This is a genomic window from Allobosea sp. GW822-FHT05A11 (assembly GCF_058800455.1).
In genome coordinates, this window is sequence record NZ_JBXAMI010000005.1 from 57,672 (window position 1) to 113,013 (window position 55,342).

53 protein-coding genes (2 of these 53 only partly in view) are annotated in these 55,342 nt (G+C 67.4%); 23 read left to right on the forward strand and 30 right to left on the reverse strand.

Translation table 11 applies throughout. The annotated features are described in order from the left end of the window. Positions 1-584, reverse strand: the 5' portion of a protein-coding gene (locus AC1RLU_RS17295) for a helix-turn-helix domain-containing protein (protein ID WP_492797048.1). 4 nt of this gene lie to the left of the window's left edge; the window shows 584 of its 588 coding nt (coding positions 1-584); it begins with the start codon at positions 582-584; its stop codon lies beyond the left edge, outside the window. 169 nt (positions 585-753) lie between these two features. On the opposite strand from AC1RLU_RS17295, the gene AC1RLU_RS17300 reads away from it, so the two are divergent. Next, positions 754-1,557 (forward strand): DUF72 domain-containing protein, encoded by an 804-nt coding sequence (locus tag AC1RLU_RS17300; protein ID WP_492797050.1) that lies wholly within the window; start codon positions 754-756, stop codon positions 1,555-1,557. Positions 1,558-1,560: 3 nt separating this feature from the next. On the opposite strand, the gene AC1RLU_RS17305 is transcribed toward AC1RLU_RS17300, so the two are convergent. The 7 genes from AC1RLU_RS17305 to htpX form a co-directional block, all read right to left on the reverse strand. Then, positions 1,561-2,046, reverse strand: coding sequence for a YbaK/EbsC family protein (locus tag AC1RLU_RS17305; protein ID WP_492797052.1), 486 nt, complete (start codon positions 2,044-2,046; stop codon positions 1,561-1,563). Continuing rightward, on the reverse strand, positions 2,043-2,321 hold the full coding sequence (locus AC1RLU_RS17310) for a hypothetical protein (RefSeq protein WP_293812785.1): 279 nt from the start codon (positions 2,319-2,321) through the stop codon (positions 2,043-2,045). The genes AC1RLU_RS17305 and AC1RLU_RS17310 overlap by 4 nt, the downstream gene beginning before the upstream one ends. A gap of 6 nt (positions 2,322-2,327) precedes the next feature. Continuing rightward, positions 2,328-3,506 carry a low temperature requirement protein A gene (locus tag AC1RLU_RS17315; protein WP_492797053.1) on the reverse strand — a complete coding sequence of 393 codons (1,179 nt, stop codon included), beginning with the start codon at positions 3,504-3,506 and terminating at the stop codon, positions 2,328-2,330. Positions 3,507-3,580: 74 nt separating this feature from the next. Then, a complete protein-coding gene (gene purH, locus AC1RLU_RS17320; RefSeq protein WP_492797055.1) occupies positions 3,581-5,173 on the reverse strand; it encodes a bifunctional phosphoribosylaminoimidazolecarboxamide formyltransferase/IMP cyclohydrolase in 1,593 nt (530 codons plus the stop codon). Positions 5,174-5,274: 101 nt separating this feature from the next. Next, positions 5,275-6,993: a heparinase II/III family protein gene (locus AC1RLU_RS17325; RefSeq protein ID WP_492797057.1), complete on the reverse strand. Its 1,719-nt coding sequence runs from the start codon at positions 6,991-6,993 to the stop codon at positions 5,275-5,277. A gap of 84 nt (positions 6,994-7,077) precedes the next feature. Next, entirely contained in the window at positions 7,078-8,442 is a 1,365-nt protein-coding gene (locus tag AC1RLU_RS17330; protein WP_492797058.1) for an RsmB/NOP family class I SAM-dependent RNA methyltransferase, read from the reverse strand. A gap of 1 nt (position 8,443) precedes the next feature. Continuing rightward, complete coding sequence (htpX, locus tag AC1RLU_RS17335) at positions 8,444-9,373, reverse strand: zinc metalloprotease HtpX (RefSeq protein ID WP_492797060.1); 930 nt, start codon at positions 9,371-9,373, stop codon at positions 8,444-8,446. A gap of 116 nt (positions 9,374-9,489) precedes the next feature. Between htpX and AC1RLU_RS17340 the strand changes: the two genes are divergently transcribed. Together AC1RLU_RS17340 and AC1RLU_RS17345 are read left to right on the forward strand one after the other, a co-directional pair. After that, positions 9,490-9,711 carry a DUF1674 domain-containing protein gene (locus AC1RLU_RS17340; protein ID WP_492797062.1) on the forward strand — a complete coding sequence of 74 codons (222 nt, stop codon included), beginning with the start codon at positions 9,490-9,492 and terminating at the stop codon, positions 9,709-9,711. An 85-nt stretch (positions 9,712-9,796) separates the two neighbouring features. After that, a complete protein-coding gene (locus tag AC1RLU_RS17345; protein ID WP_492797063.1) occupies positions 9,797-11,101 on the forward strand; it encodes a class I SAM-dependent methyltransferase in 1,305 nt (434 codons plus the stop codon). An 83-nt stretch (positions 11,102-11,184) separates the two neighbouring features. On the opposite strand, the gene AC1RLU_RS17350 is transcribed toward AC1RLU_RS17345, so the two are convergent. Continuing rightward, positions 11,185-11,502 carry a DUF2853 family protein gene (locus tag AC1RLU_RS17350; RefSeq protein ID WP_047574507.1) on the reverse strand — a complete coding sequence of 106 codons (318 nt, stop codon included), beginning with the start codon at positions 11,500-11,502 and terminating at the stop codon, positions 11,185-11,187. Between the two features lie 240 nt (positions 11,503-11,742). Here AC1RLU_RS17350 and AC1RLU_RS17355 point away from each other — a divergent pair, with 240 nt between their 5' ends. Further along, complete coding sequence (locus AC1RLU_RS17355; protein ID WP_492797064.1) at positions 11,743-12,690, forward strand: 2-hydroxyacid dehydrogenase; 948 nt, start codon at positions 11,743-11,745, stop codon at positions 12,688-12,690. A gap of 4 nt (positions 12,691-12,694) precedes the next feature. Here the strand turns inward: AC1RLU_RS17355 and AC1RLU_RS17360 are convergent, their stop codons facing one another. From AC1RLU_RS17360 to AC1RLU_RS17375, 4 genes are all read right to left on the reverse strand, one after another. Next, positions 12,695-13,207 carry a L,D-transpeptidase gene (locus AC1RLU_RS17360; protein ID WP_492797065.1) on the reverse strand — a complete coding sequence of 171 codons (513 nt, stop codon included), beginning with the start codon at positions 13,205-13,207 and terminating at the stop codon, positions 12,695-12,697. Positions 13,208-13,317: 110 nt separating this feature from the next. After that, positions 13,318-14,142, reverse strand: coding sequence for a heme ABC transporter ATP-binding protein (locus tag AC1RLU_RS17365; RefSeq protein ID WP_492797067.1), 825 nt, complete (start codon positions 14,140-14,142; stop codon positions 13,318-13,320). After that, entirely contained in the window at positions 14,135-15,214 is a 1,080-nt protein-coding gene (locus AC1RLU_RS17370) for a FecCD family ABC transporter permease (protein ID WP_492797068.1), read from the reverse strand. Before AC1RLU_RS17370 ends, AC1RLU_RS17365 begins: the two co-directional genes overlap by 8 nt. 23 nt (positions 15,215-15,237) lie before the next feature. After that, positions 15,238-16,197 carry a heme/hemin ABC transporter substrate-binding protein gene (locus AC1RLU_RS17375; protein WP_492797070.1) on the reverse strand — a complete coding sequence of 320 codons (960 nt, stop codon included), beginning with the start codon at positions 16,195-16,197 and terminating at the stop codon, positions 15,238-15,240. A gap of 360 nt (positions 16,198-16,557) precedes the next feature. Between AC1RLU_RS17375 and hmuQ the strand changes: the two genes are divergently transcribed. The 3 genes from hmuQ (at position 16,558) to AC1RLU_RS17390 (ending at position 19,035) form a co-directional block, all read left to right on the forward strand. Further along, a complete protein-coding gene (gene hmuQ / locus AC1RLU_RS17380) occupies positions 16,558-16,905 on the forward strand; it encodes a heme-degrading protein HmuQ (protein WP_061965707.1) in 348 nt (115 codons plus the stop codon). A gap of 10 nt (positions 16,906-16,915) precedes the next feature. Continuing rightward, a complete protein-coding gene (hutX, locus tag AC1RLU_RS17385; RefSeq protein WP_142114109.1) occupies positions 16,916-17,437 on the forward strand; it encodes a heme utilization cystosolic carrier protein HutX in 522 nt (173 codons plus the stop codon). Positions 17,438-17,577: 140 nt separating this feature from the next. Then, positions 17,578-19,035 (forward strand): hypothetical protein, encoded by a 1,458-nt coding sequence (locus AC1RLU_RS17390; protein ID WP_492797071.1) that lies wholly within the window; start codon positions 17,578-17,580, stop codon positions 19,033-19,035. 3 nt (positions 19,036-19,038) lie between these two features. Here the strand turns inward: AC1RLU_RS17390 and AC1RLU_RS17395 are convergent, their stop codons facing one another. Continuing rightward, a complete protein-coding gene (locus AC1RLU_RS17395) occupies positions 19,039-19,761 on the reverse strand; it encodes a fused DSP-PTPase phosphatase/NAD kinase-like protein (RefSeq protein ID WP_492797072.1) in 723 nt (240 codons plus the stop codon). 166 nt (positions 19,762-19,927) lie between these two features. Between AC1RLU_RS17395 and ppa the strand changes: the two genes are divergently transcribed. Next, complete coding sequence (gene ppa / locus AC1RLU_RS17400; protein WP_061965715.1) at positions 19,928-20,464, forward strand: inorganic diphosphatase; 537 nt, start codon at positions 19,928-19,930, stop codon at positions 20,462-20,464. Between the two features lie 54 nt (positions 20,465-20,518). Here the strand turns inward: ppa and AC1RLU_RS17405 are convergent, their stop codons facing one another. Beyond that, positions 20,519-21,394, reverse strand: coding sequence for an HpcH/HpaI aldolase/citrate lyase family protein (locus tag AC1RLU_RS17405; protein ID WP_492797074.1), 876 nt, complete (start codon positions 21,392-21,394; stop codon positions 20,519-20,521). Positions 21,395-21,485: 91 nt separating this feature from the next. On the opposite strand from AC1RLU_RS17405, the gene AC1RLU_RS17410 reads away from it, so the two are divergent. The 6 genes from AC1RLU_RS17410 to AC1RLU_RS17435 all read left to right on the forward strand — a co-directional run bounded on the left by AC1RLU_RS17410 (position 21,486) and on the right by AC1RLU_RS17435 (position 27,923). Then, complete coding sequence (locus AC1RLU_RS17410; RefSeq protein ID WP_492797076.1) at positions 21,486-23,198, forward strand: serine/threonine dehydratase; 1,713 nt, start codon at positions 21,486-21,488, stop codon at positions 23,196-23,198. A 74-nt stretch (positions 23,199-23,272) separates the two neighbouring features. Then, positions 23,273-24,334, forward strand: coding sequence for a MaoC family dehydratase (locus AC1RLU_RS17415; RefSeq protein WP_492797078.1), 1,062 nt, complete (start codon positions 23,273-23,275; stop codon positions 24,332-24,334). 154 nt (positions 24,335-24,488) lie between these two features. Next, a complete protein-coding gene (gene sdhC / locus AC1RLU_RS17420; RefSeq protein ID WP_492797653.1) occupies positions 24,489-24,887 on the forward strand; it encodes a succinate dehydrogenase, cytochrome b556 subunit in 399 nt (132 codons plus the stop codon). A gap of 11 nt (positions 24,888-24,898) precedes the next feature. Further along, positions 24,899-25,291, forward strand: a complete 393-nt coding sequence (sdhD, locus tag AC1RLU_RS17425) for a succinate dehydrogenase, hydrophobic membrane anchor protein (RefSeq protein ID WP_061965723.1) — start codon at positions 24,899-24,901, stop codon at positions 25,289-25,291. A gap of 4 nt (positions 25,292-25,295) precedes the next feature. Further along, entirely contained in the window at positions 25,296-27,128 is a 1,833-nt protein-coding gene (gene sdhA / locus AC1RLU_RS17430; RefSeq protein ID WP_061965725.1) for a succinate dehydrogenase flavoprotein subunit, read from the forward strand. A 9-nt stretch (positions 27,129-27,137) separates the two neighbouring features. Then, complete coding sequence (locus AC1RLU_RS17435) at positions 27,138-27,923, forward strand: succinate dehydrogenase iron-sulfur subunit (protein ID WP_061965726.1); 786 nt, start codon at positions 27,138-27,140, stop codon at positions 27,921-27,923. A 189-nt stretch (positions 27,924-28,112) separates the two neighbouring features. Here AC1RLU_RS17435 and AC1RLU_RS17440 read toward each other — a convergent pair whose 3' ends face one another. Both AC1RLU_RS17440 and AC1RLU_RS17445 read right to left on the reverse strand, forming a co-directional pair. Next, entirely contained in the window at positions 28,113-29,354 is a 1,242-nt protein-coding gene (locus tag AC1RLU_RS17440; protein WP_492797080.1) for an NAD(P)/FAD-dependent oxidoreductase, read from the reverse strand. Further along, on the reverse strand, positions 29,351-30,154 hold the full coding sequence (locus AC1RLU_RS17445) for a glutamine amidotransferase (RefSeq protein WP_082617262.1): 804 nt from the start codon (positions 30,152-30,154) through the stop codon (positions 29,351-29,353). Before AC1RLU_RS17445 ends, AC1RLU_RS17440 begins: the two co-directional genes overlap by 4 nt. 249 nt (positions 30,155-30,403) lie before the next feature. Between AC1RLU_RS17445 and AC1RLU_RS17450 the strand changes: the two genes are divergently transcribed. From AC1RLU_RS17450 to AC1RLU_RS17460, 3 genes are all read left to right on the forward strand, one after another. Next, positions 30,404-31,042 (forward strand): TetR/AcrR family transcriptional regulator, encoded by a 639-nt coding sequence (locus tag AC1RLU_RS17450; RefSeq protein WP_492797082.1) that lies wholly within the window; start codon positions 30,404-30,406, stop codon positions 31,040-31,042. A gap of 65 nt (positions 31,043-31,107) precedes the next feature. Continuing rightward, complete coding sequence (locus AC1RLU_RS17455; RefSeq protein WP_492797084.1) at positions 31,108-32,289, forward strand: efflux RND transporter periplasmic adaptor subunit; 1,182 nt, start codon at positions 31,108-31,110, stop codon at positions 32,287-32,289. Positions 32,290-32,300: 11 nt separating this feature from the next. Further along, entirely contained in the window at positions 32,301-35,522 is a 3,222-nt protein-coding gene (locus AC1RLU_RS17460) for an efflux RND transporter permease subunit (protein WP_492797085.1), read from the forward strand. On the opposite strand, the gene AC1RLU_RS17465 is transcribed toward AC1RLU_RS17460, so the two are convergent. After that, the gene (locus tag AC1RLU_RS17465) at positions 35,523-36,041 is read right to left on the reverse strand and encodes a winged helix-turn-helix transcriptional regulator (RefSeq protein WP_492797087.1); all 519 of its coding nucleotides are present in this window, start codon (positions 36,039-36,041) and stop codon (positions 35,523-35,525) included. Between the two features lie 100 nt (positions 36,042-36,141). Between AC1RLU_RS17465 and AC1RLU_RS17470 the strand changes: the two genes are divergently transcribed. Then, positions 36,142-36,702: a dihydrofolate reductase family protein gene (locus tag AC1RLU_RS17470; RefSeq protein WP_492797088.1), complete on the forward strand. Its 561-nt coding sequence runs from the start codon at positions 36,142-36,144 to the stop codon at positions 36,700-36,702. Between the two features lie 9 nt (positions 36,703-36,711). Here the strand turns inward: AC1RLU_RS17470 and AC1RLU_RS17475 are convergent, their stop codons facing one another. Continuing rightward, positions 36,712-37,614 (reverse strand): DMT family transporter, encoded by a 903-nt coding sequence (locus AC1RLU_RS17475; RefSeq protein WP_492797089.1) that lies wholly within the window; start codon positions 37,612-37,614, stop codon positions 36,712-36,714. 166 nt (positions 37,615-37,780) lie between these two features. On the opposite strand from AC1RLU_RS17475, the gene AC1RLU_RS17480 reads away from it, so the two are divergent. Beyond that, positions 37,781-38,647, forward strand: a complete 867-nt coding sequence (locus AC1RLU_RS17480) for a LysR family transcriptional regulator (protein WP_492797090.1) — start codon at positions 37,781-37,783, stop codon at positions 38,645-38,647. A gap of 44 nt (positions 38,648-38,691) precedes the next feature. After that, a complete protein-coding gene (obgE, locus tag AC1RLU_RS17485) occupies positions 38,692-39,735 on the forward strand; it encodes a GTPase ObgE (RefSeq protein ID WP_061965742.1) in 1,044 nt (347 codons plus the stop codon). A gap of 15 nt (positions 39,736-39,750) precedes the next feature. On the opposite strand, the gene AC1RLU_RS17490 is transcribed toward obgE, so the two are convergent. Next, positions 39,751-40,527: a hypothetical protein gene (locus AC1RLU_RS17490; protein ID WP_492797092.1), complete on the reverse strand. Its 777-nt coding sequence runs from the start codon at positions 40,525-40,527 to the stop codon at positions 39,751-39,753. Between the two features lie 7 nt (positions 40,528-40,534). Then, complete coding sequence (locus AC1RLU_RS17495; RefSeq protein WP_061965746.1) at positions 40,535-41,671, reverse strand: DSD1 family PLP-dependent enzyme; 1,137 nt, start codon at positions 41,669-41,671, stop codon at positions 40,535-40,537. 120 nt (positions 41,672-41,791) lie between these two features. Between AC1RLU_RS17495 and AC1RLU_RS17500 the strand changes: the two genes are divergently transcribed. Next, on the forward strand, positions 41,792-43,612 hold the full coding sequence (locus tag AC1RLU_RS17500) for an ABC transporter ATP-binding protein (protein WP_492797094.1): 1,821 nt from the start codon (positions 41,792-41,794) through the stop codon (positions 43,610-43,612). Positions 43,613-43,639: 27 nt separating this feature from the next. Here AC1RLU_RS17500 and surE read toward each other — a convergent pair whose 3' ends face one another. The 9 genes from surE to AC1RLU_RS17545 form a co-directional block, all read right to left on the reverse strand. Beyond that, a complete protein-coding gene (surE, locus tag AC1RLU_RS17505) occupies positions 43,640-44,386 on the reverse strand; it encodes a 5'/3'-nucleotidase SurE (protein ID WP_492797096.1) in 747 nt (248 codons plus the stop codon). Positions 44,387-44,388: 2 nt separating this feature from the next. Further along, positions 44,389-45,534, reverse strand: a complete 1,146-nt coding sequence (locus AC1RLU_RS17510) for an MBL fold metallo-hydrolase (RefSeq protein WP_492797097.1) — start codon at positions 45,532-45,534, stop codon at positions 44,389-44,391. A 10-nt stretch (positions 45,535-45,544) separates the two neighbouring features. Then, a complete protein-coding gene (locus tag AC1RLU_RS17515; protein ID WP_492797099.1) occupies positions 45,545-46,636 on the reverse strand; it encodes an ABC transporter ATP-binding protein in 1,092 nt (363 codons plus the stop codon). Beyond that, positions 46,624-48,336: an ABC transporter permease gene (locus tag AC1RLU_RS17520; RefSeq protein WP_113584106.1), complete on the reverse strand. Its 1,713-nt coding sequence runs from the start codon at positions 48,334-48,336 to the stop codon at positions 46,624-46,626. The genes AC1RLU_RS17515 and AC1RLU_RS17520 overlap by 13 nt, the downstream gene beginning before the upstream one ends. Positions 48,337-48,353: 17 nt before the next feature. Further along, positions 48,354-49,361: an ABC transporter substrate-binding protein gene (locus AC1RLU_RS17525; RefSeq protein WP_492797101.1), complete on the reverse strand. Its 1,008-nt coding sequence runs from the start codon at positions 49,359-49,361 to the stop codon at positions 48,354-48,356. Positions 49,362-49,493: 132 nt separating this feature from the next. Next, entirely contained in the window at positions 49,494-50,729 is a 1,236-nt protein-coding gene (locus AC1RLU_RS17530; protein ID WP_492797102.1) for a dihydrolipoamide acetyltransferase family protein, read from the reverse strand. Further along, entirely contained in the window at positions 50,729-51,751 is a 1,023-nt protein-coding gene (locus AC1RLU_RS17535; protein ID WP_492797103.1) for an alpha-ketoacid dehydrogenase subunit beta, read from the reverse strand. Before AC1RLU_RS17535 ends, AC1RLU_RS17530 begins: the two co-directional genes overlap by 1 nt. Further along, entirely contained in the window at positions 51,741-52,742 is a 1,002-nt protein-coding gene (locus tag AC1RLU_RS17540; RefSeq protein WP_492797104.1) for a thiamine pyrophosphate-dependent dehydrogenase E1 component subunit alpha, read from the reverse strand. The genes AC1RLU_RS17535 and AC1RLU_RS17540 overlap by 11 nt, the downstream gene beginning before the upstream one ends. Further along, complete coding sequence (locus AC1RLU_RS17545; RefSeq protein ID WP_492797105.1) at positions 52,739-54,100, reverse strand: NAD(P)H-dependent oxidoreductase; 1,362 nt, start codon at positions 54,098-54,100, stop codon at positions 52,739-52,741. Before AC1RLU_RS17545 ends, AC1RLU_RS17540 begins: the two co-directional genes overlap by 4 nt. Before the next feature lie 114 nt (positions 54,101-54,214). On the opposite strand from AC1RLU_RS17545, the gene AC1RLU_RS17550 reads away from it, so the two are divergent. Together AC1RLU_RS17550 and AC1RLU_RS17555 are read left to right on the forward strand one after the other, a co-directional pair. After that, positions 54,215-55,276: a sugar-binding transcriptional regulator gene (locus AC1RLU_RS17550; protein WP_492797107.1), complete on the forward strand. Its 1,062-nt coding sequence runs from the start codon at positions 54,215-54,217 to the stop codon at positions 55,274-55,276. Further along, positions 55,266-55,342, forward strand: the start of a protein-coding gene (locus tag AC1RLU_RS17555; RefSeq protein WP_061965765.1) for a hypothetical protein. Its footprint extends 280 nt past the window's final position; 77 of the gene's 357 nt are visible here — the first part of the coding sequence; the start codon lies at positions 55,266-55,268; its stop codon lies beyond the right edge, outside the window. The genes AC1RLU_RS17550 and AC1RLU_RS17555 overlap by 11 nt, the downstream gene beginning before the upstream one ends.

The window sequence follows — 55,342 nt, forward strand, 5'->3', positions numbered from 1 at the left end:
TCCTTCCCCTGCTTTCTCAACATCTTCGCATACTGGGCCTGCAGAATTTTCCGATCCATCGGATCGTGAAGCTTCCCGAGGTTGAGAAACATCTTCCGTTTCTGCCGTATGGCTAAGTCTTCCGCGATCTCTGGGATGCTTTGCGCCGTGTAGGGCGCCTGGCTCTTAGCTTCGAAACCACTTCGTTCTAAAGGAGATGGTAACTCGGGTTGCCCAAATTCCTCAAAGCCCATCCCGGCGAGAGCTCCAACTTTCTTCAGTATCTCGCGTGGAACGCTGCTCTTACCATTTTCGTACTTCGAAATCTGCTGCTGGCTAACGTCAACCAGGAGGCCGAGCTCTGTTTGGGATAGCTTCAACGTCTCGCGGCAAGCCACGAGAAAGGCGCTTGCTCTTCGATCGCTTGGCCCCTTACCAATCCGCGGCATGCTCCCCCCAACCGTCCGGATTGAATGGATCGTGTGCGGCCGGCAACGGTCAACGAGCTGCAGGTGGTGCGGACAAGTACCATCAATTTTGGGTTGTTCTTGCAGTTTGGTTGCCACCTGCGCCTGTTGCGCAGGAGATAGGGATCGCCGCATCATCACGCCGTTCCTGGCCCAAGCCCGGTACCGAAGCTTCCGGGTTGGATCGTTCGGCGGTTCTCCTGACATCCGGCTGTCTCTTATAGGGCTAATGTCCATATCTGCCGAAAACGGGTGGCGCTGGACTGATTGCTGTCGCCAATATCGGCACGGAAGAACGGAGCGAACCATGGTCCGCGAAGCAGGCAAGATCCATATCGGCATCGGCGGCTGGGTGTTCGAGCCTTGGCGCGGGGCGTTCTACCCGGATGGGCTGCCGCAGAAGCGAGAGCTGGAATATGCCGCGGGCAAGCTCACCTCGATCGAGATCAATGGCACCTATTACGGCTCGCAGAAGCCTGAGAGCTTCGCCAGATGGCGCGAGGAAACGCCCGAGGATTTCGTCTTCGCCCTGAAAGGCTCGCGTTTCTGCACGAACCGGCGGGTGCTGGCGGAAGCCGGGCCTTCGGTGGAGAAATTCCTGACCAGCGGCCTGACCGAGCTCAAGCACAAGCTCGGGCCGATCAATTGGCAGTTCATGCCGACGAAGCAGTTCGACCCCGCCGATTTCGAGGCCTTCCTCAAGCTCCTGCCGAAGGAACTCGATGGGATCAAGCTGCGCCATGCCGTCGAGGTCCGGCACGACAGTTTCCGCTCGCCGGATTTCATCGCGCTGTTGCGCGAGTACGGGGTGGCCGTCATCACCTCGGCCGATGCGGACTACACCCAGATCGCCGATGTGACCGCGCCCTTCGTTTATGCGCGGATCATGGGAACCAAGGAGGCCGAGCCGAAGGGCTATTCCGAGGCCGGGCTCGATCGCTGGGTCAAGGCTGCGCAGGTCTGGGCCAAGGGCGGTGTGCCGGACGGCCTGGAGACGGTCGGTCCGGCTGCCAAGGCCGAGAAACGCGACGTCTTCCTCTATGTGATCAGCGGGGACAAGGTGCGCAATCCCGCCGCGGCGATGGAATTGATCGCGCGGATCAAGGGCTGAGCTTCACTCTGCTGCGGTCGCCTGCACGGCCTCCTGGCAGGTATCGACCCATTCGGCCTGTGTCAGTTCGGCCATGCGCTGCGGCGCGATGCGCAGCGCGCTATGGGTCGAGCCTGCGGCCGGCACGACGATGTCGAAGGCCTTCAGCGAGACATCGCAATAGACCTTGAGCGGCGTCGCGAGCCCGAACGGGCAGACACCGCCCACGGGGTGGCCGGTCAGGGCCTCGACCTCTTCCTGGCCTAGCATGCGCGGCTTGCCGCCGAGCGCGGCCTTGGCCTTCCTGTTGTCGAGCCGGGCATCGCCGCGGGTGACGACGAGCACGACTTCGTCGCCGATACGCAAGGAGAGCGTCTTGGCGATCTGGCCGGGCTCCACGCCATGGGCGGCGGCGGCGAGCGGCACGGTCGCGCTGCTATCATCGGTGACGATGACGGCGATGTCGGGAGCGTGCTGGGCGAAGAAGGCGCGGACGGATTCGAGGCTCATCGGGCAATTCGGGAGGTCAGCCACAGGATCAGCAGGCTGGCGATCGCCGGCACGCCGAAGACGACGAGGAAGATCGGCGCTTCCTCCATCACGGTATAGCCTGCCCGTGCAACGCCGATCCAGAGATTGATCAGCGCGCCCGCGAACCAGAGCGGCAGGAACAGCTTCACGGCGAAGGGGATCGGACGCCCGGCGGAGATCGAGAGGCGCGGCGCCAGCACGAGCAGGATGCCGAGCAGGGCGAAGCCGATGCCGATGACCTTGATGGTGTGCATAATGGATCAGGCCTCCTTCGCCCGCAGCGAGACCGCTTCCCAGGCCGCGACCAGGATCAGGATCGCAGTTGCCGACAGGCTGAAGCCCAACGGTGGCAACACCGTCCAGGCTGGTGCCAGCACGGCGAGCAAGCCGAGACCGACGAGATGGGACAGCGGATACCAGCCGGCCGTGATTCGTTTGAACAGCAGGTTGCCGAGCAGATAGAAGGCGGGACCGGCCAGGACCGCGATCGCCGTTCTGCCATCGGTATGGCCGAGCGGGTGAGCGATGACCAGTTCGTCGCCGACGGCGACCAGGATGATACCGGCAACCAGCAGCACGTGCAGATAGGTATAGGCGATGCGTGCGATCCGGCCGGGGTCGTCGGAGCGTGCGATGTGATGGCTCGCCCGTTCGGCACCGATATGGAAATAAATCCACCACATCGCGACCGAGCTCAGGAAGGAATTGAGGAAGGCTGTCAGGTTGACGGGAGTCACCGGCAGCTTCGCGGCGGTCGCGCCGGTCATCAGAACGGATTCACCGAGCGCGATGATGATGAAGAGGGCGCAGCGCTCCGAGAGATGACCGCCTTCGACATTCCAGTCGCTGGTGCGCGAGTGCCCAAGGCCCGGAACGCGGAAGCCGGCGGCCGGGCCGACATATTCGATGCCGAGCGCGACCAGCCAGAGGCCGAAGCGCAGGGGGCCTTCGCTCAAGCCACCGGCGATCCAGAATGCGCCGGAGCAGACGAGCCAGATCGTGATGCGCTGGAAGTTGCGGTAATTGGCGGGGGAGGCGTCCTTGAGGCTCACCATCGTGAAGATCGAGCGGACGAGCTGGGCGGTGACATAGGCGCCTGCGAAGGCGAGGCCGTTCGCACCGAAGGCCTCGGGCAAGGCGCAGGACATCACCAGGCCGAGAAACATCAGGACGAAGAGCAGGATCCTGACCGGGGGGCGCTCGGGATCGAGCCAGTTCGTGACCCAGCTCGTATAGACCCAGATCCACCAGACGGCGCCGAGCAGAAAGGCGGCCTGCGCGACGCCGAGCGGGCTGAAATGCTCCAGCAGCGTGTGCGAAATCTGGGTGATCGCGAAGACGAAGACCAGGTCGAAGAACAGCTCGACGTAGGAGACCCTCGCATGCTGGTGTTCGACGCGTTCCCTGAGCAGCGCGCCGGGTTTGTGAGCTTTGGCCATGCAGACCCCTATCCCCTGCTGCGTGCTTTCGCGCGCAACCCGTCAGCGAGGGTGTCCCGCAGCCGGTATGGCCGTCAATGGCGGAAGTGGCGGTGCCCGGTGAAGACCATGGCGAGGCCGGCTTCGTCGGCGGCCTTGATGACCTCGTCGTCGCGCATCGAGCCGCCGGGCTGGATCACCGCGGTCGCACCGGCCTCGGCCGCTGCGAGCAAGCCGTCGGCGAAGGGGAAGAAGGCGTCGGAGGCGACGACGGAGCCCTTGGCGAGCGTCTCGGGCAGGCCTGCCGCCTTCGCGGCCTCGGCGGCCTTCCAGGCGGCGATGCGCGAGGAATCGACCCGGCTCATCTGGCCGGCGCCGATGCCGACGGTGGCGAGGTCCCTGGCATAGACGATGGCGTTCGACTTGACGTGCTTGGCGACGCGGAAGGCGAAGCGCAGATCGGCGAGCTCGCGCTCGCTCGGCTGGCGCTTCGTCACGACCTTCAGCTCCATATCGTCGACAACGGCGTTGTCGCGCGACTGGGCGAGGAAGCCGCCGGAGACGGTGCGCAGCGACAGGCCGGGCGAGCGGACATCGGGCAGGCCACCGGTCAGCAGCAGGCGCAGGTTCTTCTTGGCGGCGATCATGGCGATCGCCTCCTCGTCGGCATCCGGCGCGATGATGACCTCGGTGAAGACCTCGACGATCTTCCTGGCAGCGGCGGCATCGAGCTTGCGGTTCAAGGCGACGATGCCGCCGAAGGCCGAGACGGGGTCGCAGGCCAGCGCGCGCTCATAGGCTTCGAGCAGCGAGCCGCCGGCGGCGACGCCGCAGGGGTTGGCGTGCTTGACGATGACGCAGGCGGCCGAGGCCTCGGGGACGAACTCGGCGACGCATTCGAAGGCGGCGTCGGTGTCGTTGATGTTGTTGTAGGAGAGCTGCTTGCCCTGCACCTGACGCGCGGTCGAGACGCCCGGCCGGTTCTCCGGGGTGCGGTAGAAAGCGGCCCATTGATGCGGGTTCTCGCCATAGCGCATGGTTTCGGCCAGCGCGCCGCCGAGCGCGCGGAAATGCGGGGCGGTGTCGCCGAGCTCGTTTGCGAACCAGTTCGAGATCGCCGCGTCATAGGCCGCGGTGCGGGCATAGGCCTTCTGGGCGAGCTTGCGACGCAAAGTCAGCGTGGTCGCGCCCTTCTGGGCCTCGAGATCGGCGAGGACGGAGGGGTAGTCCGCCGGCTCGACCACGACGGCGACGTCATGATGGTTTTTGGCGGCGGCGCGGATCATCGCCGGGCCGCCGATATCGATGTTCTCGATGCAGTCGTCATAGGCTTTGCCGGCCGCGACGGTGGCTTCGAACGGGTAGAGGTTCACGACGAGCAGGTCGATCGGCTGGATGCCGTGGCCGAGCATCGAGGCCTGGTGCTCGGGATGGGAGCGGATCGCGAGCAGGCCGCCATGGACCTTCGGATGCAGGGTCTTGACCCGTCCGTCCATCATCTCGGGGAAGCCCGTGAGATCGGAGACGTCCGAGACCGGCAGCCCGGCTTCCGCGATCGCCTTGGCGGTGCCGCCGGTCGACACCAGCGCGATGCCGAGCTTGTGGAGGGCGCGCGCGAAATCGATCAGCCCCGTCTTGTCGGAAACGGAAAGAAGCGCGCGTTCGACGCGGCGAAGCTCATTCGGCATCGGGATCAGGTCCGGCTTTGATTGCGGAAAGGCAGTTTCGGCAGACGCGCGCGGGCTATCATGCTGCGCTGCAAAAGGCAAAAGCCGCCGTCGCAGAACCGTCACGCGTCGGGAGCGGGTTCCGCAGCTTCGCGCTCGGCGATCGCAGCGGCGACCGTTTTGCCGGCACGGGGATTGGCGGTGCTGATCCGGCTAAAGCGCCAGGTCACGCGCGGCGTCGCCGCGGCATCGAAGGCGACGACGAGTTGCTCGGTGCGCCGCCGCCCGTCCGAGGAGGCAAGGAAGATGCTTTCCTCGATGGCGATGGTCAGGCCGCCGGCCTCGAAGCTCCAGACCTCGCCCGAGGCCAGCGCCAGAAGCGCGCCGCTGCCGTCCCGAACGAGGCTGGCGCGGACATTCGGATGCAAGTGGAAGCGCAAGGCGGACGCGAGCGCGGTGCGCGTCCCGGTCAGGGCGACCTCGTCCTCGCCGGCCAGTGCGGCGCCGTCGCGGGCAAGCGTCAGGCGGCGGGTATGGGTCGCACCGAGGCTGCGGCGATAACCGTCATGGCTTGCGACCCATTCGGCGCCATCAGCGCCGTCCTGGCGGGCGACGCGGACATCGCGAGGGCCGGAGACGACGCGCATTTCGCCGAGAACCATGCCGAAATTGGCGCTGGAGCGATCGTCGAGGACGAGCGTCGAATGAGCGGCGGTGCTGCGCGCGGCGAGCTTCAATTCCGGGGGGCCGAAGCGGCTGGCGCCGCAATTGACGATGATGCGCTGCGGGCCGCTGGAGAATTCGAAGGCGAGGCAGCCGGCATGGGCCTCGACCGAATAGGCGCCGCGCGGCGGTGCGCCTGCATCGGTGACGACGATGCTGCGCTCGGCCGCAAGGCGGCTGTAGCCGGAATAGGCGGCATGTTCGGTCGGCCGGCCGCGGGCATCGTCATAGGCCGCGAGCGTCGCCATCAGGTCGGGCGGCGTCGTGCCCATGCCGTTGAACAGGGCGAGCGCGCCGTCGCCATGCCGGAACAGGCGTAAGTGCGGCATCATCCGCTCGATCGCGGTCATCACCCCACGCGGTGGCTCGAGCCCGCGAGCGGCGAAGGTCTCGCGCAAGGGCAGGAGGTCGAGCAGGAATTCGATCAACAGGCGTGGATTGCGCGAGAGATGGCCGCCATCGGGCAGGATCTGCTCGTCGAGCTCCTCGGACAGCAGGATCTCAATCCGGCGCCGGTGACCATCCTGCCCGTCGAGGCAGATGGCGGCAAAGGCGATGGCGATCAGGCCGTTCAGCCGGTCGGCCCCTTCGACGGCTCCGGACAGCGCCAGGCTCAGCCGGTCCGTCAGGCGCGAGACATGGCGCAGATAGCGCTCGTAGAAGGCATGGTCGGCGCCTTCCAGCAGCAGCGGGGAATGCGACAGGAAGGCGATCAGCCGGCGTGCAGCGACCGCAGGGCGCCGCGCGATGTCATGGCGGTCGCGACGCCTGGCGATGAAATCCTCGACCAGGCTGCGGGCATTGGCGCGGGCGATCGCGGTGTCGGCGGCGCGCATATGGCGCAGCCAGCCGAAGCCGTAGAGCGCCTCGGCCCAGGCATCGCTTGGCGGCGTCGCGTCGAACGGCGATTCACCGTGGCTGCGCAGGGTGCGCCCGGCGAAGGCGTAATAGCCTGCATAGAAATCGCCGGCCGTCGTCGGGTCGGCGGTGCGCAGGTCATGCGGGGCGAAGAGCAGGCGCGTGGCGTTGCTGCGGCCGAAGGGCCAGAGCCTGCGGGTGGCGCCGACGAACTGGCCGCGGGTCCGCCGCGCCGCCCGTCCGATCGCGGCCTGGGCCAACCCCCGTCGCTCAGCCCACCCGCTCAAATCCCCTGTCGACTCCGTGCCCGGGCGCGGCGGTGCGCCGCGCGAATCCTGGCTCCGTCATAGCCTGATCAGGCGGGTTGCGTAAAATCCCGCCCATCCCGAAAGGCGCGGGGTTTCGCCCTGCAATTGGTGCGGCAGGGTCCGGATATCGCCATTCGAGTCGATCGCATCAGCCAAACCGCCGATTTCCTCCGGGCGGACGGGTTCGCGACGAAACTGGGGATTGCGGGCGAGAAAGGCCGCGGTCTGTTCTTCGCCTTCCTGCGGTTCGAGCGAACAGGTGCAGTAGACGAGGCGTCCGCCGGGCTTCGTCAACGCGGCGGCGGCATCGAACAGGCGCGCCTGAAGGGCAGCCAGCCGGTCGCGATCCTCGGGCAATTTCGTCCAGGCGACGTCGGGATGGCGGCGGATGGTGCCTGTGGCGCTGCAGGGCGCATCGAGCAGGACGGCGTCGAAGGGATCGGCCTTCCAGGTCACGGCATCGGCGGTGACCACCTCGGCGGAGAGGCCGAGCCGCGCCAGATTGGCCTTGAGCCGGCGCAGGCGCGGGCCGGAGCGATCGAGCGCGGTGACGCTCGCGCCGGCCGCGGCGATCTGGGCGGTCTTGCCGCCGGGCGCCGCGCAGAGATCGGCGATGCGCTCGCCGGGTTTTGGGGCGAGGAGCTTGACCGGCAAGGCCGCGGCGGCGTCCTGCACCCACCACGCGCCCTCATCGAAGCCCGGCAGGCCGGCGATGGCCTGGCGCTCGCGCAAGCGCACCGAGCCGATCGGCAAGGCGATGCCGTCGAGTTTTTCGGCCCAGCCGGCGGGGTCGGCCTTGACGGTGAGGTCGAGCGGGGGCTCCTCGCGATGGCTCTGGGCCATCGCGGCGGCGGTATCCTCGCCATAGGCCGTGCACCAGCTTTCGACCAGCCAGTCGGGCGTATCGCCGAAGACCTCCGCCTGGGCCTCGGCGAGGACCGCATCGCGCTCGCGGGCGAGGCGGCGCAGCACGGCATTGCCGAGTGCAGCATAGCGGGCCGAGCGCGCGTCCTCGTGCAGGTGGCGGATGGCGAGGTCGACCGCCGCGTGGTCGGGCACGTCGAGGAACAGGATCTGGGCGGCTGCAGCCGTGAGGATCGGCTCGAACGGGCCGGATTTGCGCGGGCTGCCGCGCTCGAGGCGCGCGTCGATGGCGTGCTGGATCGTGCCGAGGCGGCGGAAGGCCGTGACAGCGATGGCGCGGGCGAGGCTCGCATCGGCGGCATCGAGCCCGGATTCCGGCAACATCCGCTCCAAGGTCTCATCGAGGGCGGTGCGGGCGCGCAGGACCTCGTCGATGACCGTGGCCGCAAGCCGGCGCGCCGGCAGGCCCGGGGCATCGTCGAGCTTGGGCGGCGTTTCCGGCCTAGCGGGGCGGCGCGAGGAGGATTGATCTGCCATCTCAGCCCCACGGGCCCGGCTGGCGCGGGGAATTGCCCCAAGGGCTGTTGTCGGCCTGGGCGGTAAAGCCCGCGCCCGCACTGCTGCGGCCGATGCCGAGCGCACGCGCCTGCTCCATCAGGGCGGCAATGCGGTTGCCGGTGTCGGGGTGTGTCGAAAACAGATTATCCATGCCGCCGCCGGTCAAGGGATTGATGATGAACATGTGCGCCGTAGCAGGCTTGGCCTCGGCTGTCTCGCTGGGGATGTGCTGAACGCCGGCCGCGATCTTGGCGAGTGCGTCGGCGAGCCAGACCGGATTGCCGCAGATCTGGCCGCCGAGCTTGTCGGCCTCGTATTCGCGCGAACGCGAGATCGCCATCTGGATCAGGGCCGCTGCCATCGGGGCGAGGATCGAGAGCAGGATCTGGACGATGAAGTTCGGGCGGTTGTCGCGCGAGCCGAAGAACATGCCGAAGGTGACGAGCGAGGAGATCGCGCCGGCGAAGGTCGCGGTGATCGTCATGGTCAGCGTGTCGTGGTTCTTGATATGCGCGAGCTCGTGCGCCATCACACCGGCGAGCTCCTCGTAGGTCAGCGTGCGCAGGATGCCGGTGGTCGCCGCGACAGCGGCGTTCTGCGGATTGCGGCCGGTGGCGAAGGCGTTGGGCTGATCTTCGTGGATCAGGTAGACGCGCGGCATCGGCATGTTCGCGCGGGCGGCGAGGTCGCGCACCATGCCGTAGAGCTCGGGCGCGCTACGCTCGTCGACCTCCTGGGCATTGTGGGCAGCCAGCGCCAGCCGGTCGGAATTCCAGTAGCTGAAGAGATTGGTCACGACGGCAAAGCCGAGCGCCATCAGCATGCCGCCGCCGCCGCCGAGCAGGTAGCCGACCGCGCCGAAAAGCGCCGTCAGGCCCGCCATCAACATACCGGTGCGCACGTAGTTCATCGAAATCCCTTATCTGGCGCCCTCTGGCGTCGGCCCTCGCATCTGCGAGCATCGTGCCCTATGTGGTGAGGGCAATCCCGATCCTGCAAGAGAATCCTGCAAGGAAACGCGCCGAAATGCCCGATAAGACCGATCAGGACAGGCCGACGGATGCGCCGGAAACCAAGGTACTGTCCCCCGCCGCGCAGCGTGCTCTGGCGGAAGCGGCCGCGCGCCGTGCTGCAATCGATATCCATGCTGCCGAGATCGCCAGGCAACGCGAGGTCAATGGCCGCGGCGGGCTGGAGCCGGTGCGTTACGACGACTGGGAAGTGAAGGGCATCGCCAGCGATTTCTGATGGGCGGGGCTGCGTATGGCCCCGAAACATTGCCAATCCGCGGCTCTGCGTCCAAACAGGCGCCGGATAGCAGCGGATGTGCCTCATGGATAGCAACGACAAGCGCCTCGCGGCCCTGCGCCGCCTTCTTGCCGAGGCGCATGACAAGCTCGGCCTGAAGCTCGGTTTCCGGCTCTGGGACGGGAGCATGGTTCCAGCTTCCTGGCCGGCGGACGGACTCGCAATCGCTATCGCCGACTCCGGCGTTCTGTCCGCGCTGATCCGCAAGCCCAAGCTCGATACGTTGCTCAACCTGCATATCGCTGACCGGCTCGCGATCGTGAACGGCTCGCTCTTCGATCTTGCCGCGGCGCGGCCGGAAGGGAAGGTCGGCAAACTCGCGCGCAACATCCCGAAGAGCGCGGTCTTCGATGTTATCAGGCGCTTCATCTTCGCGCCGGGCACGGCCGAGGCCGCTGTCAGCCATCCCAAGGGCGACGAGATCGCGCGGGACGGCGCGCCGGCCACCAACAAGGCCAACATCGCCTACCATTACGACGTCTCGAACGATTTCTACCGGCTCTTCCTCGACGAGGAGATGGTCTACACCTGTGCCTATTTCAGCGAGGATCACGGCGATCTCGAGCGCGCCCAGCGCGACAAGCTCGACATGATCTGCCGGAAGCTGCGCCTGCAGCCCGGCGATCGCTTCCTCGATATCGGCTGCGGCTGGGGCGCGCTCGTCTGTCACGCCGCCCGCTATTACGGGGTCGAGGCTCATGGCGTGACGCTGGCGGAGGAGCAGCTTGCCCTGGCGCGCGAGAAGGTCGAGAGGCTCGGACTTCAGGGCAAGGTCACGCTCCACCTCAAGGATTTCACCGAGATGGAGGGGGAGTTCGACAAGATCTCCTCGATCGGCATGTTCGAGCATGTCGGCATCCGCAACCATCCGTCCTATTTCCAGGCGGTGAACCGGCTGCTCAGGCCGCGCGGGCTCTATCTGCATCACTGCATCTCGCGCCGCGCCAAGAAGACCGAGAAGGCCTTCAACAAGATGCCGGCCGAGTATCGTGCGCTGGTGCGCTACATCTTTCCCGGCGGCGAGCTCGATCATCTGGGCATGTCGATCGCCAATCTCGAGCGCCACGGCTTCGAGGTCCATGACGTCGAGGGCTGGCGCGAGCACTATCAGCGCACGACGCGGCTGTGGTGGGAAAGGCTCGACGCCAACAAGGACAAGGCCGAGGCCGAGATCGGCGCGGAGCGGACGCGGATGTGGCTGCTCTATCTCGCCGGCTGCTCGCTGGCCTTCGAGCGCGGCGGGGCGCTGGTCAACCAGACGCTGGTCACGAAGCGGCGCAAGGGGCCGTCCGGCCTGCCGCTGACGCGCGCAGACCTCTATCGCGCCTGAACGGCACTTCGGCCGGCTTGATGCCGGCCTCCCGTCTTCTCCGATGTCGGGAAGGTCGCCCGGCGCGCGGCCGGGCCGAGGTCTTACTTCTTGACGAAGAGGTCGAGCTTTCCGTGATGCTCGGCCAGCAGGTAATAGAAGGTCAGGCGGGACTTGGTCTTGTCGGCCTTCATGTGCTCGCAGATCGCCTTGACGGAGCCGTCGAGATCGCCGGATTTCAGGCCGAGCTTCTTCTTCAGGAAGTTTTCGCGGACGCGATCGAGTTCGGCCGGATCGGAGCAGGCGACGTAGCGGGTATCGGGTTTGCTCATCACCAGTGCATAGGATTTCGACATGCCTGCAAAGGCCGCTTCGTTGAGCGGCTTCTTGGCAAACTTCTTCACGTCGGCGAGATGGTCCATCTGGTAGCCCCTTCCTGGCCCGTACGGGAGTACGGGTGGTTACGTGTCGCGGGCGGAGGTTAACGCGGTTCTTTGCAGGGGGCGAGGGGGCAAAGGACGAGATTGCGAGATTTCGGAACGGCCCGAGCCAGCCTTTGGTCGAAGGCCGGGATTGCGTGGAGCGGATGACGGGGCCAACGCCAGCATGGGTTGAGCCGGCGCCGATCCGGTGCTGCGATGCAGCATCCCCGGAGCATGACGATGAAGCCGACGATCCTGATGATGCCGCGTCTCGCCGCCGAAGCGATCGCCCGCCTGAAGCAGAGCTACACCGTGATCGGACCGGTCGATGGCGACGCCGCGGCCGCGATCCCGGCGGAGGCGAGGGACGCGCGCGTGCTGGTGACCTATGGCGGGCGCCGGACCGGTGCCGAACTGATGGACGCCTTGCCGAAGCTCGAGCTGATCGCCTGCTATGGCTCCGGCGTCGAAGGGGTCGATGCCGCCGCGGCGAAGGCGCGCGGCATCAGACTCTGCAATGCCGCCGACGCCAATGCGCGCAGCGTCGCCGAATTCGCGGTAGGCCTGATGCTCTGCGTCATGCGCGGCATCGGGCAGGGGGACCGCTTCCTGCGCGCCGGCCTCTGGGGCAAGCCGGGGAGCGAGCCGGTGGCCAACACGCCGGACCTCGCCGGCCGCAAGATCGGCATCTATGGGCTCGGCGCCATCGGCAGCCGCATCGCGAGCCGCGCCGCAGCCTTCGAGATGGAGGTGGGCTATCACAGCCGCTCGCCCAAGCCGGACCTTCCTTACCGCTTCCATGACAGCCTGCCCGGCCTTGCCGCATGGGCCGACGTGCTGGTGGTCGCTGTCCGGGCCAGTGCCGAGACCCGCAACGCCATCGACGATGCCGTGCTGAACGCGCTTGGGCCCGCAGGTTATGTCGTCAATATCGCGCGCGGCCTCGTCATCGATGAGGACGCGCTCTGCGCAGCGCTTGAACAGAAGCGGATCGCCGGCGCGGCGCTTGACGTCTTCGCTGCGGAGCCGCATGTGCCGGAGCGGCTCCAGGCGCTCGACAATGTCGTGCTGACGCCGCATATCGCGGCGAGTTCGCAGGATGCCAAGAAAGAGCAGTTGCGGACGCTGCTCGGTAATCTCGAGGCGTTCTTCGCGGGACGGCCGATCCTTTCGCCGGTCACCCTCTGAAGGATCAGGGCAGGACGACGACCGGCGTTCCCATCTGGACGCGTGCGTAAAGGTCGATCACGTCCTGGTTGTGCATGCGGAAGCAGCCATAGGATGCGGCCTTGCCGACGGTGTTCGGCACGTTGGTGCCGTGGATCGCGTATTGCCCGCCGGGACCGAGGCCGATGACGCGCGCGCCCATCGGGTTGCGCGGCGAGCCGCCGGGAATGACGTCGGGCAGGCGGGGATTGTCGCGCTTGACCTCGGCCGGCGGCGCCCAGGCCGGATCGACCTGAAGTTCCTCGACATATTTGACGCCGCGCCACTGCTTGCCGGCCTTGCCGACGGCGATGGTGTAGCGGATCGCCTCGCCGGGCGAGACGACGTAGTAGAGCTTCCGCTCGCCGGTGCGGATCACGATGGTGCCGGGGTCGAAGCGCCCGTCGCGCATTCCGACGACCTCGCGGGCCTGCGCAGGTAGCGCAGCCGCAATGGCGGCCGACAGGGCAAGGGTCGCGACAGCGATATGCCGGAACATGTCTGGAACTCCCTGGAAACTGCGGGAGTTGTGCCGCCGCAGCCGTGAAGCGCGGGTTGAGCGATATGGTGAAGCGATGATTCAGGATGAATCACCGGTGAATCAGCGCTTTAGGCCGCCGGCCGAGCCCGGTGCTGCTGCGGCAGCAGGAAGGGCAAGCCGGGCGCGGGCGCGCGGCTCAGTGTCAGGTCGACCTTGAAGACCTGGCGCAGCAGCGCGTCGTCCAGTGTCCTGGCCGGCGGGCCCTGCGCGATGATCCGGCCCTGATCCATCACGACGAGATGGTCGGCATAGGTCACGGAGAGATTGAGGTCATGCAGCACGATCAGGACCGCAACGCCGCGGGCTGCGATGGCGCGGGCCATGTCGAGCAAAGCGAGCTGGTGGCAAAGATCGAGGCTGGCGATCGGCTCGTCGAGGAACAGCACCTGCCGCTGCGCGACGCTGCGGCCGGCTTCGAGCTGGCAGAGCACGCGGGCGAACTGCACGCGCTGCTGCTCGCCGCCGGAGAGCGTCTGATAACGCCGCCCGGCGAGATCGATCACGCCGGCGGCAGTGAGGCTCTCGGCGACGATCGCCTCGCGCCGCTGGCGGGTCAGGGCCCGGCCGATGCCGTCGACGCCGAGGCTCGCGACCTCGTAGACGCTGAAGGGGAAGGCGAGGCGGGCATGCTGGGCCATCACGGAACGCAGGCAGGCGAGACGCCAGGCCGGCACCGCCGCGAGCGGTTCGTCGGCGATGCGGATATCGCCGCCGGCCGGCTTGAGCTCGCCGGTCAGCAGCTTGAGCAGGGTCGATTTGCCGGCGCCGTTGGGGCCGATCAGGATGGTCGTTGTGCCCCCGGTGAGCTCGAGGCTGGCATCGCTGACGAGCTTGCGCCCGCTGGCGAGGAAGCTGACGCCATGGCCGGAGAGGATCGGGTTCGCGTCAGACATCGATCAGGCTCGTGCGGCGCAAGAGCAGCCAGAGGAAGAAGGGCGCGCCGATCGTGGCGGTGACGATGCCGATCGGCAGTTCGGCGGGGACGACGATCAGGCGCGCGACGATATCGGCGCCGACCAGCAGCATCGCACCGCCCAAGGCCGAGAGCGGCAGCAGCAGGCGATGGTCCGGGCCGACGCAGAGCCGGATCAGATGCGGCACGACGATGCCGACGAAGCCGATCAGACCGGCCGTGGCGACGCTGGCGCCGACGGCGAGCGCGACCAGCAGGATCGCCAGCGCCTTGATGCGCTGGACGGGGATGCCGAGATGGTAGGCCTCGGCCTCGCCGAGCATCAGTCCGTTCAGGCCGTGCGCCAGCAGCGGCATCAGGAGAAGCAACGGCAGGATGATCGGCGCGACCACCGTCAGCTTCGTCCAGCTCGCGCCGCCGAGGCTGCCGAGCGACCAGAAGGTCAGGTCGCGCAATTGCCGGTCGTCCGACATGAAGGCGAGCAGGCCGGTCAGCGCGCCCGCGAGCGCACCGAGCGCGACGCCGGCCAGCAGCATCGTGGCGACCGAGGTGCGGCCGCCGCGGGTGGCGATGAGATAGAGCGCCAGCGTCGAGATCAGCCCTCCGCAGAACGCGCCGGCCGGCAGGGCGGCGAAGGGCAGCTTCATCATCGTGCCGGCGAGCAAGCGGTCGCCCAGCACGATGGTGGTGGCTGCCGCCAGTGCCGCGCCGCTGGAGACGCCGACGAGGCCGGGATCGGCAAGCGGGTTGCGGAACAGCCCCTGCATCAGGGCGCCGGAGACGGCGAGGCCGGCGCCGACGAGCAGGCCGAGAAGCACGCGCGGCAGGCGGATATTGAGGACGACGAGGACATCGCGGCCCTCGAGCAAGGTCGTGTCCCCGGAAAGCCGCGCCATCAGGATTTCGGCGACGCGGCCTGGCGCGATCGAGATCGCCCCCTGGCCGATGGCGACGACGGTCAGGAGCAGGCAGGCGAGGCCGAGACCGGCAACCGCGAGCAAGCCGGTGCGGCGCCGGCCGGCGATCAGCGTCGTCAGGGGCGATGAAGCCATGGTCGGGGACGGTGCCGCGAGGGTCACGGGGCGGCGGCGGTCTTGAGCGGCGGAATGGCGGCTTCCGGGTAGATCGCGGCCATCAGGTCGCGCGCTGCCATCGGCGTGCGCGGCCCGAAGCCGAGCAGGTAGAGTCCGTCCATATGGACCAGCCGCTTGCCGGTCGCGGCCGGGGTCTGGGCGAAGGCGGGCATCGCGAAGAGCTCGTCGGGCGTGGTGTTATGAGCGCTGCTGTTGCGCATCATCAGCACCATGTCCGGCGCGGCGGCGGCGATCGCCTCGTCCGTCATCGGCTTGTAGCCCTCGATCGCATCGGCGACGTTGATGCCGCCGGCGAGCGTGATGATGCCATCGGCCGAGCTGTTGCGGCCGCCGACCATGGCGCGGCCGTTCTGGAGCGAGAGCAGGAAGAGGACGCGCTTCTTCTTGGCGATGCCGGAACGCAGCGTGGCGAGCTCGTCGAAACGCGCCTTGGTCTGTGCCGCCAGGCGCTCGGCCGGGGCGGCTGCGCCGATCGCGGCGCCGATCGCGGCGATCTTGCTGGTGACCCCGTCCGGAGTCAGTCCGTCATGGATGCGGGCGATCTTCACGCCGGATTCGGTCAGCAACGAGACGGCATCGGGAGGGCCGGCGCCATCGATCGCCATGATCAGGGAAGGCTTCAGCGAAAGCACGCCCTCGGCCGAGAGCGCGCGGACATAGCCGACATTCGCCTTCTGCTTCAGCGCCTCCGCCGGGAACTGGCTGGTCGAATCGACACCGACGATACGGTCCTGCAGGCCGAGTGCATAGATCACCTCGGTGATGACGCCGCCGGCGACGACGATGCGATCCGGCGTCTGGGCAAGCGCCGCGCCCGGCAAGGCGGCGGGGAGTGCGAGCCCACCGAGGCCGAGCGCGCTCAAGGCGAGCGCTGCGGTCATCTCGCGACGGTTCGGCTGCCGCAGGCCGCCATGCGCTTTGGTGATGCGCGAGCCAGACATATCGCAACTCCGTTCGGGCCCAGACGGTGGATTCTACCGACGCGGGCGCCAGGCAAGAAGGTTGTGGCCAGTTTAAAATCATTCAATACAAAGTAGATCCTGTTTTTAATTATTCAAAACAAGGTCTGCTTTGCAGTATTATTGACGTTGATATGAGGCTTTACTACAAGGGGTCAAGGGCAACGCCGATGCGCGGCCGGCTTCGTCGGGCGATCTCGCCGGATAGTGGCCTGCCGGCCATGTGCATTTCCGGGTCGAGCCCTCCTTCCGGAGGCGCTCGAACGGATGGCGGCTGCCCTGCCGCGATTGCGGCATCGTTCGTTTCCGCCGGCTCCGGCGCGTCAGATGCAGGGTTTACCGATGTTCATCGCCATGAATCGCTTCAAGGTCGTCAAGGGCGAGGAGGCCGCCTTCGAGACGGTCTGGTCCTCGCGCAAGACCCGGCTTGACGAGATGCCGGGCTTCCTCTCCTTCCACCTGCTGAAGGGGCCGGAGAAGGAGGATCACACGCTCTATTCCTCGCATACGAGCTGGGCCTCGAAGGAGGATTTCACGGCCTGGACCAAATCCGAGCAGTTCCGCGAATCGCATCGCAATGCCGGTCAGCCTCGCCCGAAGCCGATGTATCTCGGCCATCCCGAGTTCGAGGGCTTCGAGACCGTGCTGAGCGAGAGCAACCCGCACCTGCCCCGCCAGGCGGCCGAGTGAGGCTTACCCGATGACGACCGCCGACATCACCGCGCAGGACCCGATGGAGCATGCGCGCGCCCTGCTCGCGGCCAAGCCGGACGGCCTGATCGAGGCCGTCGCGCGCGAGGCCAAGGTCTCGACGCGCGCAGTCCTCGAACTCCTGCCCGCCGGGCAGCGTCAGCTCGTGGCACCCGAGCGCTTCGAGGACGTCTGGAAGGAGCTGGCGAGCTGGGGGACGGTGCTCTTCCTGATGCACACGCCCGACATCGTGCTGGAATGCGAGGGCTCGCTGCCGGTCGGCAGCTTCGGCCATGGCTACTACAACATCCATGGCGACAGCCCGATCGGCGGGCATATCAAGGCCGAGAACTGCCGGGCGATCTATCTGGTCGATCGCTCCACCGCGCAGGGCCGGCGCGCCTGCTCGGTGCAGTTCTTCAACGGTTCCGGCGAGGTGATGTTCAAGGTCTTCGTGCGGCGCGATGCCGCGCGGGAACTGCTGCCGGACCAGCTGGCGCGGTTCGAGGCGCTCAAGACAAAATTCGCCTGAGCCGCGAAAAAAACGCCATGGTGCGGTTTATGCTTCGCGCGGTACAAGCTGCGCGAAGCGGCATCAGTGACGGACATGAGCGAAATTAACCAATCGTTAACCATGTTGACGCAGCCTTCGCGGCAGAAGGCCCGTCGGGCATGACCGCATCGCGCGACCGCGAGCTCTCGGGCGACGCGGCGGCCACGCCCGACGAAAGGCTGTCCGACGGTTCGACGATGGGGGGCGATATGGCCGCGCATGTCACCATGGATCGGGCCCATCTGCCGCATGGCCGCCCAGAGCTGACCATTGCGGCCGGGCGGAGGTTCGTGGCGAGGCGGGTTCCGGCTCTGCGCTCGAATCTGGGTTCGGCGCTCCTGCTCGGCCTGCGCTTCATTCAGGCCCGGCTGATCTCGGTCTGGGGCCTGATCATTGCGGCCGCCCTGTGCCCGCCTTTCGTCTTCGCCGCTTTCGCCGTCTTTTCATCGGCTGCGAACTTCATCTCGATCGCCTCGCTCCTGCGATTGGAGGCGGTGTTTTTCCGGAGCAGCGATCGCTTCCGGCTTGGCCTTGCCTTCCGGCTTGCCGCTGCCGTCGGAGTGGCCTTCCTGGCGATCACCACCCTGGTCCTGATCGGGCTCGCCGCGACTGGCTGGGTCGCGCCTGCCGTCGCCTTCTTCTTCCTGGTTTCGCTGGCGGCGCGTTCGGTCCTGCGTTTGCTCTGGTCCGAGGCGACGGCGGAGGGGGATTTCCGCGCTATCGGCAACAGCAATGTCGTGCAGGCGGTGGTCCAGCCGGCGATCATGCTGATCCTGATCGCGATCTTCGGGCCGAAGGCGCTGACCCTGTTCATGGCCGATGCGCTCGGGCATGTGCTGGCGGCGGTCTATCTTCTGCGGCGCCGACGGGATTCGGTCGCGGAACTTGTCCAGCCGGGTCTGTGGTCATGGCGCAGCCTCGCCGAGGCAGCCATCCGCTGGCGGGATGCGCCGCGCGCGCTGCTGCCGTCGGCGCTGCTGGCCTATGGCTTCGCGATCGCGCCGCTGATGGCGCTGCCCTATGCCAGCAACACCGTGCTGGCCGCGCAGATCGCCCTGTCGATGCGGCTTCTGGACATGCCCACCCAGATGTTCGGCACCGTGTCGATCCCGCTCGTGCTGAACCGCCTGCGCGCCCATGCCGGCCCGCGGCGGCGTTTCTGGGCACGAATCATGGCGCTCGGCCTGATCGTCGGTGCGACGGTCCTGTTCGGCGTCATCGCCTTGGCCTCGCTCGTGGCGGATCATTGGCTGGACGGGACGCAGTGGCAGAATCTCGGTGAGGTCATCGCATTGCTGGCGGCGTTCTATATCGGCATTGCCGTGCTCGGGCCGCTGCAGGAAGTGGCGACGCTTTCGCGCCAGCCATTCTGGCAGGTTGTGATCAACGGGGTCGCGCTGATCGCTATCGTGGCGGCGATGGCGTGGTTCCGCGCATTGTCGCCGGAGCTGCTGTTGACGATCGGCGCCATCTCGATCCTGCGGACGCTGACGCATACCGTCTTCATCTGGCTGCATCTCGACGATTCCGCCGAAGCGCCGACCGATGGCCTCGCCGCTTCGGGGGCAGCCCGCTGAAGGTTATTCTCTGCGGATCAGCTTGTCGGCGATCAGCGAGGAGAGAAGACCCGGCTTGAACTCGCGCTCCAGCCGCTCCGGGTCGTAGCCGTGCTCGACCCATTCCAGGAACGGAACGCCCTTCGCTTCGCCCTCGCGGCGATAAGCATCGAAGAAGGCATCGAGGATGCCGGTCTTGGCGAAGCGGAAATGGCCGTAGCGCAGCGAGAGCTGGCGCATCGCCTCGTCGAGCGGGCGCCCTTCGTGGATCAGCAGGTAGAGCGCCGAGAAGAAGCCGGCCCGGTCGGCGCCTGATTTGCAATGCACCAGTGCCGGCTCGTTGAGACTCTCGAAGAATGCCTTGGCACCGAGAATGGTCTCGCGCTCCGGGGCGCCACGCGAGCGCAGCACGAAATCGACCAGCTTGATGCCGTGGCGCTCGCACGCCTCCTTCTGGAGCGGCCAGGAGCCGTGCTCGCGCCCGCCGCGCAGGTTGACAATGGTCCTGACGCCCTTGCGCGCGAAGGCGGCAATCTGGCCGGGCGCGGGCTGGGCCGCGCGCCAGAGCCGCGGCGTGACCCGGTGCGCATTGAGATAGGCGAGCCGGAAGATGCCGTGGTCGACCAGCAGCATGTTGGCCCAGGCGCGCAGGCGCTGGCCGCGGCCCTCGATCGGCCGGTCCCAGCGGGCGATGCGGGCCATGCGGCGGGCATAGCGCTCTTCGTCGGGGCGCAGGCGGCTCAGCACGGCCTGATCTCGGGGCTGTTCATGAGGCGCCGGATAGCAGCGCGGGCGCGCCGGCGCAAATCATCAGGCAATGAGCGATCACGGAAGGGCTTGGCGTTTTCGCCGCGAACTTGCATAAGGCCCGGCAAAATTCCCAAGCGAAAATTCCTAAGCGACAGGTTCCAGCATGCGCATCGACGCCATCTCCATCGGCAAGAACCCGCCCGAAGAAGTCAATGTCCTGATCGAAGTGGCGATCGGGGGCGAGCCGATCAAGTACGAGATGGACAAGGAAGCCGGCACGCTCTTCGTCGACCGCTTCCTCTACACGCCGATGCGCTATCCCGGGAACTACGGCTTCATCCCGCATACGCTCTCGGAAGATGGCGACCCCTGCGACGTGCTCGTCGCCAATACGCGCCCGCTGGTGCCGGGCTCGTATATCGCGGTGCGGCCGATCGGCGTGATGCTGATGGAGGACGAGGCCGGCGGCGATGAGAAGATCATCGCCGTGCCGGTGCCGAAGCTGACCAAGCGCTACGAGAATGTGCACAACTACACCGACCTGCCGCAGATCACGCTCGACCAGATCCAGCACTTCTTCGAGCACTACAAGGATCTCGAGCCCGGAAAATGGGTCAAGCTCAAGGGCTGGGGCGATGCCGCCATGGCCAAGAAGCTGATCACCGAGGCGATCGATCGGGCGAAGGCCGCGAAGGGCTGAGTCCGCTCGTCCAGACGCTTTGAAAGGGCCGCGCTCAGCGCGGCCTTTTTTATTTCAGGCCGCGATCGCGTCCGCCAGCGCGACCGTGCGGCGCGCCATCTCGGCATGCAGCAGTTCGACCATGCGGCCGTCGAGCTGGATCGCGCCCTTGCCCGCGTTCTCCGGCAGGTCGAAAGCGGCGATGACCGCCCGGGCCTTTGTCAGTTCGGCCTCGTCAGGCGCAAAGACCGCGTTGGCGACCGCGACCTGCGAGGGGTGGATCAGCGTCCTGCCGTCGAAGCCGAGATCGCGGCCCTGCTCGCATTCGGCCAGGAAACCGGCCTCGTCCTTGATGTCGTTATAGACGCCGTCGAGGATGTCGATGCCATGGGCGCGGGCGGCCAGCAGCGCGCTCGTCAGCCAGGGCAGCATCGGGGCGCGGCCGGGCACGAAGCGGGCGCGCGTCTCCTTGGCGAGGTCGTTGGTGCCCATGACGAAGCAGGAAAGCCGCGTCACGGGATCGCGGGCGGCACGGGCGATGCGCTCGACATCGAGAATGGCGAGCGGGGTCTCGATCATCGCCCAGATCGCGATGGCAGGGTCCGCCCAGAGGCCGTTCAGCAGGCCGCCGACCTCGTGCAGGGTTTCCGGCGCCGAAACCTTCGGGATCAGGATCGCCTGCGGCTTCGCCTCCGTGGCGGCGGCGAGATCCTCCGTGAACCACGGCGTGCCGGTGCCGTTGACGCGGATCACCAGCTCCCGCCGGCCATAGCCGCCGGCCTTCACGGCGGCGCAGACCTGTTCTCGCGCTGTCGCCTTGGCGTCGGGAGCGACGGCGTCCTCGAGGTCGAGGATCAGGACGTCGGCCGCGATCTCGCGGGCCTTCTCAAGCGCGCGGGCGTTGGAACCCGGCATGTAGAGGGCGCTGCGGCGGGGGCGTATCGTGCTCATCGTCTCTCCTGACACGGGCCGGCTTGTGCTGCGCTGCACAGTAGAGCAACGCAGATGCAATGCCAGCGCTGCGAAAGGCGGAGGGAACGAGATGGCGTGGCTTGCCGGGGTGGATGGCTGCAAGGGCGGCTGGATCGCGGCTATCGCGTCCAGTGAGGGGCAGGATGCGCCGGTGATCCGTGTTGTGCCTCGCTTCGCCGATCTGTTCGCAGGAGAGATCGTGCCCGATCTCGTCGCGGTCGACATGCCGATCGGCCTCCCCGACCAGGTGAAGGGCTCCGGGCGCGGACCCGAGCAGGCGGTGCGCGCGCTGCTGGGCGACAGGCAATCCTCGGTGTTTTCGATCCCGGCGCGTCGAGCGGTCGAGGCAACCGATTATTGGGAGGCCTGTGCGCTGGCACTCGCGGCCTCCGATCCGCCGCGCAAGGTTTCGAAGCAGGGTTTTCACCTGTTCCCGAAGATCCGCGAAATCGACGGCTTGCTGCGTTCCGAGTCCGGATTGCGGGAGCGGGTCTACGAGGTTCATCCCGAGCTCGCCTTCCGCACGATGCGCGGCGCACCGCTGGTCCATCCCAAGAAGATCAAGGGCGTGGTCAATCCGGAGGGCATGGCCGAGCGGCGCAGCCTGCTGATGGCGGCCGGCATTCCGGCTGAGACGGCGAACTCCCGTCCGCCGCGCGGGGCTGCAGCCGACGACCTTCTCGATGCGCTAGCGGCGCTGGTCGTCACCCGGCACATTGCCGCCGGGCGTGGGTACCCCTTTCCCGATCCGCCGGGACGCGATAGCCACGGTCTTCCGATTGCGATCTGGACGTTTCGTCCAGTGTCCGAGCCTGAGCAGGATATCGTCATGAGCGCACGCCCCGTCACCCGTCCGATGATCGAGGAGGCGGCTGCGCGCATCGCCGGCCATGCCCGGATCACGCCCGTGATGCGATTGGGCACAGGGGCTTTCGGCTCCGTGGCGGATGTCTCGCTCAAGCTCGAATGCCTGCAGCACGCCGGCTCGTTCAAGACGCGCGGCGCCTTCAACAACCTGCTCTCGCTGCCGGTGCCGGCCGCCGGTGTCTCGGCTGCGTCGGGCGGTAATCATGGCGCCGCGGTAGCCTATGCCGCGATGAAGCGCGCCGTGAAGGCGACGATCTTCGTTCCGGAAATCTCGCCCGCCGCCAAGATCGAGGCGATCAAGCGCTTCGGCGCCGATGTCGTGGTCGGCGGTGCCCAGTATGACGATGCACAGGCGGCCTGCGACCGCTTCGTCGGCGAGGCCGGAGCGCTCAAGATCCATCCCTTCGCTGCGGCGGAGACCATCACGGGCCAGGGTACGCTCGGCCGTGAATGGGATTTGCAGGAACCGGATCTCGACACCGTGCTCGTCGCGGTCGGCGGCGGCGGGCTGATCTCGGGCATCGCGAGCTGGTTCACTGGGAGCAAGGTCAAGGTCGTCGGCGTCGAGCCGGAAGGATCGCGTGCGCTGCAGGCGGCGTTCGATGCGAAGGGGCCGGTCGAGGTCAAGGTCGCTTCGGTGGCGGCGGATTCGCTGGGCGCCCGCAATGTCGGCCAGCTCGTCTATGACGTGACCAGGGACAGCGTTGACCATGTCGCGCTCGTGCCGGATGCGGCGATCACCCAGGCGCAAGGCGTGCTCTGGCGCGATTTCCGCCTTGCGGTCGAGCCCGGCGGGGCGGCGGCGCTGGGGGCGTTGCTCTGCGGGGCCTACAAGCCTGCGCAGGGCGAGCGGCTCGGCGTGCTCGTCTGCGGCGCCAATGTCGACCTGGCGAAGCTGGCTACGATCGTCGGCTGACGTTCGGCCTTTCGTCGGGGCTGGACGCGGAGCTTCGTTGCAACGCACACTTGCCCGCGATCAGGAGGCGATGCATGCCCGGCTCGACGCCAAAGACCAGTTCCGGCCGTTTCTTCGAGGATTTCCACCTCGGCGACAGCATCGTCCATGCCACGCCGCGCACGGTGCGGGCCGGCGACGCGGCGCTCTATTCGGCGCTCTACGGCTCGCGCTTCGCGGTGCAGTCCTCGGACGCCTTCGCTGGCGCGATCGGCTATCCGACGGCGCCGATCGACGACCTGCTCGTCTTCCACATCGTCTTCGGCAAGACGGTGCCGGATGTCTCGCTCAATGCGGTCGCCAATCTCGGCTATGCCGATGGACGCTTCCTGAGGCCGGTCTATCCCGGCGACACGCTCTCGACGACCTCTGAGGTGATCGGGCTGAAGCAGACCTCCGCCGGTGATGCCGGCATCGTCTATGTCCGCTCGATCGGCCGCAACCAGCGCAATGAGATCGTGCTGAGCTATGCGCGCTGGGTGCTGGTGCGCAAGCGCGAGCCGGGCACGCCGGCTCATGCCGAGCAGGTGCCGGAGCTGGCCAAGGCCGTGCTGCCGGAGCAGCTCGGCGAGGGTTGCCCCCGGATCGAGCTCGCGGCTTACGACGATGCGCTCGCCGGTTCGCGCTTCCGCTGGGGCGATTATGCCGTCGGCGAGCGGATCGACCATGTCGACGGCATGACCGTCGAGGAGGCCGAGCATCAGCTTGCGACGCGGCTCTACCAGAATACGGCCCGGGTGCATTTCGATGCCCACGCGGCGCAGGGTAGCCGTTTCGGCAAGCGCCTGATCTATGGCGGCCATGTCATCAGCCTGGCGCGGGCGCTGTCCTTCAACGGGCTCGGCAACGCCTTCCATATCGCCGCGATCAATGGCGGGCGCCATGTCGCGCCGCTCTTCGCGGGCGACACGGTCTATGCCTGGAGCGAGGTGCTGGGCAGCGCCGAGATTCCGGGGCGCGGCGATGTCGGGGCTCTCCGGCTCCGGCTCGCCGCGACCAAGAACCGCGCCTGCGCGGATTTCCCGCTGAAGGCCGGAGATCAGTATGATCCGAGCGTGATTCTCGATTTCGACTATTGGGTGCTGCTGCCGCGGTAAGCTTTTCGTAAGAAAATGACGATTTTCAGAATCTGTAACTTCGTTATGCGCATGCCGCATTGCAGCGCCGGGACGGTTTCGTTAGACAACCAGTCACTCTAGAATGATCCCAAATGGGTCCGTCCCTATCGACGGACCGCTTGATCGGAGAACGATATTGGCCGAGGTCAAGCCCGCAGCCCGCCCGCTTTCGCCCCACCTGCAGATCTACCGCTGGTCCTGGACGATGGCGATGTCCGTCGCCCATCGCGTCACCGGCACGGGGCTCTATCTCGGCACGGTGCTGATTGCCGCCTGGCTGGTCGCCGCCGCGTCCGGCCCCGCCGCCTTCGACATGGCGCAGGCGATCGCCGGCTCCTTCCTCGGCCGGCTCGTGCTCTTCCTCTACAGCTTCTCGCTGATCCACCACATGGTCGGGGGCTTGCGCCATTTCGTCTGGGACATGGGCAAGGGCTACGAGCCCGAGACGCGCATGAACATGGCGAAGTTCACGCTCGTTGCCTCGGTGAGCCTGACGGTCCTGGTCTGGATCGTCGCCCTGGTCCTGCGCTGAGGAGCCCCGCCATGCTGTCCAATTCCTCGATGCGCACCCCGCTCGGCCGCGTCCGCGGCCTCGGTTCCGCCAAGTCCGGCACCGGCCATTTCTGGCTGCAGCGCGTCACCGCCGTCTCGAACCTGATCCTGACGGTGATCTTCATCGGTGTCGTCATCGCGCTGGTCGGCCGGCCCTATCCGGCGGCGATCGCGCTGTTGTCGAACCCCTGCGTCGCGATCCTGATGCTGCTCTTCATCCTCTCGGCCTGCATCCATATGCGGATCGGCATGCAGGTCGTCATCGAGGATTACATCCATGGCGAGGGGGCCAAGGTCCTCGCCGTCATGGCCAACACCTTCTTCGCCATCGCTGTCGGCGCCGCCAGCGTCTACGCGGTGCTGAAGCTGTCTTTTGGAGGCTGATCCGATGGCGATCACAAAATCCCGTCCGGTCCCGGCCTATACCGGCACCGCCTATCCGATCACCGACCACACCTTCGACGTCGTCGTCGTCGGCGCCGGCGGCGCGGGTCTGCGCGCCACGGTCGGCTGCTCGCAGGCGGGCCTGCGCACCGCCTGCATCTCGAAGGTGTTCCCGACCCGCTCGCACACCGTTGCGGCCCAGGGCGGCGTCGCCGCCTCGCTCGGCAACATGGGCAAGGACACCTGGCAGTGGCACATGTACGACACCGTGAAGGGGTCGGACTGGCTCGGCGACCAGGACGCCATCGAATATCTCGTGCGCAACGCGCCGGCCGCCGTCTACGAGCTCGAGCATTGGGGCGTGCCCTTCTCGCGCACCGAGGACGGCAAGATCTATCAGCGCCCCTTCGGCGGCATGACCACCGAATTCGGCGAGGGCCCGCCGGCCCAGCGCACATGCGCCGCGGCCGATCGCACCGGCCACGCCATGCTGCACACGCTCTACGGCCAGGCGCTGCGCTACAATACCGAGTTCTTCATCGAGTATTTCGCCATCGACTTGATCATGGACGAGGACGGCCATTGCCGCGGCGTGATCGCGCTCAAGCTCGATGACGGCACGCTGCACCGCTTCCGCGCCCAGCAGACGATCCTGGCGACCGGCGGCTATGGCCGCGCCTATTTCTCCGCCACCTCGGCCCATACCTGCACCGGTGACGGCGGCGGCATGGTGCTGCGTGCCGGCCTGCCGATGCAGGATATGGAGTTCGTGCAGTTCCACCCGACCGGCATCTACGGCTCAGGCTGCCTGATCACCGAGGGCGCACGCGGCGAGGGCGGCTACCTCACCAATTCCGAGGGCGAGCGCTTCATGGAGCGCTATGCCCCGTCAGCGAAGGACCTCGCCTCGCGCGACGTCGTCTCGCGCTCGATGACGATGGAGATCCGGGCCGGCCGCGGCGTCGGTAAGGACAAGGACCACATCTACCTGCATCTCGACCATCTCGACCCGAAGATCCTGCACGAGCGCCTGCCCGGTATCTCGGAGAGCGCCAAGATCTTCGCCGGCGTCGACGTGACCCGCGAGCCGATCCCGGTCCTGCCGACCGTGCACTACAACATGGGCGGCATCCCCACGAACTTCCACGGCGAGGTTCTGACCAAGGTCGGCGGCGACCCGGATACGGTGGTGCCCGGCCTGATGGCGATCGGCGAGGCGGCCTGCGTCTCCGTCCACGGCGCCAACCGCCTCGGCTCGAACTCGCTGATCGACCTCGTTGTCTTCGGCCGCGCGGCCGGCCTGCGCTGCGCCGAGACGGTGACGGCGGGCGAGAAGCAGCCTGAGCTTCCGAAGGGCTCTTCGGACCTCGCGCTCACACGCCTCGACAAGTACCGCAACGCTTCGGGCGGCACGCCGACCGCGGTGCTGCGCGACCGGATGCAGCGGACGATGCAGAACAACTGCGCCGTCTATCGCGAGGGCGACACGCTGGAAGAAGGCCACAAGCTGATCCACGAGGTCTGGAACGGCATCACCGATATCGGCACCACGGACCGCTCGCTGATCTGGAATTCCGACCTGATCGAGACCCTGGAATTCGACAACCTAATCACCCAGGCGGTCGTGACCATGGATTCGGCGTTGAACCGTCCGGAAAGCCGCGGCGCGCATGCCCGCGAGGATTATCCGAATCGCGACGACAAGGACTGGATGAAGCACACGCTCGCCTGGATCGACGACGAGAAGCGGACGATCACGCTCGATGACCGGCCGGTGCACACTTACACGATGTCCAACGACATCGAGTACATCAAGCCCAAGGCGCGGGTGTACTGAGGAACTCCGATGGCTGAATTCACTCTTCCGAAGAACTCCCGCCTCGTCGAGGGCAAGGCCTGGCCGAAGCCGGCCGGCGCCAAGAAGCTGACCGAGTTCAAGGTCTATCGCTGGAGCCCGGACGACACCGAGAATCCGCGCACCGACACCTATTATGTCGACCGCGACGATTGCGGGCCGATGGTTCTCGATGCGCTGATTTGGATCAAGAACAAGGTCGACCCGACGCTGACCTTCCGCCGCTCCTGCCGCGAGGGCATCTGCGGCTCCTGCGCCATGAACATGGACGGCAAGAACGGGCTCGCCTGCACCACCGGCATCGACGAGTGCGGGGCCAAGGGCAAGGTCGCGATCTACCCGCTGCCGCACATGCCTGTGGTCAAGGATCTCGTGCCGGACCTGACGCGCTTCTATGCCCAGCACGCCTCGATCGAGCCCTGGCTGAAGACGACGACGCCGGCTCCCGAGAAGGAATGGCGCCAGGCCAAGGACGACCGCGAGAAGCTCGACGGCCTCTACGAGTGCATCCTCTGTGCCTGCTGCTCGACCTCCTGCCCGAGCTACTGGTGGAACGGCGACCGCTATCTCGGCCCGGCCGCGCTGCTGCAGGCCTATCGCTGGCTGATCGATAGCCGCGACGAGGCGACCGGCGAGCGGCTCGACGATCTGGAAGATCCCTTCCGGCTCTATCGCTGCCATACCATCATGAACTGCGCGAATGCCTGCCCGAAGGGCCTGAACCCGGCCAAGGCGATCGCGGAGGTCAAGAAGATGATGGTGGCGCGTCAGGTCTGACGACGCGTGTCATCCCGTGCGCGCTGCGGCACGTCAGTGCTGCTGCGCAGACACGGGACCGTTCTCCGCTAAAGGCGCGTTCTCGTGAGGGGGCGCGCTTTTTCGTTATTGAGGCGTCTTCTCGTCGCCCGGTCCCGCATCTGCGCAGCAGCACTGCGTGCTGCAGCGCGTGCGGGAAGACAGCGGTTCTCAGCTGATATAGCGCCCCGGCCGGAACGGCGTCGGGTCGATTGGCGGCTTCTCGCCGCAGACCATCGAAGCGATGATCTCGCCGGTGATCGGGCCGGTCGAGAAGCCGATATGCTGGTTGCCGAAGGCGAGCCAGAGACCGGGATTGCGTGGCGCCTCGCCGATCATCGGCAAGGAATCCGGCAAGGTCGGACGGGCGCCGCGCCAGGTTTCGCCGACGACCTCGCCGAGCGGGAAGGCTTCACGCGCCGCCGCGGTCGCGCCGTCGATCTGGCGGTGCTGGTCCGGTGCGTCGCGGAAGGAGAGATCGACGCCGCTGGTGACGCGAAAACCCTGCTCCATCGGCGCCATGTAATAGGCGCCGTCGACATCGTAGATCGGCCGCGACAGGCCGGTGCCGGCTTCCGGCTTGAGATGGCGGTGATAGCCACGCTCGACATCGAGCTTGGGATCGATCCCGAGCGGCTTCAGTAGGTCGCCGCTCCAGGGGCCAAGTGCGACGACCACGAGATCGGCTTCGAACGAGCCCGAAGTGGTGCTCGCGCGCCAGCGAGTGCCGTTGCGGGCGAGCCCGGTGATCGCAGCCTGCTCGATCCGGCCGCCACGCTCGGCGAAGAGCGCTGCGTAAGCTTCAGTGACGGCGCCGGGGGAATCGACCGAGCCGACGCAGGGGATCAGGAGCCCGGCCGGGAAGATCGGGTTCAGGCTGGGCTCGATGCCGGAAATGCCTTGCCGGTCGAGAACCTGCGATTCGATGCCGTGGCTCTTCAGGAAATCATGTTCGGCCCGGGCGGCCTCATGGCCGGCCTCGGTGCGCCAGAGCTTGAGCGTGCCGGTCTCACGCAGGCGGTGCGACACGCCGGCTTCAGTCATCAGGGCGCGGTGGCGCTCGACCGTGCTCGCCGTCAGCGCCTGCAAGGCGGCGATGCGAGCTGCCCTCTGCGAGGGGCGGGCCTCCCAGAGGAAGCGCAGCAGCCAGCCCGGCCGGCTGAAGGCGCGGCGCCAACTCAAATTAAGCGCCGGATGGCGGTTGCCGAGATAGCCGGCGATCTTGGCGTAGAGCGAGGGGTTGTTGAGTGGAGCGATCGAGGAGGCCGCGAGCACGCCGGCATTGCCGTAGGAGGTTTCGCGCCCTGGCGCCTTGCGGTCGATCAGCGTCACCGTGATACCGCGCTTCTGGAGCGCGAGCGCGCAGGAGACGCCGACCATGCCGGCGCCGAGAACGAGAGCTTTGCGGGTCAAGGCGATGTTGTTCCGGCTGCCGCCGGCTCCTTCAGCCAGTGGTCGAGGAAGGCGTCGAGCCAGAGCCGGATCGCCGGATCGTGCTGGAACCAGCCGGGCACATGGGTATGGCCAAGCTGTGCGCCGGGCATCAGCGTGCGCTCATAGCCGCGCACCGACCAGCGATACATCATCGCCGGCGTCACCTCGGGGTGGAACTGGAGGCCGTAGGCCTTGCTGCCGGCGCGGATGGCCTGCACGGGGAAATCCCCACCGGTGGCGAGGCATTCCGCCCCGTTCGGGCAGTCGAAGCCGTCGCGGTGCCATTGATAGACCGTGCCGGGCCAGGTGAAACCGGCCGCCGCAGCATGGCTGTGGCCGTTTTCGGTGATCGCGAGCGGGTAATAGCCGACCTCGGCGCGGCCCTCGCCATGGGTATAGACCCGCGCGCCCATATGCTTCGCCAGCATCTGCGCACCCAGGCAGATGCCGAGGAAGGCGGCGTCCTCCTTCAGGCAGGTGCCGATCCAGTCGATCTCGGCCTTGACGAAATCCTCGGGATCGTTGGCGCCCATCGGGCCGCCGAAGATCACGGCGCCGGCATGCTCGCGCATCGTCCGCGGCAGGGGATCGCCGAAGCGCGGCTTGCGGATGTCCAGCGCGTGGCCGCGCGCCTGCAGCAGGCGGCCGACGCGGCCGGGCGTCGAGTGCTCCTGATGCAGCACGACCAGCACCGGCTTCGGTGCGGGCCTCGGCCTGCGGGCGGTGAGGGGGGAGCGGGTGCGGCGAGCCGGACGCAAGGGGAAGGCGTGGTCGTTCATCACGAACTTCGAGGTCGCTCGCGCGTCGACATCGGAAGGGACGGCGCGCGGAGCCATGCCAGGTCACTTTCAAACATGCGGTTCCAGACGGAACGAAGCAAGCAATTTATTCGCGGGAATGCGGCAATGATCCGGCCATTCCTGCATGGCCCTGTCGCGACACTGGCGGCCGCAAGGGCGATTCGCTTGACGGGCGCTGCCTAATCTGAGATGAGAATGAACATTCATTCTCATTCATGCCGAGTCCTGATGCCGCCCCTGGTTTCCGCATCGCAGCCCGTTGCCGCCCTGACCGAACGCCATATCCGCATCCTCGATGCGGCCGAGCGCGTCTTCGCGCGCGCCGGTTTCCATGCCGCGACGATGCAGGATGTCGCGGCCGAAGCCAGCATGAGCCCGGGCAATCTCTATCGCTATTTCTCGTCCAAGGACGCGATCATCGAGGGGATGACCGAACGCGACCGCAGCCTGATCGCGGAGGATTTCGGCAAGCTCTGCCCGCGGAACGGTTCGTTGCTCGACCAGCTCGAGGAGCTCGGCCGCAAGCATCTCGTGCATCAGCCGCGCGAGAAGGCCGTCATCGCCGTGCAGATCTGGGCGGAAGCGGCGCGCAACCCCGGGATGGCGCGGATGTGCGCGGATATCGAGGGTACCGTGATCGAGGGGCTCGCCGCAGCGATCCGCGAGGCCAAGGCCAACGGCGAATTGCCGCCACGGCTCGACGAGGGCCGCTTCCTGATGGCGATCTCGATGATGGCGGACGGATTCTTCTGCCGGCGCGCGATGGACCCGAATTTCGACATTGCTGCTGCCGCCGACACGCTCTTCACCGGCATGCGCCAGCTTTCCCAGACGATGCTCCTGCCCGAAACGGAGACGCAGCCGTGATCTCTGCTCCCGCCGGACTTGCCCCGTTTCCGACCGGCCGCATGGCCGCAACAGGATCGTTTCCGATGTCCCTTCGTTCGATCGTTCCGCTGAACGCGATGATCGCGCTGGCCCTGCTGGCCGCGCCGCTGCCGCTGCAGGCGCAGACCGCCGGGCAGGCCGCAGCCGCGGCCGCCGGACCCTCCGTCACGGTGACGCAGGCGCAGAGCACCGAGATCGTCCAGAGCGTGGTCGTCTCCGGCTCGATCGTCGCGCGCGACGAAATCCTGGTCGCACCGGAAGTCGACGGGCTCTCGATCGTCGAACTGCTGGCGCAGGAGGGGGACAAGGTCGCGCGCGGGCAGGTCCTCGCGCGGCTGGACCGGACGACACTCGAGGTCCAGAAGGCGCAAAACGACGCCCAGATCGCGCGCGCGGAGGCGCTGATCGCTCAGGCCAAGGCCCAGATCGCCGAGGCCGACGCCAATCTCGTCCAGGCCAACAATGCCTTCGACCGGACCAAGGCGCTGCGCGAGAGCGGCAATACCAGTGTCGAGACGTTCGACCAGCGGGCTGCCGCCGCACGATCCGGACAGGCACGCGCGAATTCCGCCCGGCAGGCACTGGCGATCGCCAGTGCCGATCTCGCTCTGGCCCAGGCGCAGGGCAAGGACATCGCCGTCAAGCTGGAGCGCACCGAGATCAAGGCGCGCCGCGCCGGCATCGTCAGCCGACGGACGGCGCGGCTCGGCGCGATGGCGAGCATGCTGCCGCAGAGCGAGCCGCTGTTCCGGATCATCGCCGACGGCGCAGTCGAGCTCGAGGCGCAGGTCGCCGAAGTCGAGCTTCCCAAGCTCAAGCTCGATCAGGGCGTGGCGGTCCTGCCGGCCGGTGCCAGGGAGGCGCTGGCGGGCCGCATCCGGTTGATCGTGCCGGAGGTCGACAAGGCGTCGCGGCTCGGCCGCGTGCTCGTCGCGCTCGACGGCAATCCGCCGGTCGCCATCGGTTCGTTCGCGCGCGGGATCATCGAGACCGGCCGCAAGCGTGCCCTGACCCTGCCGCTTTCGGCCATCACCTATAACGGGTCGGGCGCGACCGTTCAGTCCGTCAAGGACGGCAAGGTCACGACCAAGCCGGTGACGCTCGGGCTGGTCGGCCATGGCCGCGCCGAGATCGCCAGCGGCATCAGCGAGGGCGAGACGGTCGTGGCGCGCGCCGGCACTTTCGTGCGCGATGGCGACATCGTCACGCCGGTCGCGACGAACTGACGGGCAAGCGCATGAACGTCAATTTCTCCGCCTGGTCGATACGGAAGCCGGTTCCGGCCATCCTGATCTTCGTCGTGCTCTGCGTCCTCGGGCTGCTCGCCTTCTCGAAGCTGCCGGTGACGCGCTTTCCGAATATCGACATCCCGCTGGTTTCGATCACCATCACGCAGTCGGGCGCGGCGCCGGCCGAGCTCGAAAGCCAGGTCAGCAAGCGCGTCGAGGACACGGTCGCCAACATCACCGGGGTGAAGCACGTCACCTCGACGCTGACCGACGGCCAGGTGCTGACACTGATCGAGTTCCGGCTCGAGACCAATACCGACCGGGCCGTCAACGACGTCAAGGATGCGGTCGCCAAGATCCGCGCCGACCTGCCGCGCACCATCGACGAGCCGATCATCCAGCGCATCGATGTCGAGGGGCAGTCGATCCTGACCTATGGCGCAGCCTCGACCGGCATGACGCTGGAGCAGCTCTCCTGGCATGTCGACGATGTCGTCGCGCGCGAGTTGCAGGGGCTGAAGGGCGTCGGCCGGGTCGAGCGCTATGGCGGCGTCGACCGGGAAATCCGCATCTCGCTCGATCCCGACCGCCTGCTCGCGCTCGGCATCACCGCCGGCGAGGTCAACCGCCAGGTCCGCGCCACCAATGTCGACCTCGCGGGCGGGCGCGGCGAGGTCGGCGGGCAGGAGCAGGCGATCCGTACGCTGGCCGGCGCGCGGACCGTCGCGGAGTTGGCCGAGACCAAGATCACGCTCTCGGGCGGGCGCGAGGTGCGCCTGAAGGAGCTCGGCCGCGTCGAGGATTCGAATTCCGAGCCGCGCGCCTTCGGCCGCCTCAACAAGAGCCCGGTCGTCACCTTCGCGGTGTTCCGCTCGAAGGGATCGAGCGAGCTTTCGGTCAAGGACATCGTGGCGCAGCGCGTCGAGGAGCTGAACAAGCGCTTCCCCGACATCAAGATCACGCCGATCGACGACGCCGTCGCCTATACCCACGGCAACTACAAGGCGGCGATGGAAACGCTGCTGGAAGGTGCGGGGCTCGCCGTCCTCGTCGTCTTCCTGTTCCTGCGCAACTGGCGCGCGACGCTGATCACGGCGGTGGCGCTGCCGCTCTCGGCCATTCCCACCTTCTGGGCGATGGAGCTGATGGGCTTCTCGCTCAACCTCGTCAGCCTGCTCGGCATCACGCTGGTGACCGGCATCCTGGTCGATGACGCCATCGTCGAGATCGAGAACATCGTCAGGCACATGAAGATGGGCAAGTCGCCCTATCGCGCAGCGATGGAGGCGGCTGACGAGATCGGGCTCGCGGTCATCGCGATCACGCTGACCATCGTCGCGATCTTCGCGCCGGTCTCCTTCATGGGCGGCGTCGCCGGGCAGTATTTCCGGCAGTTCGGCCTGACGGTGGCGGTCGCCGTGCTGTTCTCGCTGCTCGTCGCGCGCCTGATCACGCCGATGATGGCGGCCTATCTGATGAAGCCGGTCCACCATGCCGATCCCAGGGACGGGTTCGTCATGCGCGGCTATGTCGGCCTGCTCAAGGGCACGCTGAAGAAGCGCCGCATGCCGTTCTTCCCGCGCCTCAACGGCACCGGGCGCTGGCGGACCCTGCCGTTCAACACCGCCTATGCGACGCTGGTGATCGGCTTCATGTTCCTGATCGGCTCGATCCAGGCAACGCAGATGCTGCCGACCGGCTTCATCCCGGACGAGGATACCTCGCGCGTCGTCGCCTCGGTCGAATTGCCGCCCGGCTCGACGCTGGAGGATACCCGCGTCACCAGTGACAAGCTGGTCGATGCGCTGAAGACCATCCCCGAGGTGCGCGACGTCTTCGTGCTCGGCGGGGCCTCGCCGACCGGCCAGCGCGAGGTGCGCCGGGCTGCGGTCTTCATCCTGCTCAAGCCCAAGGCCGAGCGCGATATCGCCCAGAAGGAGCTCAAGGTCACCATCGCCGAGAAGCTCGCCAGCGTGCCGGATGTGCGCGCCTGGTATGTCAACGAGCGCGGCGAGCGCGAGATGGCGTTCTCGATCCTGTCGAAGGACGGCGAGGCGCTCGACGCTGCCGTCGCCAAGATCGAGGCGCGGATGCGCCAGGTCGACGGCTATCTCAACGTCGCGACCGCCGGCTCGCTGAGTCGCCCGGAACTGCGCGTCACGCCGAAGCTCGAGGAGGCCGCCACGCTCGGCGTCACGCCGGAAGCGATCTCGGAAGCCGTGCGCGTCGCCACGATCGGCGATGTCGGGCCCAACCTCGCCAAGTTCAATGCGGGCGACCGGCTGGTGCCGATCCGTGTCCAGCTCGACGAGGCCGCCCGCACCGACATGCGCAATATCGCGGCGTTGCGCGTGACCAATGCGACCGGCGTCTCGATCCCGCTGACGGCGGTGGCCACGATCGGCTTCGGCGAAGGGCCGAGCTCGATCGACCGCTATGACCGCGTTCGCCGCGCCCAGATCGGTGCCGACCTGAAGCGCGGCTTCGAGCTTGGCACCGCCCAGGACAAGTTCAACGAGATCGTCAAGGAGGTCGGCCTGCCGGATGGCGTCTGGATCGCTGCGACCGGCGATGCCGAAATCCAGGGCGAGGTCGTGCAGGGCTTCGTCACCGCGATGACGACCGGCCTGATGCTGGTGCTGGCGGTGCTGATCCTGCTGTTCGGCTCGGTCTTCCAGCCGATCACGATCCTGCTCTCGCTGCCGCTCTCCTTCGGCGGCGTGGTGATCGCGCTGCTCGCGACCAACAACGCCGTCTCGATGCCGGTCTATATCGGCCTGCTGATGCTGATGGGCATCGTCACCAAGAACGCGATCATGCTGGTCGATTTCGCGGTCGAGGAGGTCGGGCGCGGCAAGGACCGCTTCACGGCGTTGATCGAGGCTGGCCGCAAGCGCGCGAGGCCGATCCTGATGACCACGATCGCGATGGCGGCGGGCATGTTGCCCTCGGCCTATGGTGTCGGCGACGGCGGCGAGTTCCGCGCGCCGATGGCGATCGCGGTGATCGGCGGCCTGATCGTCTCGACCGTGCTCTCGCTCGTCTTCGTGCCGTCCTTCTACATGGTGATGGACGATCTCTCGCGGGCGACCGGCTGGCTCTTCGGGCGCTTCTTCGGCAAGGCCGAGGACGAAAGCCAGTGGGAGCCGATCGACGAGCACGCTGCACCCGCGATCGCGACGGCGGAAGCGATGTCGAAGCCAGCGCCGCCGCGGTTGGCGGCGGAGTGATCAAGCCGGGGGCGCAGAGACCTCGGCCGCCTGACGTCGCGCCAGCGCATCCCGATAGGCCTGCGTCAGCTCGGCGAGCACCGACTGCTCCGGCGGGGCTGCGTCGAGATGGAGATGCCTCAGCTCCTGCATGAAGCGCTCCCAGAGGGCCGGGCCGCCTTCGCTCAGGAGTTCGGCGCGGATCGAGAGTTCCTCGGTCACGGCTAAGAAGTTTCGACCCCATTCGCCCATCGCCGCGAAGACGGGGACGAGCGCGATGCCCATCTCGGTCAGGCTGTAGATCGCCTTCTGCTTGTGGCTGGCGTCGTCGCGGCGCGAGAGCAGGCCCTTTTCGACGAGGCGCTTCAGGCGGTCGGCGAGAATGTTCGAGGCGATGCCCTCGTCCGATTTCGCCAGCATCTCGCGAAAATGCCGGCGGTTGCCGAACATGATGTCGCGCAGCACGATCAGGCTCCAGCGATCGCCCAGGATTTCCAGCGTCAGATTGATCGGACAGCCCGAACGGCCGGTCTCGCGCATGCTCGTCTCCAAAACCGCTTGCAATATAGGATCGGTTTCGCTATCCATCAACTGGTTGCAAATCGAAACTGGTTTTAATCGAGCACAGCAGGAGGATGCGATGGCCAAGGTGATCGTCTGGAATCTGATGACGCTGGAAGGGTTCTTCGAGGGCAGGGAGAAGTGGGATCTCGGCTTCCACCAGGATGCCTGGGGCGACGAGCTTGCCGCGCTCAGCAGCGAGTTCGGGCGCAAGGCCGGGCTGCTCGTATTCGGCCGCGTCACCTATGAGGGGATGAAGGCCTATTGGACTTCGACGGAAGAGGAGGGCGAGACCAAGGCCTTCATGAACGCCCTGCCGAAGCTTGTGGCGTCACGCGATCTGACCGGTTCGGACTGGAACAACACGACGGTGACGGCGGATATCGTCGGGGAGATCACGCGCCGGAAGGCCCTGCCGGGGAAGGACATCTATGTCTTTGGCAGCGCGGAGCTGACGGAATCGCTGCTGGCGGCCAGCCTCGTCGACGAGATCATGATCGCGATCGCGCCGGTCACGATCGGGCAGGGCACGCCCTTGTTCAAGTCGAATGCGGAGAAGCGGCACTATGCGCTGATCGCGGCCCGACCGCTCAAGAACGGCACCGTGATCCTGCACTATGGCGTCAAGGCTGCGGCCTGACGGGGTGATTCAGCCGCGCCGAACCAGCAGAACGGCAGCGAGAATGGCGACGCCGCCGAAGGCCTGGACCGGTGTCGGCTGCTCGCCGAAGAGCGCCCAGGCGGCGAGCACGCTGACCAGTGCCGGCCAGACCATCACGAGCGAGGCGGCGCCGGCGCCATAGCTGCCGAGCGAGAGCGTGATCAGGCCCTGGCCAAGCGCATGCGAGACGAGGCCGAGCGCGGCGACCGCAAGCCAGCCCTGGAGGCTCATCGGAATGATTTGTTCGCCGAGCATCAGTGCGGCGGCGAGGCAGAACACGGCGCAGATCGCGCTGGAGACGAGGCTGACATAGCCGGCGCCGGCTCGGTCGCGGGCGCGGCGCACCGCCAGGATATAGGCGGCGTAGGAGAGGGCGGCGCCGACGGCGAGGCTGTCGCCGAAGAGATTGCCAGTGACCTGCTCCGCGCCAGTGAATTTCGGCAGCACCAGCAGGATCGCGCCAGCGACCGCCAGCATCAGCGCGCCGAGAATGCGCCGCGACGGCTTGTCGCCAAGCAGCAGCCAGCCGCCGAGCACGACACCGACCGGGGAGAGATTGCCGAGCAGCGAGGCATTGGCGATCGTGGTATGGCCGAGCGCCGCGTTGTAGAGCGTGACGTCGATGCCGAAGGTCAGGCCGGCCAACGCAACCGCGATAAAGGCGCCGCGGCCGATCTTCTCGCTCGCAGGCCTGCGTTGCTCCAGCGCCGTCCAGGCGACCAGTACCGGCAGCGCGAAGAGCATCCGCCAGAAACCGGCGGCCGCCGGGCCGACATCGGCAAGGCGCACGAAGATACCGGAAAAGCCGATGCAGGTGGCGCCGATAAGCAGCGCGAGGAACATCGCCAGCGCGGGCGATGCGGGCCGGACGGGAATCGCGGGAGCGGACATGGTGTCTTCTGATGGATCGTGAGGCCAGCTTCGGTCGCGACGGCGCGGCCGGCTCAGCCTCGTTCAGCCGAGGATATAGTGCGCTTCCATCGATCGGAAAAACGGATTATTCTGATTTAACCATTCTTAAAACCGATGGATCTCGCGCGTCCCAAGGAGGCACGTCATGACCGCCCATTTCGACCTCGCCGCGCTCGGCATGCTGGTGGCGGTGGCGGAGACCGGTGGCTTCACTGCGGCCAGCGCCCGGCTCGGCCGGACGCAGTCGGCGATCTCCGTGCGTATCCAGGATCTGGAAAGCCAGCTCGGCCACAAGCTGCTGGAGCGCTCGCGCCGCGGCGTCACCCCGACCGATGCGGGCGAGCGGCTGCTCGCCCATGCGCGGCGCCTGCTCGCGGTGGAGCGCGAGGCCCTGGCCGACCTTGCCGGCGAGACACCGACCGGCCGGCTGCGCATCGGCGTGCCCGACGATTATATGGACGCCTATCTCAGGCCATTGATCGCGCGCTTCGCGGCGGAGCATCCCAAGGTCGAGCTTGAGGTGCATTGCGATCTCTCGAAGCGGATCGAACCTGCGCTCAAGGCCGGGGAGCTCGATCTCGCGGTGGTCTCGCAGGATCCGAGCCGGCCGATGGGCGAGGTGCTCCGGCGCGAGCCGATGATCTGGGTCGCGGCGCGCGGCCACCGGCCGGAGCTGCAGGAGACGCTGCCGCTCGCCCTGTTCTCCGAGGGTTGCCGGGCGCGCTCGCGCGTCCTCGCGGCGCTGAGCAGCGCCGGCAAGGCGTATCGGCTGGTCTTTTCCTGCTCGCATACCTCCGGCGTGCTCTCGGCGGTGGAAGGCGGCTTCTGCGTCACCGCGATCACGGAAAGCGCCGTGCCGCCGTCGCTGCGCCGCCTCGGTGCGGCGGAAGGGCTGCCGCCGTTGTTCGAACTGACGGTCGGCTTGCTCATGGCGCCGCGTCCGGGCCTGGCGGCGCAGCGCTTCGCCGATGCCTTGCGCGAGGAGATGAGCGCTTTCCGGCAGGCGGCATGATCCGGTCCATTGCCCTTTCCTCCGCTCATCACTAGTGAAACAGCATGAAATTCCTCGACCAGGCCAAGATCTATGTGAAGGCGGGTGACGGCGGCGCCGGCTGCGTCTCCTTCCGCCGCGAAAAGTTCATCGAGTTCGGCGGGCCCAATGGCGGCGACGGCGGGCGCGGCGGCGACATCGTCATCGAATGCGTGCAGGGGCTGAACACCCTGATCGACTTCCGCTTCCAGCAGCATTTCAAGGCCCGCACCGGCGAGCACGGCATGGGCAAGGATCGCCATGGCGCGAATTCGCAGGCGATCGTGCTGAAGGTGCCGCCGGGCACCGAGATCCTCGAGGAAGACGGCGAGACCAAGATCGCCGACCTGACCGAGCCTGGCCAGCGCTTCGTGCTGTGCAAGGGCGGTAATGGCGGCTTCGGCAATGCCTATTTCAAGACGGCGACCAACCAGGCGCCGCGCCATGCCAATCCCGGCCTTCCGGGCGAGGAACGCTGGGTCTGGCTGCGCCTGAAGCTGATCGCCGATGCCGGCCTTGTCGGCCTGCCCAATGCCGGCAAGTCGACCTTCCTCGCCACCGTCACCGCGGCGAAGCCGAAGATCGCCGATTATCCCTTCACCACGCTGCATCCCGGCCTCGGCGTCGTGCGCGTCGACGGGCGCGAGATGGTGCTCGCCGATATCCCCGGCCTGATCGAGGGCGCGCATGAAGGCCATGGCCTCGGCGACCGCTTCCTCGGCCATATCGAACGCTGCCGCGTGCTGCTGCATCTGGTCGAAGGCACCAGCGAGCATGCCGGCAAGGCCTACAAGACCGTGCGCGAGGAGCTCGAGGCTTATGGCGAGGGGCTGGCCGACAAGCCGGAGATCGTTGCGCTCTCCAAGGTCGACGCGCTGACGCCGGAAGTGCTCAAGGAGCAGGTCGCGCGCCTGAAGCGGGCGGCCAAGCGCATGCCGATCATCCTCTCGGCCGCCTCGGGCGAGGGCGTCGATGCCGCGCTCAGGGCACTCTTCGCCGTGGTCGAGGAAGCCCGTCGCGTGGAAGAGCGCGAGAACGCGCCGGTCGAGGACACCGGCTGGCGGCCCTGAGGCTGGGCCGGCGCTCTAGCGGAAATCCCGCCAGGCGCCGACGCGGTGGGTGCATTCGCGGTCGCGTTCCGCTTCGCCGAAGGGCGCCACCGGCCAGTCCCAGCTTTCATCCGGGAGCGGTAGTTCGACGCCGCGCGTGAGATCGAGGCGATCGGTGATCGCGTCCGCACGGTCGCGCTCGACCATCTCGACATCGCTGAGCAGGACGACACGGCCGTTGAAGCGGCGCAGATCAGCGAGATGCCAGGCGATGCAGCGCGCTGGCAGGTCGACCGGTAGCTGTCCAGCACGGTCGGGGTGATCGTCCAGCCAATCCTCGACCGGCCAAGCGAGCTGCGACATCAGATTGGCGGATATGACGAGATCAAGGCTTGAGTCGGCGGCCAGATCGGCCAGCGGATCGATGCGCCCGTCGTTCTCCTCGGCCAGCCAGCCCATGACGCCGGTGAGGTCGCGGGTCAGGAGTATGACCTTGGGCCGGACGCGCATGCGCAGCCGGATCTGCGGCAGGTGGACGGCATCGACCAGCAGAACCTGCTCGAATTGGCGGCACAGCAGGTCGAGCGGGATGTCGCGCAGCAGGCCCGAGCCGAGGACCGCCACCTTGCGGCGCTGCGACAGCTCCGTGATAGCCTCAGCGACCACGCTGCGGCAGCGTTCGTGATGCGGAGCCCACGCCCGGCGCTGGCGGTTGCCGCGCGACCAGAGCGCGACGCTTTCTCCGACGAGACCCAGCCGCCGGGTCATCCGCGCGGCTGGTGTCGTCAGTTGCAGAAAGAGCTCCGCGAGCATCTCCCGCTCAGATCAGGGCACCGCGCGCGGCCACCGGCCAGAGGGCCTCGACATGGGCGTCGGGCCCGTGCAGGCCGCGGACGCAGACATACCAGTCGTGCAGGTTGACCGTCGGGTCGCAATGACCGGGGATCAGTAGCAAACTGTCGCCGCGATGCGGCATCGCGATCGGGTCGCCGGTGAGGACGCCGTGCTCGTCGGAGGGTTTGGTATAGATCACGCCCTCGCGGCGGAAGGGCACGGGCATGCCCGAATCGACCGCCGCCGACTTGTGGCCGGCATCGACGATGGCGCGGTCCGGCACTGGCTTGCTCATCACCCCGGCGAGGACGAAGAGAGAGTGTTCAAAGGTGCGGAAGGGCGTGCCGTCGGCCTGGCGATTGCGGGCGTAGTCGGCGTCCATGAAGATATAGGAGCCGGCCTGGATCTCGTTCCAGATGCCGGACTGGGTCTCCAATTCATGGGTGCCGGTGCCGGCGCCGGTGACGATCTCGCATTTCAGGCCGGCATGGCTGAGCCGTTCGACCGTGTTGCGGGCGGCGAAGCCAGCCCGTTCGATTGCCTCGCGGCGCTCGTCGATCGAACGCATGTGCTGGGCGGAGCCGTGATAGGCGTGGATGCCGGCGAAGCGCAGGGTGTTGGAGCGTGCGATCGCCTCGGCCAGCCGGACGGCGCCCTCTCCGGGCGCGACGCCGCAGCGCCGGCCACCGACATCGATCTCGACATAGACGTCGAGGGTCACATCGTTGCGGGCCGCCGCTTCCGCCGCCTCGCGCACGCCGTCGGGATGGTCGACGCAGAGGCCGATCTTGGCGCTGCGGGCGAGGCGGGCCAGACGGTCGAGCTTGGCCGCGCCGACGATCTCGTTGGTGACCAGCACGTCGCCGACGCCGCCTGCAACCAGCACTTCGGCTTCGCCCACCTTCTGGCAGCACTGCCCGACCGCGCCATGGGCGATCTGCCGCAGCGCGATCTCCGGGCTCTTGTGCGACTTGGCATGGGGCCTGAGCCTGATGCCATGGGCCTGGGTGAAAGCGGCCATGGCGACGAGATTGCGCTCGAACGCATCGAGATCGAGCACGAGGGCGGGGGTTTCGATCTCGGCGAAGCTCTGGCCGGGCTGGGCCGGCGGGGATAGCGGCATGAAGTCTCCTGAATCGGTTATGGCCATGGGAAGACAGCTTCGTGTCCGTAGCAAGGCCCCCCTGTCGCAGCCAGCCATGCACCAGTGGCGCTTGTCGGGCTGTCATGATAGGCCCCGGCCATGAAGATCGGCCGCGTCACCGACGACACCCTTGCGCTCTTTGCCCGTGTCTGGCGTGAGCAGATCAGGTCCTACCTCCCGCAGATGCTGATGATTCTCGGCCTCGTCGTGATCATCGCGGCGACGACGAGCTTCTATCCGCTCCTGATCAAGGCGGCGTTCGACGCCTTCGCCGATCCATTGATGGCCGAATCGACCGGCTTCGTCCGGCGCATGGAGCGATTGGTCTCGAAGTCGATCGGCTACGAGATCGGCGTCATCAACGCGGTCGCGACCGTCGTCGTGATCGTCACCGCCATCAAGGGTTTCTCGCTGCTCGCCCAGACGGTGATGACCAACAATGTCGTCAGCCGCATCGAGGCGGACATGCAGACGGCCCTCTACGGCCATCTGATCGATGCCGACCTGGCACAGTTGCAGCGGGAAAATCCGGCCTCCCTCACCCAGCGCTTCACCACCGACTTCACCTTCGTCAAGGAAGCGCTGACGCGCATCGTCAACATCGCCATCCGCGACGTCGTCACCGCGATCGCGCTGGTCGGCGCGCTGATCTGGATCGACTGGCAGATGACGCTGGTCGTGCTCCTGATCGCGCCGGTGATCGCCCATCCGATCGGCCGGATCGGGCGCAAGCTCAGGCGGATGGCCAGCTCCCAGCAGGAACAGACCGGCCTGATGGCCAATCTCGTCACCGAGAGCCTGCAGGGCGCGCGCGTCGCCAAGACCGACCGGCTCGAGCCCTATCTGAAGACGCGGGCGGCCAATGCCTTCGAGACGATCCGGGCGCTGAAGATGAAGGCGGCCAATGCGCGCGGGCGGCTCGACCCCCTGCTCGAGGTCGGCGGTGGGCTCGCGGTCGCCGGCGTGCTCGCCGCCATCGGGGTGCGCATCACCGCCGGCAATTCGACGGTCGGCGATTTCACCGGCTATGTCTCGGCGCTCCTGCTCGCGGCCCAGCCGATGCGCTCGCTCGGCAATCTCAACGCCATCGTCCAGGAGGCGGGCGCTTCGCTGAAGCGCTACTACGCGCTGATGGACGAGAAGCCGCAGGTTCTCGACCGTCCGGACGCGAAGCCGCTGACGGTCACTGCCGGCGAGGTCGCCTTCCGCCAGCTGCGCTTCCGCTATCGCGAGGACCAGCGTGCGCTGGAGGGCATCGACCTCGTCGCGCAGGGTGGGAAAACGATGGCGCTGGTCGGCCGCTCCGGTTCCGGCAAATCGACGCTGCTCGCGCTGGTGCCGCGCCTCTACGATCCCACCGAGGGCCGGATCGAGATCGACGGGCAGGATCTGCGCAACGTCACCCTGACCAGCCTGCGCCGCCAGATCGGCGTCGTCAGCCAGGATGTCGTACTGTTCGACGACAGCGTGCGGGCGAATATCGCCTTCGGGCGGCCGGACGCCTCGCTGGACGAGATCGTCGCCGCGGCGAAGGGGGCCGCCGCGCACGACTTCATCACGGCGATGCCGGGCGGATATGACGCTCCGGTCGGCGAGCGGGGCCACAAGCTCTCGGGCGGCGAGCGCCAGCGCATCGCGATCGCCCGCGCCATCCTGAAGAACGCGCCGATCCTGCTGCTCGACGAAGCGACGAGCGCGCTCGACACCGAATCCGAACGGCTCGTCCAGCAGGCGCTGGCGGCGCTCATGAAGGGGCGCACCACCATCGTCATCGCGCATCGGCTCTCGACCATCCGCGAGGCCGACATGATCGTGGTCATGGACGAGGGCAAGGTCGTCGAGACCGGCAGCCATGACGAGTTGCTGGCGCGCGACGGGGCCTATGCCCGTTTGCACCGGATGCAGTTCCTGGAGGGCTGAGCCGTCGGCTCAGCCCTCCAGGCTGTCTCAGCGCCTGTTGAACTCAGCAGCGAAACCCGCATCCAATGGCGCGCCGTCGCTCCAGCAATGGCGGACGATGGCGATACGGCCTGAATCGATCAGGCTGTTCTCGTCGCCCGGACGGCTGGTATGCGGCCGGCCGCGCCGGATGCGCCAGACAAGGCGGTCATTGTCTTCCGAGACGATATCGGCGGCGCTCGCGATCTTGTCGCGACCGATGCCGGCAAGGCCGATCTCGGCCGGCAATTCCTTCGGCAGGTTGACGCTCAGGAATGTGCCCTCGCGCGTCCATTGCGCGCGCGTCCGCCAGAGGTTTTCGATCAGGGCCGCGAGCGCGGCGACGTCGCGCTCTTCGGACGTGCCGCCTTTGGCGCGGGAGAAGCCGATGGCGGGGAGGTTCCAGAAGCTCGCCTCGCGGGCGATCGAGAGCGTGCCGGAATAGGCGGCATCCTCGGCGGCGTTGCGGCCATCATTGACGCCGGAGAGCACCAGATCGGGCATGCCGCCGTCGCGGAACAGCACGGTCATGGCGGCGACGACGCAATCGGCCGGGGTGCCGTTCAGCGCATAGACCTGCGGCTCGCGCCGGCTGAGCGTCAATTCCTTGTCGAAGGAGAGATGATGGCTCGCTGCCGTCCATTTCCGCTCGGGCGCGACGACCCAGATATCGGCTGCGACGCGCACGGCGGCTTTTCGCAGCAAAGCGATGCCGGGAGCATCGATGCCGTCGTCATTGGCGATGAGGATGCGCATGATCAGATCTCGATGGTATCGCCGGGCTTGAGGCCGGTGACGAGCTTGGGGATGCCGGCAGCCAGCGCGGCAGCGGTCGCGGCATCGCAGGAATGGGCGAGGATGCGGCTGGCGCCGCTTGCCGCCGCGATCGCGATGTTCTCGGGCAGTGTCGGATGCGTCGGGAAGCGCAGCCAGTCGGCCTCGCCTGCAGCCAGCATGAGATCGGCCGGGCTGCCCTTGGGAATGCCGCCGGTCAGCAGGACCGGATGACGTTCACGGCGGGCCTGTGCGAGCGCGACCCTCGAGGGCCCCGCGAGCCCCATGCCGTCATCGACGAGCAGTGCGGCTCGGGGCAGCTTCTGCCCCTCTTCCCAAAGCAGTGCTTCGCCGAAACGCGCCGAGAGGGCATCGGCGGCACCGGGCTTCAACCATGTCGAAGCGGCGATCTGCTGGGCCAGAGCCTCGCGCATCGAGGGGTGGATTGCGATCGGGCCCTCGATCAGGCCGATCAACTCGACGGAGCGGCCGGAAAGGGGGGTCGGCAGGACGGTGCCCTGCGGATGGGCCGCGAGCCAGCCTTTGATGGCTGCGCCGCGTTCGATGGCGGGGATGCGGTCGGGGCCGTAAGAGGCATCGATCAGCACGAGATCGCTGGGCGGGAGGGCGTCCATGGCGAAGACCGGGCTATCCGGCACGACGTCGCCGCAATAGCCGAGCCTGCGGCCGCCTGCGCTCAGATGACACCAGATGCCGCCGACGACATGGCCGCTGCGGCCAGTCCGGATGGCGATCGGGCCGAGCGCGAAATCGGTGCCGGGCGCGATGATCTCTGCGGTAGCAGCTTGGGCAAGCGCCCTCTCGTGCGGCGTGGCGTAGGCGGCAAGCGTCGCGTCCGTCTCGGCGACCGATTCCGCCGTCATCAGGATGCGGCCTGAAAAGCCGTTGGCGAGACACCAGCCGAGCGCCGCGACATGATCCTCATGGGCATGGGTGACGATGATCGCGTCGATGCGTTCGAGCTCGGCGCGCGTGATCGCCGGATGGTAGGCGGTGCCCTGTGCGCTGGTGTCGACGCCGACATCGAGCAGAAGACGCGTTCCACCATGTTCGATGCCGACGCAGGTCCGGCCTTTTTCGCCGATCCCGCCATGGACTGTCAGTTTCATGGCGCCGGTCTCACGCAGCCTTGTCCAGGGAGGCGCTCTCCGGGATGATCCAGCCGTCGGTGATGGCGATGCGGATGGCCTCGCCGGCCTGGGCCGGGGCGGGTTCGTTCGCGTCGAGATGCAGGACGATGTCCTGGCTGGCGGCAGGTCGTACCTCCATCCGGAAGAAGCCGCCCTGGTAGGACAGGCGCTCGACCGTGGCGGCGAGGCCGCCTTCGCCGGCCGAGGCGATGCCGATGTCGCGGGCGCGCAGGCAGAGCTTCGCCTGACCGGAGATCGCCTGATCGGGCCGGCAGCGCACGATAGCCTCGACGCCGAGCACGCTGACCTTGCAGCGGCCCGCCTGCGGCGCGGAGAGGACGGTCGCCGGCAGCACCATGCCTTCGCCGATGAAGCCGGCGACGGTCACGTTGGCGGGCTCGCGGAACAGCAGCGAGGGCGTGGCGAGCTGGAGCAGGCGGCCGCGATCCATCACGGCGATACGGTCGGCCAGCGCCATCGCCTCGGCCTGATCATGGGTGATGTAGACCATGGTCGTGCCGGTGCGCTCGTGGAAGCGGGAGAACTCCTCCTCCATCGAGGCGCGCAGGTGCACGTCGAGATTGGCCAGCGGCTCGTCGAGCAGCACCAGCGAAGGCTCGGTGACGAGGCAGCGGGCGAGCGCGACGCGCTGGCGCTGGCCGCCGGAGAGCAGGCCCGGCCTGCGCTCGGCGAAACCGTTCAGTCCGACGAGATCGAGAGCGGCCGCGACGCGCTTCGCTCGCTCGGGATCGCGCACGCCGGCGACGGTGAGCCCATAGGCGACGTTTTCCGCCACGGTCATATGCGGCCAGAGCGCATAGGACTGGAAGACGATGCCAAGCTTGCGATGCTCCGGCGGGATATGGGTCTGCGCCGAAGAGACGAGCCGGTCGCCGATGCGGATCTGGCCGCCGTCGAGCTTGTCGAAACCGGCGATCTGGCGCAGCAGCGTGGTCTTGCCGCAGCCCGACGGTCCGAGCACGGCCAGGAACTCCCCATCCTCGACCGCGATCGAGACGTCGTCGAGCGCGAGATAGGAACCGAAGCGCTTCTGCGCCCGGTCGATGGTCAGTCGCGCCACGGCAGGACTCCCTGGGGCAGTTTATGGGCGAAGAGGGTGGTGGAGGCCATCAGGCTGATGGTGACGAGCACGGTCACGGCAGCCAGCGCCGAGGCATAGGTGGAATCGCCGCCCTGCTCGAAGGAGAAGACGACGACGCCGAGGGTCTCGGCGCCCGAGGACCAGAGCAGGGCCGAGACGGTGAGCTCGTTGAAGGCGGTCAGGAAGACCAGCAGGGCACCCGCGACGGCGGCCGGCGCGACCAGCGGGAAGATGATGGTGACGAGCCGGCGCGGCAGGCCGGCGCCGGCGATCTGCGCTGCCTCCTCCAGCGTGCGGTCGATCTGGAGATAGCCGCTGATGACGGGGCGCAAGCCCAGCACGAGGAAGCGGGCGAGATAGGCGAATACGATGATCCAGACGGTGTTGTAGAGCGAGACGTTCACGACCGGCAGCGGCTTGAGGAAGAGCAGGATCGCGGCGATGGCGAGAACGACACCGGGCATGGCGTAGGGCAGTTCCGCTGCGAGATTGAGCAGGCGCAGGGCGCGGGACTTCTTCCAGACAATGAAATAGCCGAGCGGCACGCAGATCAGGACGATCAGGGTGGCCGCACCCGCCGACATCAGGAAGGAGTTGACGAAGGCGCGCTTCGAGGCGGCGTGCTCGAAAAGGACATAGGCGTAGTTGGCGAGCGTCGCGGTCCCGGCGTTGAGCGGCACGCCGAAGGCGGGGATCAGCGAGGTCGTGAGCAGGCCGAGAAAGGGCAGTGCCAGCACGAGAATGGCGAAGCTCCAGAGCCCGATCTCGACCGGCCGACGCCAGCGGCCAAGCTCGAAGGGGCGCGCCGCGCTCGAGGTCGTGGTGATCCGGAAGTCGCGGCGGCGCAGCATGAAATCCTGCATGAGGATGCCGATCATCGCGATCAGGCCGATCAGCAGGGAGAGGATCGCGACCTCCGAAAGCACGCCCGGGCCAAGGCCGGCGAGGCGCTGGTAGATCAGCGTCGGCAGGACAAGGAAGTTGCCGGGAATGCCGAGGAAGGCGGGAATGCCGAAATTCCCGAGGCAGGAGACGAAACACAACGCGATGCCGGCGACGAGCGGCGGCGTCATCAGCGGCAGCACGACGGTGCGCAGCACGGTGAGGGGGTGCGCGCCGGCGGCAAGGCCGGCCTCGATCAGCTCCTTCGGCAGGGCGCGCAGGCCGGCGCGCAGGGTCAGGAAGACCAGCGGCGCATATTGCAGGCCGAGCAGCAGGATGATGCCCTCGCGCGAATAGAGCGGGTTGCGGCTGCCGAGCGGCGGCGCCATGCCGATCAGCTTCAGCAGCGTGCTCGATGGCCCGAAGATCTGCAGCCAGGCCAGCGCCGTGACCTGCGGCGCGATCATCAGCGGCAGGACGAAGCAGAAAGTGAAGGCGTTGCGGGCGCGGATGTCGGTCAGCGTTGCCAGCAGCGCGACGGTGCCGCCGATCAGCGTGGCGAGGATGGTGCCGGCGATGGCCGTGGTGAGGCTGTTCCAGGTCGCCGTCCAGGTCGCCGGGCTCGCCATCACCTTGCCCAGCGCCGTCGCCGAGAGCTGGCCGCCGGGGGCGAGGCCCTCGACGATCAGGCGACCGATCGGCAGCAGCGAGAGCAGCGCGACGAGGCCGACGAGCCCCCAAAGGAGGCCCGTCTCCTCGACGCGCGTGCGCAGCGTCGCGGGGTCGGCGATAGACATACGCAACGCTTCCGGGCTCAGTTGCCGAACATCGTGGCGAAGCGGGCCTTGTCGGCCTCCGTCGCCTTGACCACGGCGGCGATATCGGAGGCCATGACGTTGATCTTGGTGCCTTCCGGCAGCCAGGCGGGCGAGCCGATGCTGGGCTTGGCCGGGATGTAGCCCATGGCCAGAGCGAGCTTCTGCCCGTCGTCGGAGAGGATGAAGTCGACGAAGGCCTTGGCGGCAGCCTCGTTCTTGGTCGTCTTCACGATGGCGACGGGCTCGGTCACGGCCGGGGCGCCTTCCTTCGGGAAGACGAAGTCGATCGGCGAGCCCTGCTTCTTGGCGTTGTAGGCCATGAAATCGACCAGCACGCCATAGGACTTCTCCCCGGTGGCGACGGCCTTGAGCACGGCGCCGTTGCCGCGCACGGCGACGGCCTCGTTGGCCTTCAGACCCTCGAACAGCTTCCAGCCGAGATCGGGACGGGCCGTCATGGTCGAGAGCATGATGGCGGCGGCGCCGGAATAGAGCGGGCTCGGCATCGAGATCTGGCCCTTGTAGGCGGGCTTGTCGAGATCGGTCCAGGAGGTCGGCTTCTCCTTGGCGGCCGTGTTGTAGGCGATGCCGGTGGTGATCAGCTTCGAGCCGAAATAGGTCTTGTCGGCGTCGAACGAGCCGGGCTGGAGGCCTTCCGTCTTCGCGCCGGGATAGGCGAGGAGCTGCTTTTGCCCCTTCAGGATTTCCATGCTCGCGGCATCCGCGATCAGGAGGACGTCGGCGCCGGGCTGGCCGGCCGAGATCTCGGCGGCGAGCTTGCCCATCACCTCGGTCGTGCCGGAGCGGAAGATATCGACCTCGACATTGGGATAGGCCTTCTTGAAGGCGGCGACGGTCTGGGCCGCGTCCTTCTCGGGCTGCGAGGTGTAGAGCACGAGCTTGCCCGAGGGCGCCTGTGCGAAGGCGGGCGCGGCGGCGAGCAGGGCAGCGGCAGCCGTCATCATCAGGCCGTGCCGGGTAAAGTGGCGTCGTGTCAGGGTCATGGTTTTATCTCCTCCGTTGTCGCGATGCCGACCTTTACGCCAAATGCGCCGGCCGATCTTCGTGTCAGGTCGTCATGTCAGGTCGTCTCTCGCCGGCCATCCGCAATGCGGCGCAGCCGGCGGCATTATCCTTCACAGGAGCAGCTCGGGGTTTTCAAGGGCCTCGCGCAGATCGGCCATGAAACGGGCCGCCGCGACGCCGTCGACGATGCGATGATCCGAGGACAGCGTGAAGTTCGCCATCGGCCGGAGCACGATCTGGCCCTCGCGCCCGACCGGCTTGTCGACGGTGCGGCCGACGGCGAGGATCGCGCCTTGCGGCGGGTTGATGATCGCGGTGAACGAGTCGACGCCGTACATGCCGAGATTGGAGATGGTGAAGGTGCCGCCGCCGAGCTCGGCCGGGGTCAGCGTGCGTTTCGCCATGCCCTCGCGCAGTCTCGCGAACTCGCGGGTCATGGCGGGCATGTCCATGCCGCCGGCATCGCGCAGCACAGGTACGACGAGGTCGCCGTCGCGCTCCATGGCGATGCCGATATCGACGCGCTCGTGGAAGCGGGTCGCCTCACCCTCGACGGACGCATTGATCACCGGGTGGTCGCGCAGGATGCGGGCGGCGACGCGGGCGATCAGCACGGTGAGGCTGGGCTTGGGGGCGCCGATGCGCTCGTGACGTTTGGCGAGGCGGCCAAGCAGGTCGCGCGCGGCGCTCATCTCGATCTCGGACGTCAGATAGAAATGCGGCGCGGTGCGCATGCTCTCGGAGAGCCGGTTCGCGACGATGCGGCGGATCGCCGAGAAGGGCTGCAGGCGGCCCTCGGAAGCAATCGCCGAGGCGGCCGGCGCGGGGCGCGCCTCCTGCGCCGGAGCGCAGCGCGGCCGCTGCTCCAGATGGCGCGTGACATCCGCTTCGCCGATGCGACCGCGCGGGCCGGTGCCGGCTACGGTCTTGAGGTCGAGGCCGTTCTGGCGCGCGATGCGGCGGGCGAGCGGGGTCGCGCGCAGGCCTGACGAGGTCGGTGCAACCGTAATCACCGGAGCGGCCGGCGCCTCTGCTTTCGAAACGGATGTGGCAGCCGCCACGGTAGCCGCAGCGGCTGCCGGCTCGGACGGTGTGGTGGCGGCCTCACCGTCGAGGTAGATCCACGCAACGGGGGTTCCCACCGAGATCGGTACGCCGGTCTCGGTCTTGATGTTCCGGATCGCGCCGCTGGCGGGGGCCTCGACCTCCATCACGGCCTTGTTGGTGCCGATCTCGAAGATGGTGTCGCCCTGGCGGACAAGGTCGCCTTCCTTGACGTGCCAGGCCTCGATCGTGCCCGTCTCCATGTCCATGTCGACCTTGGGAAGGATGACCTCGATGGGCATCAGGCTTCCCCGCGGCGGACGAGATTGGTGGCGGCGGTGACGATGTCGTCCTCCTGCGGGACGGCTGCCTTCTCCAGAACCGGATTGTAGGGGATCGGCGCATCCGCGCCGCCCAACCGGATGATCGGCGCGTCCAGGAAATCGAAGACCTCGCTCTCGGCGATCATGGCCGAGATCTCGGCGCCGATGCCCATGGTCTTCACGCCCTCGTAGACGACCAGCAGGCGATGCGTCTTGCGCACGCTCTCGGCGATGGTGGTGAAGTCGATCGGCCGGATCGAGCGCAGGTCGATCACCTCCGCCGAGATGCCGTCCGCAGCGAGACGCTCGGCCGCGGCTTCCGCCTTGCGGGCCATGATCGAGGAGCCGACGATGGTGAGGTCCGTGCCCTTGCGGCGAATCGCGGCCTTGCCGATCGGCACGCGATAGGCTTCCGCCGGGACATGGCCCTTGGTCTTGTAGAGCAGCTTGTGCTCGAAGATCAGGACGGGATTGGGATCGTCGATCGCGGCGAGCAGCATGCCCTTGGCGTCATGCGGTGTGCTCGGCTGCAGGACTTTCAGGCCGGGAACATGGGCGAACCACGCTTCCAGGCTCTGGCTGTGCTGCGCCGCGGCACCCGTGCCTGAGCCACCGGGCAGGCGCACCACCATCGGCACGCTCGCCTTGCCGCCGAACATGAAGCGGATTTTTGCCGCCTGGTTGACGAGCTGCTCCATGGCGAGCGTGACGAAATCCGAGAACTGGATCTCCAGCACCGGGCGCATGCCGGTGATCGCGGCACCGACCGCCGCGCCGGCGATGCCGAGCTCGCTGATCGGGGTATCGATCACGCGGTCCTTGCCGAAGCGGTGGACGAGATCGCCGGAGACGCCGAAGGCGCCGCCATAGACGCCGACATCCTCGCCGAACAGGAAGACGCGCTCGTCGGCTTCCATCGCCTGGCCCAGCGCCTCGCGCACGGCCTCGGCATAGGAGAGCTCGCGGATCTCGCTCACGGCTTCGAGCGTGTCAGAGGGCATAGACGTCACGGGTCAGGTCTTTCGGATCGGGGTCCGGGCAGGTGCGTGCGAATTCGACGGCGACGTCGATGTCGCGCTGGGCATCCTCTTCCAGCTTCATCAGCGCGGCCGCGTCGAAGCGGTCATGCGCCTTGAGCTCGTCCTCGAGCCGCCGGATCGGGTCCTGGCTGCGCCATTCCTCGATCTCTTCCTTGGAGCGGTAGAGATTGCGGTCGCTCTTGGAATGGCCGCGCCAGCGATAGGTCTTGCACTCGATCAGCGAGGGGCCCTCGCCGGAACGGGCGCGCGCGATCGCCACTTTCGCGACAGCCGCGACGCCGGCGAGGTCGTTACCATCCAGGCAATGGCCGGGCATGCCGTAGGCGGAAGCGCGGTCGGCGACGTTGGCCACCGCCATGGCGCGACCGATATCCATCGACATGCCGTATTTGTTGTTCTCGCAGACGAAGACGACCGGCAGCTTCCAGATCGAGGCCATGTTCAACGCCTCGTGGAAGGCGCCCTCGTTCGAGGCGCCGTCGCCGAAGAAGACCATGCAGACCCGGCCGTTCTTCTGCGCCTTGATGCTCATGCCGACGCCGACGGCGATCGGCAGGCCGCCGCCGACGATGCCGTTGGCGCCGAGATTGCCGCCTTCGACATCGGCGATATGCATCGAGCCGCCGCGACCCTTGCAGTAGCCGGTCTCCTTGCCGAAGAACTCGGCGAACATCAGCTTAGGCTCGGCGCCGCGGGCGATGCAGTGGCCATGGCCGCGATGGGTCGAGAGAATGTAGTCATGGGCTTCGAGCGGCAGCGTCGTGCCAACGGCACTGGCTTCCTGCCCGATCGAGAGATGCATCGTGCCGTGGATCAGGCCGCGCATGTAGCTCGCCTCGGCAGCCTCCTCGAACTTGCGGATCAGGTGCATGCGGGTCAGCGCCTGCGCCACCGTCGCATCGTCGAGCGCGGCGAGTTCCGGCCGCTGGTTCGGCTTCTGATGGGCGCTCATGCCTGGGCTCCGGAGGTCAGCGCGGCGATCATCGCGTCCTGCGCGCGGCGGACCTCGACGATCTTCAGTCGTTCGTCGGGCGTGGCGTCGGCCAGCGTGATGAGTTCGCCCTTGCGGACGGGCCGGGTCATGGTCGCGCCCTGGGCGAGGCCGATCGGCAGCGCCTTGCGGGCCTGCGCGTCGGCGCGGGAGAGTGCGAAGCCGCGATAGCCGTATTCGCCGATGGCATCGAGCGTTTCGCCGACCGCGAGATCGCGCTTGGCGACGCAGCCGACCTCGGAGGTCGGCACCGGCAGGGGGCGCATATGGCTCTGGTTGAAGATCGTCGCGGCGGCGGCCGAGAGCGGCACTTCCAGGCTCGTCAGGTGATAGGGCCGGAAGAAGGAATAGTAGGGACCGGGGCCGAGATGCAGGTCGCTCATCCGCTCGCGGACGCGGGGATGGCGCATCTCTGCGACCGCGAAGACGCCGGGGGCGACGCCCTTGGCCACGGAGAAGTCGACGACGCCCTTCTGCGAGAGCAGGCCGCCCTCTTCCTTCGGGCAGAAATAGTTCTGCAACTCGTCCTTCGGCGCCGCCGGGCCATGCATGCCGGGGATATCCGGCACGAAGCCACAGGCATTGGCGATGGCGACCATCTCGACCATCGTCTTCGAGCCGTCGACGAACTCGACGAGCATGCGCGGGTTCATGTTCCGGCGCGTCGCTTCCTCGACATAGTCGGCCGGCACGGCGTCGATGCGGAACGGGTTATTCTTGCCCTTGCCGGCGGCGACGAGCGGATAGCCCATGGCGCGGACGAAATTGATCAGCTCCATCGCGGCGGCGGGCTCGTCGCCGGCGCCGAGCGTATAGACGACGCCCGCCTTGGCCGCCTCGACCGCGAGATAGGAGCCGATGGTGATGTCGGCCTCGACATTCATCATCACGATATGCTTGCGCGCGGCGATCGCGGTCAGCGCGACGCGGGAGCCGGCTTCTGGATTGCCGGTGGCGTCGATGATGACGTCGACGTTGGGCGAACGGCAGATCAGGTCGAGCGAGGTCGTGGCGGCGATGCGGCGCTTGCGTCTGCTGGCGTCGAGCCCGGCCTCATCGGTGACATTGTCGACCTCGCCCTTGCGCCCGGCGAGCGCGGCGGCCTCCGAAACGCGATCCGGCGCGATATCGGCGACGGCGGCGATCTCGATGCCGGTCATCTGGGAGATCTGGACGACGATATCGGTGCCCATCTGGCCGGCGCCGATCAGGCCGACGCGGACCGGCTTGCCGGCCTTGGCGCGCAATTCGAGGGCCTCGGCCAGGGACAGGCCGACGACGGGCGCGCCCAAAGGCGGCTGCGGCTGGATCGCGGCCATCGTCGATACTCTCCCTAGGACATATGTTCTTATGTAGGAACAAAAGAACATGTCTTTCGTCCTGTCAAGCGCACAGATGTTCGAACGGGTTGCCTTGGACCACGCGATGCGGTGATGCTGTCGCACGTGCTCGCGATGGCGCGGCAGGGAGCGCTCGTGGAAGACGCATTCGGAGCAGGACAGATCCAGGGCGATGTGCCGGTCGCGGAGGCGAAAGTCCGGGCGGCATGGCTCTACTATGTCGAGGGCCTGACCCAGGAGCAGATCGCCGAGGCGCTGGGCCTGAGCCGGATCAAGGTCATCCGCATGCTGGCGGCGGCGCGCTCCGAAGGGCTGGTCAAGATCAGGATCGATGCGCGCTCGGCCCGGCAGGCGGGGCTGGAGCGCGGGCTCGTCACCGCCTTCGGGCTGAAGGAGGCGGTGGTGGTGCCGGCGGCGCGCGATGCGGCGAGCGTCTCGGCGCTCGTCGGCTATGCCGCGGGCTTGTGGCTCTCCGACAAGCTGACCGACAACATGTCATTGGCCGTTGGCTGGGGGCAGACCCTGCACTTGGCGCTGCGGGGCATGCAGCCGCGTCAGGTCGAGGCGATGTCGGTCGTCTCGCTTCTGGGCGGGCTCACCCATTCGCGCAGCATCAATCCGTCGGCGGTGGCGCGCCGCGTCGCCGACATGTTCGGTGCCGACTGCTTTCAATTGACGGCGCCGGTCTTCGTCTCGAATGCCGAGATCCGCGATGCGCTCTGGCGCGAACCGACCTTGCGGGACCTGCTCGACCGGGCGCGGGCGGCCGATGTCGCGCTGGTCAGCGTCGGCGATCTCGTCCCCGATTCGACGCTGTTCCGCGAGGGGCTTCTGCCGCAATCCGATCTGGCCGGCTTGAAGAAAGCCGGCGCGGTCGGCGACCTCGTCTGCCATTTCATCGATGCCGAGGGCGAGCTGGTGGACCATCCCGTGAACCGGCGTATCATGGCGGTGAGCCCGGCCGATCTCAGGGGCATCGGCCTCGTCGCGATCGCGGCCGGCGGCGCCCACAAGGAACACGCGATCCGCGCGGCCCTGCGGGCGAGCGCGGCGAAGGTGCTGATCACGGATGAAGGCGCTGCCGAGGCCCTGCTGGCCGGCAGCGTGAAACAAGCGGCAGAGGGAGCCGAACGGGAGAGACGCCATGGCCAATAATTTCGAGCAGTTCGCGCGCAACTCCCTGCAGTTCCGGCCCTCCGACATCCGCCTGATGCTGGAGCG

Coding starts and splice junctions, on each gene's coding strand:
- AC1RLU_RS17330 (WP_492797058.1), bottom strand. CDS start 8,442: ATGGCAGATCAATCCTCCTCGCGCCGCCCCGCTAGGCCGGAAACGCCG.
- obgE (WP_061965742.1), top strand. CDS start 38,692: ATGAAATTCCTCGACCAGGCCAAGATCTATGTGAAGGCGGGTGACGGC.
- AC1RLU_RS17375 (WP_492797070.1), bottom strand. CDS start 16,197: ATGTCTGGCTCGCGCATCACCAAAGCGCATGGCGGCCTGCGGCAGCCG.
- surE (WP_492797096.1), bottom strand. CDS start 44,386: ATGCGCATCCTCATCGCCAATGACGACGGCATCGATGCTCCCGGCATC.
- AC1RLU_RS17360 (WP_492797065.1), bottom strand. CDS start 13,207: ATGTTCCGGCATATCGCTGTCGCGACCCTTGCCCTGTCGGCCGCCATT.
- AC1RLU_RS17500 (WP_492797094.1), top strand. CDS start 41,792: ATGAAGATCGGCCGCGTCACCGACGACACCCTTGCGCTCTTTGCCCGT.
- AC1RLU_RS17530 (WP_492797102.1), bottom strand. CDS start 50,729: ATGCCCATCGAGGTCATCCTTCCCAAGGTCGACATGGACATGGAGACG.
- AC1RLU_RS17445 (WP_082617262.1), bottom strand. CDS start 30,154: ATGAACGACCACGCCTTCCCCTTGCGTCCGGCTCGCCGCACCCGCTCC.
- AC1RLU_RS17345 (WP_492797063.1), top strand. CDS start 9,797: ATGGATAGCAACGACAAGCGCCTCGCGGCCCTGCGCCGCCTTCTTGCC.
- htpX (WP_492797060.1), bottom strand. CDS start 9,373: ATGAACTACGTGCGCACCGGTATGTTGATGGCGGGCCTGACGGCGCTT.
- AC1RLU_RS17340 (WP_492797062.1), top strand. CDS start 9,490: ATGCCCGATAAGACCGATCAGGACAGGCCGACGGATGCGCCGGAAACC.
- AC1RLU_RS17310 (WP_293812785.1), bottom strand. CDS start 2,321: ATGCACACCATCAAGGTCATCGGCATCGGCTTCGCCCTGCTCGGCATC.
- AC1RLU_RS17370 (WP_492797068.1), bottom strand. CDS start 15,214: ATGGCTTCATCGCCCCTGACGACGCTGATCGCCGGCCGGCGCCGCACC.
- AC1RLU_RS17535 (WP_492797103.1), bottom strand. CDS start 51,751: ATGCCCTCTGACACGCTCGAAGCCGTGAGCGAGATCCGCGAGCTCTCC.
- AC1RLU_RS17415 (WP_492797078.1), top strand. CDS start 23,273: ATGCCCGGCTCGACGCCAAAGACCAGTTCCGGCCGTTTCTTCGAGGAT.
- AC1RLU_RS17520 (WP_113584106.1), bottom strand. CDS start 48,336: ATGTCTATCGCCGACCCCGCGACGCTGCGCACGCGCGTCGAGGAGACG.
- AC1RLU_RS17315 (WP_492797053.1), bottom strand. CDS start 3,506: ATGGCCAAAGCTCACAAACCCGGCGCGCTGCTCAGGGAACGCGTCGAA.
- AC1RLU_RS17410 (WP_492797076.1), top strand. CDS start 21,486: ATGGCGTGGCTTGCCGGGGTGGATGGCTGCAAGGGCGGCTGGATCGCG.
- hmuQ (WP_061965707.1), top strand. CDS start 16,558: ATGTTCATCGCCATGAATCGCTTCAAGGTCGTCAAGGGCGAGGAGGCC.
- AC1RLU_RS17300 (WP_492797050.1), top strand. CDS start 754: ATGGTCCGCGAAGCAGGCAAGATCCATATCGGCATCGGCGGCTGGGTG.
- AC1RLU_RS17350 (WP_047574507.1), bottom strand. CDS start 11,502: ATGGACCATCTCGCCGACGTGAAGAAGTTTGCCAAGAAGCCGCTCAAC.
- purH (WP_492797055.1), bottom strand. CDS start 5,173: ATGCCGAATGAGCTTCGCCGCGTCGAACGCGCGCTTCTTTCCGTTTCC.
- AC1RLU_RS17470 (WP_492797088.1), top strand. CDS start 36,142: ATGGCCAAGGTGATCGTCTGGAATCTGATGACGCTGGAAGGGTTCTTC.
- sdhD (WP_061965723.1), top strand. CDS start 24,899: ATGCTGTCCAATTCCTCGATGCGCACCCCGCTCGGCCGCGTCCGCGGC.
- AC1RLU_RS17495 (WP_061965746.1), bottom strand. CDS start 41,671: ATGCCGCTATCCCCGCCGGCCCAGCCCGGCCAGAGCTTCGCCGAGATC.
- ppa (WP_061965715.1), top strand. CDS start 19,928: ATGCGCATCGACGCCATCTCCATCGGCAAGAACCCGCCCGAAGAAGTC.
- AC1RLU_RS17545 (WP_492797105.1), bottom strand. CDS start 54,100: ATGGCCGCGATCCAGCCGCAGCCGCCTTTGGGCGCGCCCGTCGTCGGC.
- AC1RLU_RS17525 (WP_492797101.1), bottom strand. CDS start 49,361: ATGACCCTGACACGACGCCACTTTACCCGGCACGGCCTGATGATGACG.
- AC1RLU_RS17465 (WP_492797087.1), bottom strand. CDS start 36,041: ATGCGCGAGACCGGCCGTTCGGGCTGTCCGATCAATCTGACGCTGGAA.
- AC1RLU_RS17480 (WP_492797090.1), top strand. CDS start 37,781: ATGACCGCCCATTTCGACCTCGCCGCGCTCGGCATGCTGGTGGCGGTG.
- AC1RLU_RS17540 (WP_492797104.1), bottom strand. CDS start 52,742: ATGAGCGCCCATCAGAAGCCGAACCAGCGGCCGGAACTCGCCGCGCTC.
- AC1RLU_RS17355 (WP_492797064.1), top strand. CDS start 11,743: ATGAAGCCGACGATCCTGATGATGCCGCGTCTCGCCGCCGAAGCGATC.
- AC1RLU_RS17450 (WP_492797082.1), top strand. CDS start 30,404: ATGCCGCCCCTGGTTTCCGCATCGCAGCCCGTTGCCGCCCTGACCGAA.
- sdhA (WP_061965725.1), top strand. CDS start 25,296: ATGGCGATCACAAAATCCCGTCCGGTCCCGGCCTATACCGGCACCGCC.
- hutX (WP_142114109.1), top strand. CDS start 16,916: ATGACGACCGCCGACATCACCGCGCAGGACCCGATGGAGCATGCGCGC.
- AC1RLU_RS17550 (WP_492797107.1), top strand. CDS start 54,215: ATGCTGTCGCACGTGCTCGCGATGGCGCGGCAGGGAGCGCTCGTGGAA.
- AC1RLU_RS17460 (WP_492797085.1), top strand. CDS start 32,301: ATGAACGTCAATTTCTCCGCCTGGTCGATACGGAAGCCGGTTCCGGCC.
- AC1RLU_RS17510 (WP_492797097.1), bottom strand. CDS start 45,534: ATGAAACTGACAGTCCATGGCGGGATCGGCGAAAAAGGCCGGACCTGC.
- AC1RLU_RS17490 (WP_492797092.1), bottom strand. CDS start 40,527: ATGCTCGCGGAGCTCTTTCTGCAACTGACGACACCAGCCGCGCGGATG.
- AC1RLU_RS17455 (WP_492797084.1), top strand. CDS start 31,108: ATGTCCCTTCGTTCGATCGTTCCGCTGAACGCGATGATCGCGCTGGCC.
- AC1RLU_RS17305 (WP_492797052.1), bottom strand. CDS start 2,046: ATGAGCCTCGAATCCGTCCGCGCCTTCTTCGCCCAGCACGCTCCCGAC.
- AC1RLU_RS17435 (WP_061965726.1), top strand. CDS start 27,138: ATGGCTGAATTCACTCTTCCGAAGAACTCCCGCCTCGTCGAGGGCAAG.
- AC1RLU_RS17390 (WP_492797071.1), top strand. CDS start 17,578: ATGACCGCATCGCGCGACCGCGAGCTCTCGGGCGACGCGGCGGCCACG.
- AC1RLU_RS17405 (WP_492797074.1), bottom strand. CDS start 21,394: ATGAGCACGATACGCCCCCGCCGCAGCGCCCTCTACATGCCGGGTTCC.
- AC1RLU_RS17365 (WP_492797067.1), bottom strand. CDS start 14,142: ATGTCTGACGCGAACCCGATCCTCTCCGGCCATGGCGTCAGCTTCCTC.
- AC1RLU_RS17475 (WP_492797089.1), bottom strand. CDS start 37,614: ATGTCCGCTCCCGCGATTCCCGTCCGGCCCGCATCGCCCGCGCTGGCG.